The sequence below is a fragment of the Micromonospora sp. IBHARD004 genome (assembly GCF_052814115.1).
The window spans coordinates 1,789,106-1,844,793 of the sequence record NZ_CP199934.1 but is presented as its reverse complement, the minus strand read 5'-3'; the positions used below and the strand labels follow the sequence as shown (position 1 = coordinate 1,844,793).

The 55,688-nt window shown below is 74.5% G+C and carries 56 protein-coding genes (2 of these 56 running past the window's edge); 22 read left to right on the top strand and 34 right to left on the bottom strand.

Annotation, left to right across the window (positions count from 1 at the left end; all coding sequences use genetic code 11):
• Window positions 1–917, top strand: partial view of a hypothetical protein gene (locus ACTWO6_RS09120; RefSeq protein WP_446219209.1) — the 3' portion only. The gene continues 49 nt to the left of window position 1, outside the view; only the last 917 of its 966 coding nucleotides appear in the window; its start codon lies off the left edge, out of view; its stop codon occupies window positions 915–917.
• A gap of 64 nt (window positions 918–981) precedes the next feature.
• On the opposite strand, the gene ACTWO6_RS09115 is transcribed toward ACTWO6_RS09120, so the two are convergent.
• The 4 genes from ACTWO6_RS09115 to ACTWO6_RS09100 form a co-directional block, all read right to left on the bottom strand.
• Window positions 982–1,368 (bottom strand): VOC family protein, encoded by a 387-nt coding sequence (locus ACTWO6_RS09115; RefSeq protein ID WP_446219208.1) that lies wholly within the window; start codon window positions 1,366–1,368, stop codon window positions 982–984.
• A 229-nt stretch (window positions 1,369–1,597) separates the two neighbouring features.
• Window positions 1,598–4,138: a malectin domain-containing carbohydrate-binding protein gene (locus ACTWO6_RS09110; protein WP_446219207.1), complete on the bottom strand. Its 2,541-nt coding sequence runs from the start codon at window positions 4,136–4,138 to the stop codon at window positions 1,598–1,600.
• Between the two features lie 309 nt (window positions 4,139–4,447).
• A complete protein-coding gene (locus ACTWO6_RS09105; RefSeq protein ID WP_446219206.1) occupies window positions 4,448–5,608 on the bottom strand; it encodes a sensor histidine kinase in 1,161 nt (386 codons plus the stop codon).
• Between the two features lie 35 nt (window positions 5,609–5,643).
• A complete protein-coding gene (locus tag ACTWO6_RS09100; protein ID WP_446219205.1) occupies window positions 5,644–6,312 on the bottom strand; it encodes a response regulator transcription factor in 669 nt (222 codons plus the stop codon).
• Between the two features lie 160 nt (window positions 6,313–6,472).
• Here ACTWO6_RS09100 and ACTWO6_RS09095 point away from each other — a divergent pair, with 160 nt between their 5' ends.
• Window positions 6,473–7,663, top strand: coding sequence for a C39 family peptidase (locus ACTWO6_RS09095; protein ID WP_446219204.1), 1,191 nt, complete (start codon window positions 6,473–6,475; stop codon window positions 7,661–7,663).
• Between the two features lie 8 nt (window positions 7,664–7,671).
• On the opposite strand, the gene ACTWO6_RS09090 is transcribed toward ACTWO6_RS09095, so the two are convergent.
• Entirely contained in the window at window positions 7,672–8,961 is a 1,290-nt protein-coding gene (locus ACTWO6_RS09090) for an outer membrane protein assembly factor BamB family protein (RefSeq protein WP_446219203.1), read from the bottom strand.
• Window positions 8,946–10,232: an outer membrane protein assembly factor BamB family protein gene (locus ACTWO6_RS09085; protein ID WP_446219202.1), complete on the bottom strand. Its 1,287-nt coding sequence runs from the start codon at window positions 10,230–10,232 to the stop codon at window positions 8,946–8,948. Before ACTWO6_RS09085 ends, ACTWO6_RS09090 begins: the two co-directional genes overlap by 16 nt.
• 100 nt (window positions 10,233–10,332) lie before the next feature.
• On the opposite strand from ACTWO6_RS09085, the gene ACTWO6_RS09080 reads away from it, so the two are divergent.
• Complete coding sequence (locus ACTWO6_RS09080) at window positions 10,333–12,225, top strand: hypothetical protein (RefSeq protein ID WP_446220603.1); 1,893 nt, start codon at window positions 10,333–10,335, stop codon at window positions 12,223–12,225.
• A 7-nt stretch (window positions 12,226–12,232) separates the two neighbouring features.
• On the opposite strand, the gene ACTWO6_RS09075 is transcribed toward ACTWO6_RS09080, so the two are convergent.
• The gene (locus ACTWO6_RS09075) at window positions 12,233–14,047 is read right to left on the bottom strand and encodes a hypothetical protein (protein WP_446219201.1); all 1,815 of its coding nucleotides are present in this window, start codon (window positions 14,045–14,047) and stop codon (window positions 12,233–12,235) included.
• Window positions 14,005–15,867, bottom strand: a complete 1,863-nt coding sequence (locus tag ACTWO6_RS09070) for a hypothetical protein (RefSeq protein ID WP_446219200.1) — start codon at window positions 15,865–15,867, stop codon at window positions 14,005–14,007. The genes ACTWO6_RS09075 and ACTWO6_RS09070 overlap by 43 nt, the downstream gene beginning before the upstream one ends.
• A gap of 159 nt (window positions 15,868–16,026) precedes the next feature.
• Between ACTWO6_RS09070 and ACTWO6_RS09065 the strand changes: the two genes are divergently transcribed.
• Complete coding sequence (locus tag ACTWO6_RS09065; protein WP_446219199.1) at window positions 16,027–17,220, top strand: hypothetical protein; 1,194 nt, start codon at window positions 16,027–16,029, stop codon at window positions 17,218–17,220.
• Between the two features lie 52 nt (window positions 17,221–17,272).
• Here the strand turns inward: ACTWO6_RS09065 and dxs are convergent, their stop codons facing one another.
• Genes dxs through ACTWO6_RS09045 form a run of 4 tightly spaced genes read right to left on the bottom strand, consistent with a single transcriptional unit; the run spans window position 17,273 to window position 22,777 of the window.
• Window positions 17,273–19,219, bottom strand: a complete 1,947-nt coding sequence (gene dxs, locus ACTWO6_RS09060) for a 1-deoxy-D-xylulose-5-phosphate synthase (RefSeq protein ID WP_446219198.1) — start codon at window positions 19,217–19,219, stop codon at window positions 17,273–17,275.
• Window positions 19,209–19,445, bottom strand: coding sequence for a hypothetical protein (locus tag ACTWO6_RS09055; RefSeq protein ID WP_446219197.1), 237 nt, complete (start codon window positions 19,443–19,445; stop codon window positions 19,209–19,211). Before ACTWO6_RS09055 ends, dxs begins: the two co-directional genes overlap by 11 nt.
• Before the next feature lie 21 nt (window positions 19,446–19,466).
• Window positions 19,467–20,714, bottom strand: coding sequence for a class I SAM-dependent RNA methyltransferase (locus tag ACTWO6_RS09050; protein WP_446219196.1), 1,248 nt, complete (start codon window positions 20,712–20,714; stop codon window positions 19,467–19,469).
• Entirely contained in the window at window positions 20,711–22,777 is a 2,067-nt protein-coding gene (locus tag ACTWO6_RS09045; RefSeq protein WP_446219195.1) for an APC family permease, read from the bottom strand. The genes ACTWO6_RS09050 and ACTWO6_RS09045 overlap by 4 nt, the downstream gene beginning before the upstream one ends.
• Before the next feature lie 159 nt (window positions 22,778–22,936).
• Here ACTWO6_RS09045 and ACTWO6_RS09040 point away from each other — a divergent pair, with 159 nt between their 5' ends.
• Together ACTWO6_RS09040 and ACTWO6_RS09035 are read left to right on the top strand one after the other, a co-directional pair.
• Window positions 22,937–23,602: a potassium channel family protein gene (locus ACTWO6_RS09040; protein WP_446219194.1), complete on the top strand. Its 666-nt coding sequence runs from the start codon at window positions 22,937–22,939 to the stop codon at window positions 23,600–23,602.
• Window positions 23,603–23,604: 2 nt separating this feature from the next.
• Window positions 23,605–24,294, top strand: a complete 690-nt coding sequence (locus ACTWO6_RS09035) for a potassium channel family protein (protein ID WP_446219193.1) — start codon at window positions 23,605–23,607, stop codon at window positions 24,292–24,294.
• Window positions 24,295–24,344: 50 nt separating this feature from the next.
• Here ACTWO6_RS09035 and ACTWO6_RS09030 read toward each other — a convergent pair whose 3' ends face one another.
• From ACTWO6_RS09030 to dut, 4 genes are all read right to left on the bottom strand, one after another.
• The gene (locus ACTWO6_RS09030; RefSeq protein ID WP_446219192.1) at window positions 24,345–25,028 is read right to left on the bottom strand and encodes a DUF3159 domain-containing protein; all 684 of its coding nucleotides are present in this window, start codon (window positions 25,026–25,028) and stop codon (window positions 24,345–24,347) included.
• Entirely contained in the window at window positions 25,025–25,405 is a 381-nt protein-coding gene (locus tag ACTWO6_RS09025) for an OB-fold nucleic acid binding domain-containing protein (protein WP_446219191.1), read from the bottom strand. The genes ACTWO6_RS09030 and ACTWO6_RS09025 overlap by 4 nt, the downstream gene beginning before the upstream one ends.
• Window positions 25,406–25,621: 216 nt before the next feature.
• Window positions 25,622–26,287: a DUF3710 domain-containing protein gene (locus ACTWO6_RS09020; protein ID WP_446219190.1), complete on the bottom strand. Its 666-nt coding sequence runs from the start codon at window positions 26,285–26,287 to the stop codon at window positions 25,622–25,624.
• A gap of 25 nt (window positions 26,288–26,312) precedes the next feature.
• Complete coding sequence (gene dut, locus ACTWO6_RS09015) at window positions 26,313–26,846, bottom strand: dUTP diphosphatase (RefSeq protein WP_446219189.1); 534 nt, start codon at window positions 26,844–26,846, stop codon at window positions 26,313–26,315.
• Between the two features lie 88 nt (window positions 26,847–26,934).
• Here dut and ACTWO6_RS09010 point away from each other — a divergent pair, with 88 nt between their 5' ends.
• Entirely contained in the window at window positions 26,935–27,429 is a 495-nt protein-coding gene (locus ACTWO6_RS09010; RefSeq protein WP_446220602.1) for a DUF3093 domain-containing protein, read from the top strand.
• 18 nt (window positions 27,430–27,447) lie between these two features.
• On the opposite strand, the gene ACTWO6_RS09005 is transcribed toward ACTWO6_RS09010, so the two are convergent.
• Together ACTWO6_RS09005 and ACTWO6_RS09000 are read right to left on the bottom strand one after the other, a co-directional pair.
• Window positions 27,448–28,173, bottom strand: a complete 726-nt coding sequence (locus tag ACTWO6_RS09005) for a hypothetical protein (RefSeq protein WP_446220601.1) — start codon at window positions 28,171–28,173, stop codon at window positions 27,448–27,450.
• A 272-nt stretch (window positions 28,174–28,445) separates the two neighbouring features.
• On the bottom strand, window positions 28,446–28,742 hold the full coding sequence (locus ACTWO6_RS09000; RefSeq protein WP_210907470.1) for a DUF4193 domain-containing protein: 297 nt from the start codon (window positions 28,740–28,742) through the stop codon (window positions 28,446–28,448).
• 434 nt (window positions 28,743–29,176) lie between these two features.
• Here ACTWO6_RS09000 and ACTWO6_RS08995 point away from each other — a divergent pair, with 434 nt between their 5' ends.
• Window positions 29,177–29,695 carry a LytR C-terminal domain-containing protein gene (locus ACTWO6_RS08995; protein WP_446220600.1) on the top strand — a complete coding sequence of 173 codons (519 nt, stop codon included), beginning with the start codon at window positions 29,177–29,179 and terminating at the stop codon, window positions 29,693–29,695.
• A 111-nt stretch (window positions 29,696–29,806) separates the two neighbouring features.
• On the opposite strand, the gene ACTWO6_RS08990 is transcribed toward ACTWO6_RS08995, so the two are convergent.
• Entirely contained in the window at window positions 29,807–30,628 is an 822-nt protein-coding gene (locus ACTWO6_RS08990; protein WP_446219188.1) for an inositol monophosphatase family protein, read from the bottom strand.
• Window positions 30,629–30,916: 288 nt separating this feature from the next.
• On the opposite strand from ACTWO6_RS08990, the gene ACTWO6_RS08985 reads away from it, so the two are divergent.
• Window positions 30,917–32,506, top strand: a complete 1,590-nt coding sequence (locus tag ACTWO6_RS08985) for an RNA polymerase sigma factor (protein ID WP_446219187.1) — start codon at window positions 30,917–30,919, stop codon at window positions 32,504–32,506.
• A gap of 247 nt (window positions 32,507–32,753) precedes the next feature.
• Window positions 32,754–32,987, top strand: a complete 234-nt coding sequence (locus tag ACTWO6_RS08980; protein WP_036374862.1) for a DUF7455 domain-containing protein — start codon at window positions 32,754–32,756, stop codon at window positions 32,985–32,987.
• A gap of 137 nt (window positions 32,988–33,124) precedes the next feature.
• Here the strand turns inward: ACTWO6_RS08980 and ACTWO6_RS08975 are convergent, their stop codons facing one another.
• The 3 genes from ACTWO6_RS08975 to ACTWO6_RS08965 all read right to left on the bottom strand — a co-directional run bounded on the left by ACTWO6_RS08975 (window position 33,125) and on the right by ACTWO6_RS08965 (window position 35,957).
• Entirely contained in the window at window positions 33,125–34,858 is a 1,734-nt protein-coding gene (locus tag ACTWO6_RS08975; RefSeq protein ID WP_446219186.1) for a DEAD/DEAH box helicase, read from the bottom strand.
• 189 nt (window positions 34,859–35,047) lie between these two features.
• On the bottom strand, window positions 35,048–35,698 hold the full coding sequence (locus ACTWO6_RS08970) for a trimeric intracellular cation channel family protein (protein WP_446219185.1): 651 nt from the start codon (window positions 35,696–35,698) through the stop codon (window positions 35,048–35,050).
• Window positions 35,699–35,738: 40 nt separating this feature from the next.
• Window positions 35,739–35,957 carry a DUF3039 domain-containing protein gene (locus ACTWO6_RS08965; protein ID WP_130333242.1) on the bottom strand — a complete coding sequence of 73 codons (219 nt, stop codon included), beginning with the start codon at window positions 35,955–35,957 and terminating at the stop codon, window positions 35,739–35,741.
• An 88-nt stretch (window positions 35,958–36,045) separates the two neighbouring features.
• Here ACTWO6_RS08965 and ACTWO6_RS08960 point away from each other — a divergent pair, with 88 nt between their 5' ends.
• Together ACTWO6_RS08960 and ACTWO6_RS08955 are read left to right on the top strand one after the other, a co-directional pair.
• The gene (locus tag ACTWO6_RS08960; protein WP_446219184.1) at window positions 36,046–36,978 is read left to right on the top strand and encodes a pseudouridine-5'-phosphate glycosidase; all 933 of its coding nucleotides are present in this window, start codon (window positions 36,046–36,048) and stop codon (window positions 36,976–36,978) included.
• Window positions 36,975–37,874, top strand: a complete 900-nt coding sequence (locus ACTWO6_RS08955) for a carbohydrate kinase family protein (RefSeq protein WP_446219183.1) — start codon at window positions 36,975–36,977, stop codon at window positions 37,872–37,874. The genes ACTWO6_RS08960 and ACTWO6_RS08955 overlap by 4 nt, the downstream gene beginning before the upstream one ends.
• A 31-nt stretch (window positions 37,875–37,905) precedes the next feature.
• Here ACTWO6_RS08955 and ACTWO6_RS08950 read toward each other — a convergent pair whose 3' ends face one another.
• Window positions 37,906–38,262: a DUF3099 domain-containing protein gene (locus ACTWO6_RS08950; RefSeq protein WP_446220599.1), complete on the bottom strand. Its 357-nt coding sequence runs from the start codon at window positions 38,260–38,262 to the stop codon at window positions 37,906–37,908.
• A 106-nt stretch (window positions 38,263–38,368) separates the two neighbouring features.
• On the opposite strand from ACTWO6_RS08950, the gene ACTWO6_RS08945 reads away from it, so the two are divergent.
• Both ACTWO6_RS08945 and ACTWO6_RS08940 read left to right on the top strand, forming a co-directional pair.
• The gene (locus ACTWO6_RS08945) at window positions 38,369–38,656 is read left to right on the top strand and encodes a hypothetical protein (RefSeq protein ID WP_446219182.1); all 288 of its coding nucleotides are present in this window, start codon (window positions 38,369–38,371) and stop codon (window positions 38,654–38,656) included.
• A 13-nt stretch (window positions 38,657–38,669) separates the two neighbouring features.
• The gene (locus ACTWO6_RS08940; protein WP_446219181.1) at window positions 38,670–38,981 is read left to right on the top strand and encodes a hypothetical protein; all 312 of its coding nucleotides are present in this window, start codon (window positions 38,670–38,672) and stop codon (window positions 38,979–38,981) included.
• Window positions 38,982–38,989: 8 nt separating this feature from the next.
• Here the strand turns inward: ACTWO6_RS08940 and ACTWO6_RS08935 are convergent, their stop codons facing one another.
• Together ACTWO6_RS08935 and ACTWO6_RS08930 are read right to left on the bottom strand one after the other, a co-directional pair.
• Entirely contained in the window at window positions 38,990–40,189 is a 1,200-nt protein-coding gene (locus tag ACTWO6_RS08935) for a low temperature requirement protein A (RefSeq protein WP_446219180.1), read from the bottom strand.
• Between the two features lie 56 nt (window positions 40,190–40,245).
• Window positions 40,246–40,821: an HhH-GPD-type base excision DNA repair protein gene (locus ACTWO6_RS08930; RefSeq protein WP_446219179.1), complete on the bottom strand. Its 576-nt coding sequence runs from the start codon at window positions 40,819–40,821 to the stop codon at window positions 40,246–40,248.
• Between the two features lie 192 nt (window positions 40,822–41,013).
• Between ACTWO6_RS08930 and ACTWO6_RS08925 the strand changes: the two genes are divergently transcribed.
• Both ACTWO6_RS08925 and dtd read left to right on the top strand, forming a co-directional pair.
• Window positions 41,014–42,483, top strand: coding sequence for a DUF7782 domain-containing protein (locus tag ACTWO6_RS08925; RefSeq protein WP_446220598.1), 1,470 nt, complete (start codon window positions 41,014–41,016; stop codon window positions 42,481–42,483).
• Window positions 42,483–42,905 carry a D-aminoacyl-tRNA deacylase gene (dtd, locus tag ACTWO6_RS08920; RefSeq protein ID WP_446219178.1) on the top strand — a complete coding sequence of 141 codons (423 nt, stop codon included), beginning with the start codon at window positions 42,483–42,485 and terminating at the stop codon, window positions 42,903–42,905. Before ACTWO6_RS08925 ends, dtd begins: the two co-directional genes overlap by 1 nt.
• A 31-nt stretch (window positions 42,906–42,936) precedes the next feature.
• Here the strand turns inward: dtd and ACTWO6_RS08915 are convergent, their stop codons facing one another.
• The gene (locus tag ACTWO6_RS08915) at window positions 42,937–43,725 is read right to left on the bottom strand and encodes a sporulation protein (RefSeq protein WP_446219177.1); all 789 of its coding nucleotides are present in this window, start codon (window positions 43,723–43,725) and stop codon (window positions 42,937–42,939) included.
• Between the two features lie 227 nt (window positions 43,726–43,952).
• Between ACTWO6_RS08915 and sigB the strand changes: the two genes are divergently transcribed.
• Entirely contained in the window at window positions 43,953–44,969 is a 1,017-nt protein-coding gene (sigB, locus tag ACTWO6_RS08910; RefSeq protein WP_446219176.1) for an RNA polymerase sigma factor SigB, read from the top strand.
• Window positions 44,970–45,040: 71 nt separating this feature from the next.
• Here the strand turns inward: sigB and ACTWO6_RS08905 are convergent, their stop codons facing one another.
• The gene (locus tag ACTWO6_RS08905) at window positions 45,041–45,367 is read right to left on the bottom strand and encodes an Lrp/AsnC ligand binding domain-containing protein (RefSeq protein WP_446219175.1); all 327 of its coding nucleotides are present in this window, start codon (window positions 45,365–45,367) and stop codon (window positions 45,041–45,043) included.
• Window positions 45,368–45,606: 239 nt separating this feature from the next.
• Between ACTWO6_RS08905 and ACTWO6_RS08900 the strand changes: the two genes are divergently transcribed.
• The 3 genes from ACTWO6_RS08900 (at window position 45,607) to ACTWO6_RS08890 (ending at window position 46,837) form a co-directional block, all read left to right on the top strand.
• Window positions 45,607–45,747, top strand: a complete 141-nt coding sequence (locus ACTWO6_RS08900) for a hypothetical protein (RefSeq protein ID WP_446219174.1) — start codon at window positions 45,607–45,609, stop codon at window positions 45,745–45,747.
• Complete coding sequence (locus ACTWO6_RS08895; RefSeq protein WP_446219173.1) at window positions 45,711–46,301, top strand: SAV_915 family protein; 591 nt, start codon at window positions 45,711–45,713, stop codon at window positions 46,299–46,301. Before ACTWO6_RS08900 ends, ACTWO6_RS08895 begins: the two co-directional genes overlap by 37 nt.
• A 128-nt stretch (window positions 46,302–46,429) precedes the next feature.
• Window positions 46,430–46,837 (top strand): VOC family protein, encoded by a 408-nt coding sequence (locus ACTWO6_RS08890; protein ID WP_446219172.1) that lies wholly within the window; start codon window positions 46,430–46,432, stop codon window positions 46,835–46,837.
• Window positions 46,838–46,846: 9 nt separating this feature from the next.
• Here ACTWO6_RS08890 and ACTWO6_RS08885 read toward each other — a convergent pair whose 3' ends face one another.
• From ACTWO6_RS08885 to ACTWO6_RS08875, 3 genes are read right to left on the bottom strand one after another with little or no spacing between them, the layout of a single operon-like run.
• Window positions 46,847–49,402 carry a bifunctional acetate--CoA ligase family protein/GNAT family N-acetyltransferase gene (locus ACTWO6_RS08885; protein WP_446219171.1) on the bottom strand — a complete coding sequence of 852 codons (2,556 nt, stop codon included), beginning with the start codon at window positions 49,400–49,402 and terminating at the stop codon, window positions 46,847–46,849.
• A 24-nt stretch (window positions 49,403–49,426) separates the two neighbouring features.
• A complete protein-coding gene (locus ACTWO6_RS08880) occupies window positions 49,427–50,608 on the bottom strand; it encodes an acetoin utilization protein AcuC (protein ID WP_446219170.1) in 1,182 nt (393 codons plus the stop codon).
• A 48-nt stretch (window positions 50,609–50,656) separates the two neighbouring features.
• Window positions 50,657–51,514 (bottom strand): sulfurtransferase, encoded by an 858-nt coding sequence (locus ACTWO6_RS08875; RefSeq protein WP_446219169.1) that lies wholly within the window; start codon window positions 51,512–51,514, stop codon window positions 50,657–50,659.
• 128 nt (window positions 51,515–51,642) lie between these two features.
• On the opposite strand from ACTWO6_RS08875, the gene ACTWO6_RS08870 reads away from it, so the two are divergent.
• Window positions 51,643–52,299 carry a metal-dependent transcriptional regulator gene (locus ACTWO6_RS08870; RefSeq protein ID WP_446220597.1) on the top strand — a complete coding sequence of 219 codons (657 nt, stop codon included), beginning with the start codon at window positions 51,643–51,645 and terminating at the stop codon, window positions 52,297–52,299.
• Window positions 52,300–52,312: 13 nt separating this feature from the next.
• Here ACTWO6_RS08870 and ACTWO6_RS08865 read toward each other — a convergent pair whose 3' ends face one another.
• The 4 genes from ACTWO6_RS08865 to ACTWO6_RS08850 form a co-directional block, all read right to left on the bottom strand.
• Window positions 52,313–52,861 (bottom strand): hypothetical protein, encoded by a 549-nt coding sequence (locus tag ACTWO6_RS08865; RefSeq protein WP_446219168.1) that lies wholly within the window; start codon window positions 52,859–52,861, stop codon window positions 52,313–52,315.
• A gap of 79 nt (window positions 52,862–52,940) precedes the next feature.
• Window positions 52,941–53,183, bottom strand: a complete 243-nt coding sequence (locus ACTWO6_RS08860; protein ID WP_446219167.1) for a DUF5522 domain-containing protein — start codon at window positions 53,181–53,183, stop codon at window positions 52,941–52,943.
• Window positions 53,184–53,284: 101 nt separating this feature from the next.
• Window positions 53,285–54,223, bottom strand: a complete 939-nt coding sequence (locus tag ACTWO6_RS08855) for an asparaginase (protein ID WP_446220596.1) — start codon at window positions 54,221–54,223, stop codon at window positions 53,285–53,287.
• Window positions 54,224–54,258: 35 nt separating this feature from the next.
• A complete protein-coding gene (locus tag ACTWO6_RS08850) occupies window positions 54,259–54,909 on the bottom strand; it encodes a class I SAM-dependent DNA methyltransferase (RefSeq protein WP_446219166.1) in 651 nt (216 codons plus the stop codon).
• A gap of 142 nt (window positions 54,910–55,051) precedes the next feature.
• Between ACTWO6_RS08850 and ACTWO6_RS08845 the strand changes: the two genes are divergently transcribed.
• Window positions 55,052–55,688 carry the 5' portion of an MFS transporter gene (locus ACTWO6_RS08845; protein WP_446219165.1) on the top strand. Its footprint extends 632 nt past the window's final position, so 637 of the gene's 1,269 nt are visible here — the first part of the coding sequence; it begins with the start codon at window positions 55,052–55,054; the stop codon falls past the right edge of the window.

Genomic DNA, 55,688 nt, shown 5'->3' with positions numbered 1-55,688 from the left:
AGCAGCAGCCCGGCGGCTACCCCTCGCAGCAGCCCGGCCCGCAGTACGGCGGCTACCCGCCCCAGCAGCCCGGCCCCCAGTACGGCGGCGGCTACCCGGGCGAGCAGTCGGACCCCCAGTACGGCGGCGGCTACCCGCCGCAGCAGCCCGGCCCGCAGTACGGCGGCGGCTACCCGCCCCAGCAGTCGGACCCTCAGTACGGCGGCGGCTACCCGCCCCAGCAGCCCGGCCCCCAGTACGGCGGCGGCTACCCGGGCGAGCAGTCCGCCCCGCAGGCCGGCTCCTACCTGGAGAGCGGCCGGCCGTCCTACGGCACCCCGGCCGGCCCCCCGCCCAAGAAGTCGAATGTCGGCCGGATCCTGCTGATCACCCTGGCCGTCGTGGTGGCGCTCTGCCTGGGCGGCGGCGCGGTCCTCTACTTCACCACCAAGGACAAGGTCGGCGAGGTGGTGGACGCCACCAAGACCCGCCTGGTGGCGCCCGCGACGCTGGCTGGCAAGCCCAAGGTGACGGATCCGCAGTTGACGTCCGCCGCCGAGCAGATGAGCGCGGAGATGAAGAAGGACGTTCCGGACGCCACCAGCACCGTCGGCGCGTTCTACGGCAACCCGGCCAAGAAGGATCTGGTCATGATCGCCGGCGCGTCCGGCGTGCTGGCCGACCCGAAGAAGGAGCTGGAGGATGGTGCCAAGAGCCTCTCCAGCGAGCTGGCGGTGACGACGTTCAGCCCGGTGGACGCCGGCCCGCTGGGCGGTGACGCGAAGTGCGGCGACGGCAAGATCGACGGCAGCCCGGTGGGCGTCTGCATCTGGGCCGACCGCGGCAGCCTCGGCGTGATCGTCATCTACTTCAAGTCCGCCGACGACCTGAAGTCCCAGTTCGCCACCATGCGCGGGCAGATCGAGCAGAAGGGCTGACCGCCCCGGACCCGGTGACCGGGCCCCCGCCCCGAAGGTGGCGGGGGCCCGGCGCGTATCCGGGTCAGGCCGCGGCGGTCCGTTCCGCCGCACTGCGGCAGACGCAGAACTCGTTGCCCTCCGGGTCGGCGAGCACCACCCAGCCGGTGCCGTCCGGACGGCGGCGGTCGGCGACCAGGGCAGCGCCGAGTCCGAGCAGCCGCTCGACCTCGGCGTCCCGGGTCCGGTCGGCCGGTTGCAGGTCGAGATGGAACGCGCCCTTGCCGTGCCGCTCCCCGACCTCGACGAAGAGCAGGTCGGGGCCGTGGCCGCCAGGCGCGACCAGGACCGCCTCGGGGTCACCCGGGTGGTCGTCGTCGTGCAGCCGGCGGTCGAGCGCCCCCGCCCACCAGCTGGCCAGCTTGTACGGGTCGTCGGACTCGACGGTGACGCAGTGGATCAACGCACTCACGGTGCTTCCTCCTGGAGTGGAGTGGAGTGCGCCCCGCGGAGGTGGATGCTGTCAGCGGTGATCGGGGCGGGGCGCGGGACTGTTCGTGGTGGACATCGACCGCACCCCCTTTCCGCGCGTCGGGCTGACGCGGCCGATCATGTCACCGCCCGGGCCGGGGGCACAACCCCGTTCCGACGCCGACCCGGCCCCGTGACGGGACCGGGCCGGTGTCATCCGGCGGTACGGGTCACGGGGCGACGAACACGGCCTTCGCCCGCCAGTCGGCGCCGTCCACGGCCGGACCGCTCCGCACGGTGAACGACCCGGTCGGCACGCCACCGGCCCAGTCCGTCGAGGCGAGCTCACCGGTGCTCCGGTTGACCTGGTAGAAGGTGCTCCCGGAGAGGAAGACCCCGCCCGCGTCGGCGAGACCGGTCACCCCCGCGACGGTGAACTTCTCCGCGCCCACCGCCCCGCTGTCCGGGCTGAACCAGCGCCAGTAGAGGCCGCCCTGCCCGACGAGGGTGTAGTAGAGCCGGCCGGCGGTGTAGAACATCCCGCTCACGTTCGGGATCTCGGCGTAGAAGTTGGTGGTCACCCCGACGTACGTCTGGCCGGCCGGGCCGGAGTCGGTTTCCACCGCGTCCCAGTACGCGTCGTGGTACGGGTCGACCAGCGCCGGCGTGCCGAAGGTGGCGCCGTCGAAGGTACGCCGCCACAGCGCGCCGTTCATGCCGTAGAAGAACGTGCCGCCCACCCAGAAGCCGCCCCGGGCGGTGGACCAGGCGGTGCCGTCCGGGTTGGCCACCGGGCTGGTCGCGCCGACCGTGGTCACCCCGTCGTACGGGCGGACCTCGACCTCGTCGCCGGTGCCCGCCGGCGGCGCCCCCGTCTTGACGATCTCGATGCCGTCGACGAGCGGGTTCTCCACCACGTGCCCGAAGTCGATGTCGACCGAGCCGTCGCTGACGACGGTGAAGGAGCGCATGGTGCCGACGTTGTGCCCGACGGCGCCGGAGAGGTCCAGGTCGTCGAGGACGAGGGTGCCGTCCAGGGAGACGTCGAACACCCGGGAGCCGGGGGCCGAGGTGCCGTCGTACCGGTTGGCCAGGTAGAGCCGGACCTGAATCTCGGTGCCGGCCGGCACGGGGAACTGCCAGCGCATCTCCGGGTCACCGCCGGAGTCCCAGCGCTCGTCGCTGTAGAGGGCCGCCGGGGTGCCGGCCGGTACGGTGGCGTCGACGCTGCCCACCGCCGCGAACCCGGCGGTGCTGCTGCCGGCGTTGTGGTACGGGCTCGGGTTGCCGGAGTCGTCGGCCGCCCAGTCCGGCCCGCTGTCGGCCGAGCCGACCAGCGGCCCACCGGCGTTCACCCGGTAGAGCACGTTCGTCGGCGCCGGGACGCCGGCCCGGTAGACCTTGCCGGGCAGGCTCGCCGTGCTGGTCGGGTGCGGGGCGGCCCCGCCGGTCAGCGGGAAGAACGCGATCCGCTCCCGCCGGTACTGGAAGTTGCCGATCCAGGAAGTGTCGGAGCCGACCCAGACGCCGCTCGGCGTCACCAGCATCTCCGTCGCGCCGACGCCGCGCGGGTGCCGGCCCGGGTTCCAGGACAGCGGCAGGCCGCTGAGCGGGTCCAGCGCGGCGATGCTGGGCCGGCCCACCGCGCCGGCCTGCGCCGAGTCGCCGCCGAAGCTGTTGTTCAGCCAGCGGAAGTGGCCGCCGACGTAGACCGCCTGCTCGCTGATCCCCACCGACAGGAAGGTGTCCCCGCCGGAGTAGTCCGCCCAGGTGGGCTGTAGTTCGGTGCCGGTCGCGCCGGCCTCCCAGCGGGCGGCGGCGTCGCAGAGGGTGCCGGCGTTCGGGGCGCCGGTGGTCACCACCACGAAATAGCTGCTGTCCGGGGCGTACGCCACGTCCCGCAGGTACGAGTCGAACGCCCACCAGGCGCAGCGCGGGGTGTACCGGCTGGTGTTCCAGTCGGCGACGGTGGCCGCGGTGGCGCCGAGGTCGAGCTTGACGATCTGGTCGTGGACCACCCCGTCGGCCTTCTTGAAGTTGCCGATCACCACGAGCTGCCGGCCGTCGGGGGAGACGGTGAGCTTGCTCGCGCCCACCCCGGCGCTGGCACCGCTGACCCCGTCGTAGTTGTGGTGCTCGGTGAGCGTGGTGGTCAGGTAGCCGTCCACCGCGCCGGTGCTGGGGTTGAGCGAGGCGAGCCCGCCGCGCGGGTTGGTGTTGCCGGCGGTGGTGAAGATGCCGCCGACCAGGAGCCGGCCACCGACCAGGGCGACGTCGTTGACCAGCCCGTTGAAGGCCGGGCCGGCGAAGCTGGTGACCACCGCGCCGGTGGCGACGTTGAGCAGGGCCACCTTGCGCCGGGTGACCCCGTTGACGGTGTTGAACTTGCCGGCGATGAAGACGGTGCCGGCGGTGGGCCCGGCGACCACCGCGTAGACCTCGTTGTCGACGGTCGGGGCGAAGGCGGCGTCCACCGCACCGGTGGCCTTGTCGAAGGCGAGGACGTAGTTGCGGGCGATGTCCACGTCGGAGCCGCGATTCTGCGCCCGGGTGAACGTGCCGGCGGCGATGATCTTCGTACCGGCGTCGTAGATGGCGTGGACGGTGCCGTCCATGATGTCCGGCGAGGCGGTCGAGGGGGCCTCCTTCACCAGCGTGGTGTGGTCGGGCGCGGCGGTGGCCGGGCCGGCGGCGGTGAGGCCGGCGGCGGTGAGGGCGACCGCGGCGAGCGCCGCGAGGACCCGGCGGGTCAGGGTCGAGGGATGAGTCACTGGCAGCTCCGGTTGTGCATGCGCGGACAGGACCGGCGGACTCCCGGCGCGGCGGGGGGTGAGGCACCCGTCCGGCCGCCGGGGTACGGCCGGGTGGGGCAAGGTGCACCGCCCACCCTGCGGCACCGGTTCCCCGCCGTCCAGCGCCCGCCGCGTTTTCCATCCGACCCTCGGGCGCGCCCGCCCGACCACCCGAGGAGGCCGGACGGGACAGCCGGACCGCCGGCACGAAAAGGTGACTGTGGATGGTGGTTCGGCGGGGACCGCCGCGCCGTCCGCCGGTCCCGCCGACGCCGAACGGAGGCCCGGTCAGCTCGGGCCGGGGACGTCGGCCGACGGCAGGGTGACCGTCACCTCCAGGCCGCCGCCCGGCTGGGCGACCACCGCCACCGCGCCGCCGTGCGCGTCGCAGACCGCGCGGACGATGGAGAGCCCGAGGCCGGAGCCGCGCGCCCCGGTCCGCTCCTGGCCGCCGCGCCGGAACGGCTCGAACAGCCCCGGCACGTCGGCCTGGGCGACCTCGAAGCCGGTGTTCCCCACCACCAGCCACGATCGCTGCCCGTCGCTGCCGGTACGCACCCAGATCCGGCCGTGCAGGTGGTTGTAGCGGACCGCGTTCTCGATCAGGTTGCCGGCGAGGCGGTCGAGCAGCCCCGGGTCGCCGACCACCGGCGCCGGGCGCAGCGAGGTCTGCACCCGCAGCCCGATCCGTTCCACCTCGCGCGCGACCGCGGAGAGCGCGTTGGCGGTGCCGACGGCGAGGTCGCACTCGGCGCGGCGGCCCAGCCGGCGGCCGGTCTGGGCCTCGCTGCGGGCCAGCACCAGCAGGGCGTCGACCAGGCCGTTGGCCCGCTCCGAGGCGTCCCGCACCACGGTCGCCATCCGGCGGTACTCGGCGATGTCCGCCTCGTCGTCGCTGAGCGTCACGTCGATCTCGGTCCGCATCACCGCGAGCGGGGTACGCAGCTCGTGCGAGGCGTTGGCGACGAAGCGTTTCTGCGCCTCGAACGCGGCGGCGATCCGGTCCAGCATCGCGTCGAACGTCTTGGCCAGCTCGGCCACCTCGTCGTCCGCCCCGGACCAGCCGATCCGCTGGTCGAGGGTGGCCTCGCCGAGGCGCTGGGCGGTCGCGGTGACCTGGTGCAGCGGGCGCAGCGCCCGGCCAGCCACCGCCCACGCCCCGGCGACCCCGACCACGCTGATCGCCAGCAGCGCCACCAGGCCCTTGATCAGCAACTCCCGCGACGCGGCGTCGACCAGCTCCCGCTGCCACTGCCCGGCGTCGATAGTGCGGCCGTCGGCGAGCACCACCGTGGTCCCGGGCAGCAGCTCGTCGGTCGGGCGCAGCGCGGCGCGGACCAGCAGCCAGGCGAGCAGCACCAGGATCGCGCCGGCGCCGACCAGCAGCACCCCGTTGAGGAGGGTGAGCCGCAGCCGCAGGGTGGGGCGCACCCGCAACCGGCGGGTCACGGCGCCACCTCGCCAGCCCGGCTCACTCCTCGCGCTCAAGCCGACACCTCGGCCGTCCGGTAGCCGGCGCCCACCACCGTCTCGATCAGCGGCGGGTCGCCGAGCTTCCTGCGCAGCGTCATCACGGTGACCCGGACGATCGTGGTGAACGGGTCGGTGTTCGCGTCCCAGACCCGTTCCAGCAGCTCCTCGCTGGAGACCACCGCGCCGCGGGCCTTGAGCAGCTCGGCGAGGACGCCGAACTCCTTGTTGGTCAGGTCGACCGGCTCGCCGCCCCGGGTGACCACCCGGCGGGCCGGGTCGAGCACCAGGTCGGCGACCTCCAGCACCGGCGGGGCGGCCGGGGTGGCCCGCCGGCCGAGCGCCTGCACCCGGGCGACCAGTTCGTCGAAGGCGAACGGCTTGGGCAGGTAGTCGTCGGCCCCGAGCTGCAACCCCTCGACCTTGTCGGCCACGGTTCCGCTGGCGGTGAGCATCAACACCCGGGTCAGCGTGCCGGAGGCGGCCAGGTCCGCGCAGATCCGGTCGCCGTGCACGCCGGGCAGGTCCCGGTCGAGGATCACCACGTCGTACCGGGTGACGAAGGCGGCCTCGTGGCCGGTGCCGCCGTCGTACGCGACGTCCACCGCCATGCCGCGCTTGCGCAGCCCCCGCGCGATCGCGTCGGCGAGGTTGCGCTCGTCCTCCACCACCAGTACCCGCATCCCGGCCTCCTGCCTCGTGACCTCCCGACAACCTAGTGCCGGCCACCAAACCAGCGTCCCTCGCCGTCGTTGCAGAAATTCTTCAGGTACGCGATGCTTCCCGGCACCCGCCGCCACCCGCCCGGGGCGCGGCGGCCGGCGACGAGCGGACGGAGCTGCCATGACCGGAACGCCTGGGCGGAACATCGCGTACCGCGGCTTCCGCCTGCCGGCCGACCTCGACCTGGGCGCCGCCGAGGGGATGGTCGCCGTCCCGGGCGGCCTGGCGATCGGCGCGCCGGTCGGGCAGCTCGACCACGCCGACCCGCACACCGGCCGCACCGCCCGGTACGACCGGGCGACCTGGACCTCCCCGGTGGTGTGGACCGGCTTCGCCGCCGACGAGATCGTCCCGTCCTGGACCGGGGACACCCCGGAGGGCGGCTGGCTCCAGGTCGAGCTGCGCGGCTGGGACGGGGGCGAACCGTCCACCGACTGGTACGTGCTGGGCCGGTGGGCCGGCGACGACGCGACGATCCACCGCAGCTCGGTGCCGGGCCAGCGCGGCGACGACGCCCGGGTCGCGGTCGACACGCTCTGCGCCCGGCGGTCCACGACGGGCTGGCAGGCGCGGGTCACCCTGTTCCGCCGCACCGGCGCCGCGGCCGGTCCGGTGCTGCGTACCGTCGGGGCGGTGGCCTCGGCCGAGGAGCGGGACGCGCCCGATCCGCCGGCCGCCACCGCGGCCGGCGGCGCCGCCCGGGGGCGGGTGCTCGACGTGCCCCGGTACGCGCAGCGGCTGCACGGCGGCGGGGAGACCCGCTGGGGCGGCGGCGGGGACTCCTGGTGCAGCCCCACCTGCGTCTCGATGGTGCTGGACTTCTGGGGCGCCGGCCCCACCCCCGACCGGTACGCCTGGGTGACGCCGCCCGGCCCCCGGCCGGTGGTCGTGCACGCGGCGCGGAGCTGCTACGACCACGCCTACGCGGGCGCGGGCAACTGGCCGTTCAACACCGCGTACGCGGGGCGGCACGGGGTGGACGCGTTCGTCACCCGGCTGCGGTCGCTCGCCGAGGCGGAGGAGTTCGTCGCGGCCGGCATCCCGCTGGTCGTGTCGGCCGCCTTCCGCGCCGGGGAGGTGCCCGGGCTGGACTACGACACCAAGGGCCACCTGATCGTGCTGGTCGGCTTCACCGCCGACGGCGACCCGGTGCTCAACGACCCGTACGCCGCCGACGACGACGAGGTCCGCCGGACCGTCGCGCGGGACCGGTTCCAGGCCGCCTGGCTGCGCGGCAGCGGCGGCCTGGCGTACGTGATCCGGCCGGCGTCGGTGCCGCTGCCGCCCGCCCCCGCGCAGGCCAACTGGTGAGCCGCTGATCAGCGGCGCTCCCGCCAGACCACCAGGCCGCCGGAGGGCCGCAGGCAGACCAGGGCGGCGGCCGTGGCGGCGCAGTCGTCCCACGAGCCCGGCAGCACGGCCCGGAACCGGGCCTGCCCGGCCGGGACGTCCAGCTCAGCGACGAGGGTCCGGTCATCGCCGAGCCGGCGCAGCCCCAGCAGCGGGCGTGCGTCGCCACCGCCCAGCCGCCAGCGCCCCAGCCGGGCGAGCGCCCCGCCGGTCCGCGGATCGACCACCGACAGCTCCATCTCCAGTCCGACGTCCGGGGCGCTGGCGAGGAGCCGGCCGTCGACCGGGCCGATCCCCAGCCAGCGGTCATCCGTCCAGAGCAGCCGCCCGGTCGCCGGGTCGACGGCCCGCAGCCCGGGACCCCGGTCGCGCAGGCAGATCACCTCCGCGCAGTCGGCGAACCAGGCCGCGGCCGACGAGCCGACCGGCATGCTCCAGCGCCGGTCCAGCCGGTCCAGGCCGTACGCGGTGACCGTGCCCGGCGCCCCGTCGAGCAGCAGCAGGTCGCCGACGACCTGGGTGAACCGGTACGACACCCCGTCCGCGGCCGGCGGCACCCGCCCGGCGCGCAGCAGCGCCCCCGAGCCGGCGTCGTGGACCTCCACCCGGCCGGCGGCGGTGACCAGCACCACCCGCGTCACGCCCCGGTCGCCGACCTCGTACGCGAGCCCGTTGCCGGGCAGCGGCAGCGACCACCTCGACCGGCCCGACACCGGGTCGACCGACCGGACGGTGCCCGTCCCGTCCGCCCGGGGCGTCTCGAAGAGCACGCCGTCGGACTCCGTCCGGACCGGGTAGCCGGGCTGCCGCCAGCGCACCGCCCCGGTCTCCGGGTCCAGCGCGGTGGAGGCGGGGTCGCCGGCCCCGGCGGGGCTGCTGATCACCAGCACCGCGCCGGCCATCGTGGTGAGACCGAGCGCGTGGTCGCCGGTGGGGAGGACGAACCGCCACAGCGGCTCCCCGTCGGGCAGCCGGTGCCCGGTCACCAGCTGGCCCGCCCGGCCCACCGTGCCCGGCCCGTCGGCGACCACCAGCCGATCGGCGAGCACCAGGAAAACGGCGCCCTGTGGGGCGGGAACCACCACCGACGGCTCCCGGCCGGGGTGCACCGCCGAGCCGGCCAGGGTGAGCAGCGCGGCGCAGAGCGCCGCGACGCGTACCGACCGGCTGGGCGCCCGGCGCGGGTCGGGCGGCGGCTCGACCTCGTCGCCGTGCCGCAGCTCGCCCAGCTCGATCACCGGGGTCACGGCAGCCGCCACAGCCCGAACCCGCCGTCGGCCCGCCGGCAGACGAGCACGCCCGCGCCGACCCGGCAGTCGCCGAGCAGGCCGGGCAGCGCGCCGATCACCCGGGCCCGCGCGGCCACGGGATCGAGCTCGGCCACCACCAGCCGACCGTCCCGGCCCCACCGGGTGCCGATCAGCGGGACGTCCGGATCGGCCCAGTTCGCCAGCTCCCAGCTGCCCAGGTCGGCCAGCAGGTGACCGGTCGCCGCCTCGACCACCGCGTACCGGGAGGCGCCGGCCGGGTCGGCCGCGATCACCAGGAACCGGCCGGCCGTCTCGCGCAGCACCGCCTGCCAGTGCTCGTCGTGCCACCGGATGGCGCCGGTCGCCGGGTCGAGCACCCACATCCCGCCGACCTGCTGGTAGGCGCAGAGCAGGGCGCCGCAGGGGCTCAGGTCGCCGACCAGGGAGAGCCGGGTCGTCCAGCGCCGGTCCAGGCGGTCCAGGCCGTAACCGGTGACCGTGGCGCCGTTGTCCCGGATCACCAGCAACAGGTCGTCGATCACCGCTGTCCGCTGCCAGCTGGGCAGCTCACCGGGGCGGATGTCGCGGGTGACCAGCCGGGCGCCGGAGACGGCGTCGCGCACCTCGACCTCGCCGGAGGCCGGTGCCAGCACGACCCGGTCGGCCCCGGCCGGGCCGTAGCGCAGGTCGACGCCGCCCGGCGGCGTACGCAGCGACCACAGTGCCCGCCCGGACGGCACGTCGACCCGGCGGATCGTGCCCTGCCCCTCCGCCCCTTGGGTCTGGATGAGCACAGCGTCCCCCGCCTCGACCGCGACGCCGGGCTGTTGCCAGCCGAGCCGTCCGGTGCGGGCGTCGACGGTGAACGTCCCGTACGCGTCGTCGGCGCCGCCCACCGGCCCGGTGAGCAGCACCGATCCGGCCCGGTTCAGCAGCCCGACGTTGTCGCCAATGCCCACCGGTAGCGAGCTGCGCCACAGCAGGGCGGGCGGACCGTCGGCCGGAATCCGGTACGCGACCAGCTGCCGCCCCTCGTTCCGGTCCAGGTCGGGCGGCTCGACCAGGTAGAGGCGGTCGCCGACGAGGAAGGCCGCCGCGCCGGGGCGGGCCGGCACGGCGGCGGCCGGACGGCCGGCCGCCGGAACGCCGCCGGCGAGCGTGAGCAGGGCGACCGCCAGCACCGCGAGGGTCCGGTACGGCCGCGCGGCGGGTCGGGGCCGCCGGGTCGACGGTGCCGGCGCCGGGTCGTCGCGGAGCTCACCCAGATCGATGACGGTCACGGCCACCCCCTCCCCCGCCCGTCCGCCGGGCGGCACCGCCGGGACGCACCGGCCCGGCCGGGGCGACGCCGCGCCGCCTGTACGATGGCCCGTCGTGGCCGTGCCGGTGGTAGACCCCTCGTTGAACTCCGCGTCCGTCGCGGTTGAGCCCGTCGTGGCCGACCCGCCGCGCCGGCCGCGACGCCGACCGGCCCGCACCGACGTGCTGGCCATCGGAGCCTATGCGTTGCTCGGCGTTCTCGTCTGCCTCAACTACTGGGGGGACGTCCAGCACCGCGTGTCGTCGCACCTGCCGACCGACCACAGCTGGTTCGAGTGGCTCTTCGCGCACGGCGCCTACTCCCTACGGCACCTGGAGAACCCGCTCTTCACCGCCCGGCAGAACGCGCCCGACGGCGTGAACATGATGGCGAACACCTCGCTGCTCGGGGTCACCCTGCCGCTGGCGCCGCTCACCCTGCTCCTCGGCCCGCAGGTGACGTACGCGCTCTACCTGGGCGGGGCGCTCGCCGCGACGGCCGGCACGTCGTACTGGATGCTCTCCCGGCACCTGGTCCGGTCCCGGGGCGCGGCCTTCGTCGGCGGCGCGTTCCTCGGCTTCGCGCCCGGCATCGTGCACCACGCCAACGGGCAGCCGAACTTCGTCTCCAACTTCCTGCTCCCCCTGATCGTGGTGCGCGTGCTGCGCCTCGGCGAGCCGGGCCGGTGGTGGCGCAACGGCATCGCGCTCGGCGTGCTGGTCGCATACCAGATCTTCATCAACGAGGAGATGCTGCTGCTCACCGCGCTGGCCTGCCTCGTGGTGGTGGCGGCGTACGTGGCGCAGCGACCGCGGGCGGCCTGGGCGCGGGCCGGCGCGTTCCTCGCCGCCGGCGGCGTCGGCGCCGGGGTCGCCCTGCTGCTGACCGCGTACCCGATCTGGTTCCAGTTCAACGGGCCGCAGTCCTACCGGGGCCTGCAGGGCGGCGTCTTCCACAGCTGGGGCGAGGACCTCGCCGCGTTCGTCACCTTCGCCCGGGACACCGTCGCCGGCGACGAGGCGGTGGAGAAGACGATCGGGCTGACCGAGCAGAACACCTGGTTCGGCTGGCCGCTGGTGCTGGTCGCGCTGGTCGCTCTGGTGCTGCTGGTCCGCCGCTCGCTCGCCGCCCGGATCCTCGCCGTGCTGGTGGTGGTCTTCACCGTCGCGGCGATCGGCCCGAAGGTGCGGTTCGACGGGGTGGAGACCGCGATCGACGGCCCCTGGGCGTACGTCCCGGACGACCTGCCGCTGGTCGAGATGATGATGCCGACCCGGCTCTCGCTGGTGGTGGCCGCCGCGGTCGGGGTGCTGCTGGCGCTCGCCTGGGACGCCCTCGCCGGCGGCGGCCGCCCGCCGGTCCCGGCGCCGCGCTCCGTCCCGGCCGCCGAGCGGACCGGCGCGGAGGGGACCGCCGAGCCGGCGCCGCCGGCCGCCGGGTCGCCGCGCCGCTGGCTGCGCCCGGTCGGGTACGCCGCGCTGACGCTCGCCCTGCTGCCCCTGGTCCCCCGGCCGCTGCCCGCGCAGCAGGTCGACCCGCCGCCGCACTTCATCACGGCGGGCGGCTGGCGCCCGTACGTCCCGACCGGCCGGACGCTGGTGCCGGTGCCCATCCCGAGCAACGTGCACGGCCTGCCCACGCTGCGCTGGAGCGCGCTGACCGGGCAGCAGTTCCCGATCCCCGGCGGCTACTTCATCGGCCCGAACGAGCAGGGTGAGGGGGTCTTCGGCGCGCCGAACCGGCCGACCAGCACCCTGATCTACGCCACCATGGACGCCGGCAGGGTGCCGCCGCTCACCGGGGAGAACCGTCGCCAGGCGGTCGAGGACCTGCGCTTCTGGAAGGCCTCGGTGGTGGTGCTCGGCGCCGGCCCGCGCGAGGCGGTGCTCCGGGAGCTGATGACCGCCCTGCTCGGCCCGCCGCAGCGGGTCGACGACGTCTGGCTCTGGGACGTCCGTCCGCTGCTGCCCTGACCCAGGGTCAGCTGGTGAGGGCGCGGACGTCCCAGAGGTGGGCGCCGGGCACGTCCCGGCCGGGGCCGACGAGGGCGTCCAGCGTCACGCGGACCGGGTCGGCGGGCGACGAGCCGGCCTGCACCAGGACGGCGGCCCGCCAGTGGCGCAGGTCCTCGACGGCCTGGCGCCGGTCCGCGTCGCCGACCGGCGGCACCTGGCCGCTCTCCGCGGCCCGGCGCAGCAGCAGCGAGGTCGGGGTGTCCGGCGCGCCCCAGTGCGCGGTCGGGTCGGCCGCGTCCGTCGGGCCGATGAAGAAGCCGCCGGGCGCGTCGAAGGCCAGCCCGGTCCGGGCCGACCAGAACGTGGCCGGGCTGACCGCCGCCCCGGTCACCGGGAGCACCGGCACCAGCGTCATCCCGGGCGGCACGTACGCCCGCCAGCCGCCGTCGGCCACGAACTGCGGTACCGGCCCGGCGGGCACGGTACGGATCGGCGTCGGGGCGAGCGGCAGCAGCGCGGCGGCCACCGCTCCGGTCCAGAGCAGCCGCCGCGCCCGCCCGACGCCGTGGTCGTACGCCCGGTCGAGGGCCAGGGCGAGCAGCACCCCCAGCACCGGCACGCAGACCAGCGCGAACCGGGCGGGCACCACCAGGTCGAGCAGCGGCACCCCGCTGACCAGCCGGTACGGCCCGGGCAGCCCGGTCTCGTGGTGGGCGACCCGGATCCCGGTGCCGAGGGAGAGCAGGGCGAAGAGCAGGCCGCAGCCGGCCAGCGCGCGGACCAGGGGCCGCCGCCACAGCCGGACCACCACCAGCACGGCGAGCAGCGGCAGCGCCGGACCGAAGAAGGAGTTCTCCTCGGTCGGGTTCGGCGACAGCAGCCCCGCCGAGTGGGCGTCCCCGGCGACGGTCTGCCGGGCGGCGGCGGTGAACGAGGCCGCGTCGAGGCGGAAGCCCGCCGCGAAGAAGGGCATCCCGGCGTAGTTGCCGGGGCCGCGGAACTGGAACCACAGCGGGTAGGCCAGCAGCACCCCGGCCACCAGCGCGCCGACGCCGAGCCGGCCGAGCAGCGCGGGCGCCCGCCGGCGCGCGGCCGCCGGGTCGGCCAGCGCGTACGCCCCGGCGAGCACCCCGGCGGCGAGGGCGAGGAAGACCAGCACCTCCTCGCCGAGGAAGACCTGGTACACCACGGCCAGCCCGAGCAGCACCCCGTCCCGCCGTACCCGGTCGGCGGCGGGCCGGAACACCAGCCCGAGGATCACCGGGACCAGGAACTGGGCGGCCATGTGCAGGTGCGCCCCGGCCTGCGAGACCATCCCGGGGGCGAAGCCGCAGAAGAGCCCGCCCACCGCCGCGGCGACCCGGGACCGGACCAGTCGGCGGGCCAGCAGGGCGTACCAGGCGGTGGCGCTGCCGGCCAGGCAGCAGACCACGGCCACCAGGAAGGCCGTCTGGGAGCCGAAGAGCAGGGTCACCGGGGTCAGCGGCACGCCCAGCCCGAGCACCGAGGTGTTGGCCATCAGGTTGACCCCGTCCGGGGCGTTCAGGGCGGTGCTGTGCAGCGGGTTCTCCGCGCCGGCCACCGCCCGCGCGGCCCGGGACAGCATCCACTCGAAGAGCATCTGGTCGCCGGCCTGGTGGAAGAGCCGCTCCGGGCGGCCCCACTGCCCGCCGGTGAGCAGCACGGCCAGCCCGAGGTAGCCGGCGACGACCAGCACGTCGACGCGGCGCGGCACGCGGCGGCGGGGCCGGTCCGCCGGGGCGCCGTCGGGCGGGACGGCGGCCGGCGGGGCGGTGGTCAGGCCGACCGGCCGGTCAGTGTCCGGACGTCCCACAACCACACGTCCAGCTCCTGCCGGCCGGGGCCGACGAGCTGCTCGACGGTACGCCGCAGCGGCTCGGCGTTCTGCTGGTCCAGCGGCAGCACCACGACGGCCGCCCGCCAGTGCCGCAGCTCGTCCAGGCAGCGGCGGCGCTGCCGGTCGTCGAGCTTCGGCGTACGGCCGGTGGTGGCCACCTCCGCGAGCAGGTCGCCGATGCCGCTCGGCCGCCCGCCGAACCGGCCCGGGTCGCCGGTCACGCCGTTGCGTGGGGCGAGGAAGTAGCCACCGGGGATCTTGAAGTCCAGGTTGGTGCTGGCGGCCCAGCGCATCGCGTTGGTGTTGCCCATGCTGGTCACGGGCACCGACACGAGGGTCTGGTCCGGGCCGACGTAGTCGCGCCAGCGGTCGGCGGTGATGAACCGGGGCACCGCGGGGCGGGTGGTGGCCTGCAACGGCATCGGCGCGATCGGCAGCAGCGCGAGGACCAGGCCGGCGACGGTCAGGGTCCGGACGGTCCGCCGCTCGGCCGTCCGCAGCGACGAGGCCCGCTCGACCGCCAGGGCCAGCAGCACCCCGATCACCACGGTGGTGATCAGGCCGAACCGGGTGGGCACCACCGCGTCGAGCAGCGGCAGCCGGACCAGCAGCTCCCACGGGCCGGTGACGAGGTCCCGGTCCCACCAGGAGACCCGCTCACCGAGGGAGAGCACCGCGAAGAACAGCCCGGTCGCCGCGAGCGCCCGGACCACGATCTCGCGCCGCAGCCAGGCCACGATGCCGACGGCGAGCAGTGAGAGGCTCCAGCCGAAGAAGGCGTTCTCCTCCGAGTAGTTCGGGGCGAGGTTGACGTTGGCCCGCTCGTTGCCGCCGAGGGTGGGCGAGCCGGGGGCGAAGAACGCGGCGATGTCGTTGCCGTAGTCGCGGACCGTGTCGCTGAGCCCGTGGTACGCCATCGGCCCGGCGAACTGCACCCAGAGCGGGTACGCCAGCAGCGCCCCGGCCAGCATCGCGCAGACGGCCAGCCCGACGCCGAGCGGGCGCCACGCGGCCGACCAGAGCTCCCGACGCTGGGCGAGCACGGCGAGCAGGAAGACGCCGCAGGCCAGCGCGGTGAAGAGCAGGATCTCCTCGTTGATGAACGCCTGCACGGTGACCAGCAGGGCGAGCAGCGCGCCGTCGCGGACCGGTCGGGTGGCGCGGGCCAGCACCAGCACCCGCCAGACGATGAACGGCAGCAGGAACTGCGAGATGATGTTGGGATGCCAGCTGGCGTGCGAGAGCATCGCCGGCGAGAACCCGCAGAACCAGCCGGCCACCGCGGCGGCCAGCCGGGTCCGCACGACGTGCCGGGAGAGCACGTGGTACCAGGCGGCGGCGGTGCCGGCGAGGCCGAGCGTCACCAGCGTCACGAAGGAGACGGCCGGTCCGAAGAGGAGGGTCACCGGCACCATCGGGATGCCGAGCGCCAGGATGGCGGTGTTCGCCATCAGGTTGACCCCGTCGGGGTAGTTGAACTGGTCGGTGTAGAACGGGAACTCGCCGTGCAGCACCACCCGGACCGAGTGGGCGAGGAAGAACTGCACCTGCGCGGGGTCGCTGCTGTAGAGCGGGGCGACCCGGCCGGCCGGGTCGGCCCAGATCCGGCTGGTCACCCAGACCGCGGCGAGGAGGAAGACGCCGTGCACCGCGAGGTCCTGCCGCCGGGGCGTCCACCGCCGGCGACGCCGGGCGGCCGGGCGGTCGGCGCCGGTGACCCGGTCGGCGTCGGTGACTTGCGGGGAGCCGGTCGGGGCGTCGGCATCCGCTGGGGAGTCGACACGGGTCTCGGCAGGCGTCACAGTCGGCGGAGTCTACCGGAGCGGGGGAAACGGCACGAAACGCGTCGCACGGTCCGCAGTGGCCCGTGCCGGAGGCGAGGCGGGCGCGGTCCGGCGATCGGACATCTCGTACCATGTGGCTTCGAAAACACGACCGGCGACGCGATCGGGGGCGTACAGGTGGCTTCAGTCCGCCGGCGCGGCACGACGGCCACCACACTGCTGGCGCTGCTGCTGACCGGGACCGCGTGCGGCCCGGTCGCCGACCGCCGGGCGACGACGCTGCCGGTCGGCTACGACAGCCTGGACGGGTCGCTGGCGGTCTGGCCGGCGCGCGGCAGCCTGGCCGGTGACGCCGCCGCGACGGCGGCGGTCACCGCGGCGGTGCGCGACTGGCGTTCGCCGGTCGACGACCGGGCGCACCTGCCCTCGTCGGGCATCCTCTTCTCCGGCCAGGTGGACGGAACGCCGCTGGCCCTGGTCGCCGCGGACGTGCCCGGCGAGAGCGCGTCCTGGCTGCTGCAGCTCACCCGGGACGGCGAGCGGTGGACGGTCCGCCACGCCACCGAGTACACCGACCCCGGCTACCTGGTCTACTCCGACCTGCTGCCGGTGCAGCTCCCGCAGGGCCGGCGCTACCTGACCTCCGCCCGGGTGGAGCGGCTGCTCGGCCCGGACGGGCGGGCGCTGCCCACCGCCGACGGGATCACCGCGCCGGTCGCCGTGCCGCCCTGCCGGGCGGTGGAGCTGACCGCGACCCTGCGGCCCACCCGGTCGCTGCCGCGCGGCCGGGCCGCGGACCGCCTGCTCGACCTCGGTACGGCCACCGCCGACCCGCGGTACCCGCTGGTCCGCGACGAGAGCGGCTCGGGCCGGCGGGCGCTGACCGGGCTGGACACGTGCGTGCTCGCCGGCGAGCGGGGCCCGTTCGGCAGCGTCCCGCGCCGGATCGGCGACCGGGACGCCCCCCGCTCGGCGCCGGAGTCCTGGCCGATGGCGAAGCTCGCCGTCCGCACCCTGGGCGAGGTCGCCCTCGGCGGCGGCAAGCCGGCCGACCTGGAGCAGCTGAGCTGGGAGAGCGCCACCGGCACGATGACCGCGGTGGTCTACCGCCCGGCCGACGGCGGGACCCCGGTGGTCTCCCCCGCCGACCGCGCCACCACCCTCCAGGCGTACCTGCTGCCGATGCCGGGGCAGCCGCTGGCGGTGCTGAGCTGGCGGGCCAGCCGGGACGCCTCGTTCGCGGCGCCGCCGGGCACGTCCCGGCTGGTGGACCGGCCGGGGCTGGTGGTGGCGCCGCAGCCGGCGGCGAAGCAGACGTTCAGCCTGGCCGGCACCGAGAAGACCTGGTACCGGTCCGTCGGGGGCCGCTGACCGCAGCGAACGGGCGGCCCGAGTGCGCGGGCCGCCCGTTCGTCGTGCTGCGTCAGTTCTTGGCGCCGGCCTCGTCGCGCTGGACGTCCTCGACGGGCTGGGCGTCGAGGCGGGAGATCCAGCCGGTGACGTCCCGGGCCACGTCCTGCGCGGTCAGGCGGAGGTCGGCGAGGATCTGCGCGCGGGTGCCGTGCGGGTGCCAGTCGGCCGGCACGCCCAGGTCGCGCAGCGGCACCCGGACGTCGGCGTCCCGCATCGCCTGGGCGAGGGCGTCGCCGACGCCGCCGACCCGGACGCCGTCCTCGACGGTGACCACGAGCCGGTGGCCGGCGGCCAGCTCGACCAGCTCGGCCGGGACCGGGCGGACCCAGCGCGGGTCGACCACGGTCACCCCGTAGCCCTGCTCGGCGACCCGGGCGGCCACCTCCATGCCCAGCCCGGCGAAGGAGCCGACGGCGACCAGCAGCACGTCGGTGCGGGCCGACTCGGCGAGCACGTCGACGGTGCCGACCCGGCGGACGGCCGGCAGGTCGGCGGCGACCGTGCCGGTCGGGAAGCGCAGGATGGTCGGGCCGTCGTCGACGGCGATCGCCTCGCGCAGCTCCTCGCGGAGGCTGCCGGCGTCCCGCGGGGCGGCGATCCGCAGGCCGGGCACCACGCCGAAGACGGACATGTCCCAGATGCCGTAGTGGCTCGGCCCGTCCGGGCCGGTGATGCCGGCGCGGTCCAGCACGAAGGTCACCGGCAGCTTGTGCATCGCCACGTCCAGCAGGACCTGGTCGAAGGCCCGGTTGAGGAAGGTGGCGTAGACCGCCACCACCGGGTGCAGGCCGCCCATCGCCAGGCCGGCCGCCGAGGTGGCGGCGTGCTGCTCGGCGATGCCGACGTCGTAGACCCGGTGCGGGTACTTGCGGGCCAGGGTGGCGATGCCGGTCGGCTCGGCCATGGCGGCGGTGATGCCCACCACGTCGGGCCGCTCGTCGGCGATCGCGACCAGCTCGTCGGCGAAGACGTTGGTCCACTTCACCGACGGGACGGCGAGCAGCTTGCCGGTCTCCGCGTCGAACGCGCCCGGGCCGTGCAGGCAGTCCGCCTCGTCCTCCTCGGCCGGGCGGTAGCCGTAGCCCTTGCGGGTCACCGCGTGCACGATCACCGGGCCGCCGAAGTTCTTCGCGGCGCGCAGCGACGACTCGACCGCGGCGATGTCGTGCCCGTCGACCGGGCCGACGTACTTGATGCCGAGGTCCTCGAACATGGCCTGCGGCGCGACCGCGTCCTTGATGCCCTTCTTGACCGCGTGCAGCACCTCGTACATCGGCTTGCCGACGAGCGGGGTGGAGCCGAGGGCGTCCTTGACGGTGTCGAGCACCTTCTCGTAGCCGGGGTTGAGCCGCAGCGAGGAGAGGTGGTCGGCGAGGCCGCCGATGGTCGGGGAGTACGACCGGCCGTTGTCGTTGACCACGATGACGAGGGGGTTGCCGGCGGTGGCGATGTTGTTCAGCGCCTCCCAGCACATGCCGCCGGTGAGCGCGCCGTCGCCGACCACGGCGACCACGCTGCGCGGCTCGCCCCGCAGCGCGTACGCCTTGGCCAGCCCGTCGGCGTAGGACAGCGCGGTGGAGGCGTGCGAGTTCTCGATCAGGTCGTGCTCGCTCTCCGCCTGGCTCGGGTAGCCGGAGAGGCCGCCGCGCTGGCGGAGCTTGTCGAAACCGTCCTGCCGGCCGGTGAGGATCTTGTGCACGTAGGCCTGGTGGCCGGTGTCGAACAGGAGCCGGTCCCGCGGGGAGTCGAAGACCCGGTGCATCGCCAGGGTCAGCTCCACCACGCCCAGGTTCGGACCGACGTGCCCGCCGGTACGGGAGACCTTGGCGATCAGGAAGTCACGGATCTCGGCGGCGAGGATGTCCAGCTGCTCGGCGGTCATCCGCTTCACGTCCTGCGGGCCGCGGACGGCGCCCAGCAGCCGACCGTGGTTGGCCGTGCCCTCTTCAACACTCATGACGGAAGAGTCTATCGGCCAGCCGACAGCCCGCAGCTCGGCCCGAGATCACCGCAGGTCGGGGCGGGTATGCCCTGCTCAGCGCGGTGCTCGGCGTCAGCCCATGATCGTCGGTGGTGCGCAGCCGCCAGCGGCCGGCGCCGAGCGCGGCGAGCCGGCCGCGGAGTGTGGGATTGCGCACCCCGCCGCCGGCGGCGACCACCTCGGTGACCCGGCGGCGCGCCACGCGTGGACCGGCGGCGTCGGCTCAGCCCGGCGGCAGGAGGAGCCCGACCAGCTCGACGTGCTGGGTCATCGGGAACAGGTCGAAGCCGCGCAGCGCGGCCAGCCGCCAGCCCAGGCCGGTGAAGGTGCGCACGTCCCGGGCGAAGGCGGCCGGGTCGCAGGCGACGTACGCCACCGCGCGCGGGCGGGCGGCCACCACGTCCCGCACCACCTGGGCGCCCGCGCCGGAGCGCGGCGGGTCGAGCACCACCACGTCGACCGGGCCGGTGACCCGGCGGCGGGACAGCGCGGTCTCCACCCGGGCCGCCACCGCCTCCACCCGGGGCAGGTCGGCCAGGTTCTCCCGGGCTGCGGCCACCCCTTGCGCGGAGGACTCGACCAGGGTGACCCGGGCGTCGCCGACCCGGCCGGCCAGGGCCGCGGCGAAGAGCCCGGCACCGCCGTACAGGTCCCAGGCGGTCTCCCCGGGGCGCGGGTCGAGCAGGTCGAGGACCGCCCCGACCAGGGTGTCCGCCGCGGCCGGGTGGACCTGCCAGAAGCCGGACGCGGGCAGCCGCCAGTCCCGCCCGGCGGCCACCTCGCGCACCACCGCCGGTCCGCTGACCGGCGTGGGGACCCCCTCGGCCAGCGCCACCACGCTGACGTCGCCGCCGGTGGAGGCGACCGTCTCGACCGCGTCCGCGTCCGGCCAGCGGGCCCCGCTGGGGGTGAGCACCGGCAGCTCCTGGATCGCCGGGTGGGCGATCAGGCAGCGGTCGATCGGCACCACCTCGTGCGAGCGGTGCTTGAGCAGCCCGGCCCGGCCGGCGCCGTCGACCGCGTACCGGACCCGGGAGCGCCAGCCCAGCAGCCCGCCGGGCAGCGCCTCGACCCGGACGCCGAGCGCGTCGACCTCGGCGTCGGTCAGCCCGCCCAGCCGGGTGAGCTGCTCGCGCACCACGGCGGTCTTCCAGTCCAGCTGCGCCCCGGGCGCCACGTGCTGCAGGTCGCAGCCGCCGCAGCGGCCCGGCTTCGCGTACGGGCAGGGCGGCTCGACCCGGTCCGGGGAGGCCTCCAGGATCTCCACCGCGTCGGCCCGGGCGAAGCCCCGGTGCACCTCGGTCACCTCGGCCACCACCCGCTCGCCGGGGAGCGCGTGCCGGACGAAGACCACCTGGCCGTCGAGCCGGGCCACGCAGTGCCCGCCGGGGGCGACCGCGTCCACGGTCAGCTCGACCCGCTCGGCCTCCTCCAGCCCTCGCCGCGCGCCGGCGGCCTCATCGGCGGTCACGGGCGCTCCCCGGCCCGGCCGCTCTCGCCGGATGGCGCGGAGACCACCGGCGGGACGGTCGGCGGCAGGGTGCTGCGCGGGGCGACCCGGGGCCCGCGCGCCGGGCCACGGGTGAGCGTGGCGTCCAGCCGGTCCAGGTTCTTGCTGGCGGTCGAGGCCAGCTGCCACGGCACGCTGGTCACCATCACGCCCGGCTCGAAGAGCAGCCGCCCCTTGAGCCGCAGCGCGCTCTGGTTGTGCAGCAGGTTCTCCCACCAGCGGCCGACCACGTACTCGGGGATGAAGACGGTGACCACGTCGCGCGGCGACTCCCGGCGGGTGGAGGCCACGAAGTTGAGGATCGGCCGGGTGATCTCCCGGTACGGCGAGTCGACCACGGTCAGCGGGACCGGCAGCTCCCGCCGCTCCCACTCCTCCTGGAGCTGGCGGGTGTCCTTCTCGTCCACGTTCACGGTGACCGCGGTGATCGTGTCCGGCCGGGTCGCCCGGGCGTACGCGATGGCCCGCAGGGTCGGCTGGTGCAGCTTGCTGACCAGCACGATGGCGTGGTTGCGGGCGGGCAGCACGCCCCGCGCCTCGGTCGGCTCCAGCTCGGTGGCGACCCGGTCGTAGTGCCGGCGGATGGCGAGCATCAGCAGGTAGATCACCGCCATCGCGGCGATCGCGATCCAGGCGCCCAGCAGGAACTTGGTGATCAGCACGATGACCAGCACGATGCCGGTCATCGCCATGCCGAACCCGTTGATCGCCCGGGAGCGGATCATGCGGCCGCGCGCCTCCGGGTCCCGCTCGGTCCGCAGGTGCCGGTTCCAGTGCCGGATCATGCCGGCCTGGGAGAGCGTGAACGAGACGAAGACGCCCACGATGTAGAGCTGGATCAGCCGGGTGACCTCGGCCTGGAACCCGATGATCAGCACGATCGCGAAGAGGGCGAGGAAGACGATGCCGTTGGAGAAGGCCAGCCGGTCGCCCCGGGTGTGGAACTGCCGGGGCAGGTAGCGGTCCTGGGCCAGGATCGAGCCGAGCACCGGGAAGCCGTTGAACGCGGTGTTGGCGGCCAGGAAGAGGATCAGCGCGGTCATCCCGGCGACGACGAAGAGCAGCGCCGAACCGGAACCGAAGACCGTCTCGCCGAGCTGGGTGGTGACGGTCTTCTGCACGTACCCGTCGGGCCCGGAGACGATCTGCGACGGGTCCTCGACGAACTGGAGGCCGGTGAGCCGGGACAGCCAGATGATGCCGACCAGCATGCTCACCGCGATGGTGCCGAGCAGCAGCAGGGTGGTCGCCGCGTTGCGGCTCTTCGGCGCCTTGAACGCGGGCACACCGTTGGAGATGGCCTCGACACCGGTGAGCGCGGCGCAGCCGGAGGAGAAGGTCCGCAGCAGCAGGAAGACCAGCGCGAAGCCGGCCACGCTGTGCTCCGGGCGGATCACCAGGTCGGCGCTGGGGGCGCGCAGGTCGTCGCCGAGCACGAAGACCCGAACCAGCCCGGTGAGGATCATCCCCACCATCACGATGATGAAACCGTAGGTGGGGATCGCGAAGGCGGTCCCCGACTCGCGCAGCCCGCGCAGGTTGATCGCGGTCAGCACCACCACCGCGAGGACCGCGATCATCACCTTGTGGGTGCCCACGAACGGCACCACCGAGCCGAGGTTGGCCACGCCCGAGGAGACCGACACCGCGACCGTGAGCACGTAGTCGACCAGCAGCGCGCTGCCCACCGCCAGCCCCGCGCGCGGGCCGAGGTTGACCGTCGCCACCTCGTAGTCGCCGCCGCCCGACGGGTAGGCGTGCACGTTCTGCCGGTAGCTCGCCACCACGGTGAGCATCACCACGACGACCGCGAGCGCGATCCACGGCGAGAACAGGAACGCCGACGCACCGGCGATGGAGAGCGTCAGCAGGATCTCGTCCGGCGCGTACGCGACGCTGGAGAGGGCGTCGGAGGCGAAGACCGGCAGCGCGATGCGCTTGGGCAGGAGGGTGTGCTGGAGCCGGTCGGACCGGAACGGTCGACCGACGAGGAGTCGCTTCAGCAGCGAGGTGGGACTGGCCACAAGCGCTAAGGGTACGACCAACCCGCGCCGGCCGTCGGGGGTGCCTGATCAACCTCGCCCGCGCCCGCGCGGTACGGTCGGTCCCCCGTGCGGGGCGGGGACGTGGCAGGCTCGCAGACGACGGGCCCACCGGGGAGCACCGTGGGAGGAGCGGACACCGTGCATGTCGTGATCATGGGCTGCGGCCGGGTCGGGTCGACCCTCGCCCACAGCCTGGAGTCCCGGGGGCACTCGGTGGCGGTGATCGACCAGGACGCGGACGCGTTCCGCCGCCTCGGCCCCGACTTCGCCGGCATCACCGTCACCGGCGCCGGCTTCGACGGTGAGGTGCTGCGCCAGGCCGGCATCGAGCGGGCGGACGCCTTCGCGGCCGTCTCCAGCGGCGACAACTCCAACATCATCTCGGCCCGGCTGGCGCGGGAGACCTTCGGCGTCTCCCGGGTCGCCGCCCGCATCTACGACCAGCGCCGCGCCCAGGTCTACGAGCGGCTCGGCATCCCCACCGTGGCCACCGTCCGGTGGACCGCCGACCGGATGCTGCGGCACCTGGTCCCCGAGGGGAACGTCGAGATCTTCCGGGACCCGACCAGCACGGTGTCGATCGTCGAGGTGCCGGTGCACAAGGACTGGATCGGCCGGCCGCTGCGGCAGCTGGAGGAGTCCGCCGGGGCCCGGGTGGCGTACCTGATCCGCTTCGGGATCGGCATGCTGCCGACCGCCTCCACCGTGGTGCAGGAGGGGGACCAGGTCTTCATGCTGGTGACCGACGACCTCATGGGTTCGGTCACGTCGGTGGCGGCGACGCCGCCGGAAGGAGGGCACTGAGCATGCGCATCGCCATCGCCGGCGCCGGCAACGTCGGCCGGTCGATCGCCCAGGAGCTGATCGACAACGGCCACCAGGTGATGCTGATCGAGCGGCAGCCCAAGATGCTCCGCCCGGACCGGGTGCCGGCCGCCGACTGGGTGCTCGCCGACGCCTGCGAGCTGGCCAGCCTGGAGGAGGCCAACGTCGCCGGCTGCGACGTGGTGGTCGCCGCCACCGGGGACGACAAGGTCAACCTGGTGGTCTCGCTGCTGGCCAAGACCGAGTTCGCGGTACCCCGGGTGGTCGCCCGGGTCAACCGCGCCGAGAACGAGTGGCTCTTCACCGACCAGTGGGGCGTCGACGTCGCGGTGAGCAAGCCGCGGGTGATGGCGGCCCTGGTCGAGGAGGCGGTCACCGTCGGCGACCTGGTCCGGCTGATGACCTTCCGGCAGGGCGAGGCGAACCTGGTCGAGATCACCCTGCCGCCCACCGCGCCGTACGTCGGCCAGCCGATCCACGCGGTGCCGCTGCCCCGGGACGCCGCCCTGGTGGCGATTTTGCGCGGCAAGCGGGTGCTGGTGCCGAGCCCGGACGACCCGATCGAGGCCGGCGACGAGCTGGTCTTCGTCTGCACCGCCCAGGTGGAGGACGAGGTCCGTGCGGTGATCCTCGGCCCGGACAGCGTCGAGCGCACCCGCGGCAAGGGCTGAGGCCCGACCGGGGTCACCGCCGGCCGCCCCGGGGCGGCCGGCGACGGGGCTCAGGCGCCGGGCAGCGGCTCCGGCGCGGTCTCCCGGGTCACCCGGCGCACCGTCCAGACCGTGATGAGCAGCAGCAGCGCGTACGGCGGGTAGCCCAGCGCCAGCCGGGCCACGCCCAGCGCGGTGTCCTGGTGGGCCAGGTAGAGCCCGGCCTGCACGCCCACCTTGGCCAGCCAGACCACGCCCCAGAGCACGGTGAGCTGGGTGAAGGTGCGCACCAGCCGCGGGTCGCCCCGCCACTCGGCGCGCCCCTTGGCGACCAGCACCGACCAGATCCAGCCCACCAGGGGCTGCCGGATCGCCGCCGAGATCAACAGGGCGAGCCCGTAGCCGATGCCGTAGAGGATGCCGGGGAGGTAGAAGTCCCGCTCGTCGCCGGTACGCCAGGCGATGGCCGCGCCGATCGCGATGCCGAAGAGCCCGTTGACCGCATGCCGGACCGGCCGGCGCTGGGCCAGCCGGAGACCGGCGATGAGCAGCGCCACCGCCACCGCGGCGATGACCGCCGGGCGCAGCTCGCCCACCACGTTGGCGAGCACGAAGACCACCACGGGGATGCTCGACTCGACCAGGCCCCGCCAGCCGCCGAGCTGGTCGGCCATCTGCTCGGCGAGGCTGGGCAGCCGTTCGTCGTCCGGCGGCCCAATCTCCGGCTCGGTGGTCCGGGGCTGTCCCGTCGTCACTTCGGCGACTCCAGCTCGTAGTACGGGTTGTAGATCACCTTGCGGTCGTCCCGTACGGCCACCCGGCCGCGGGCGGTGAGGTGCCGGCCCGGCTCGATGCCGGCGATGTGCCGGCGGCCCAGCCAGACCAGGGTGACCACGTCGCTGCCGTCGTAGAGGTCCGCCTCCAGCGTCGGCAGGTTCGTCCGGGGCGTGTAGACCACCGTGCGGAGCCGCCCGGCGACCGAGACCACCTGGCCCCGCATGCACTGCCGAGCCGGCATGCCGCCGGACTCGGCGCTCTCCCGGCGCAGCTCCTGCGCCTCGATCTCGGCCTCGCTCGCGGTGAGCCGTTGCAGGATGCGCCGCAGCGACACCCGGCTCTCGTCGGTCGTCATGACCTCCGCGTCACCCTCTCCACGCTGGCCGGTCCGCGCCGGCGCTGGCCCGGCCCCGGAATGCCGGAACCGTCCCGCCAGCGTACGCCGCTCCGGCCGCGCGACGGAGCCCGCGTCCACGGGGGCACCTGCCCGGCGTACGGCGCCGGCGGCCGGCACGCGACGGGCCCGGCGCCGCCGGCGGGAGCCGACGGCACCGGGCCCGGTGTGGATGCCTCAGGCCTCGCGCTGGCCGGGTGCGGGATTCTCCTCGGTGGCCTGCTCGGCCATCTCGCGGGGCAGCCGCAGCGGCAGCGGCTCGCGGACCGGCTTCGCCTCGTGCCCCCGGTCGACCACCAGGCCGTCGAGGCAGGCCGCCAGCGGGCCGGCCACGGTCGGGTCGGTGGCGGCCGCGCCCTGGTAGACGCCGCGGACCATCCAGCGCGGCCCGTCGATCCCGATGAACCGCAGGTCGGTCAGGCCGTCCGGGGTGCGGACCCGGGCGCGCAGCTCGGTGCCGTACTCCCCATCGACCTCGTTGGCGGCGGCGCCGTCGTTGAACAGCGACTGCCGGATCTCCTCGCGCACCTCGTCCCAGATGCCCTCGGAGCGGGGCGCCGCGAAGACGCCGAGTTGCAGGGCGCTCTCCCCGTGCACGAGCACGACCTGCTGGATCACGCCCTGGGGGTCGGCCTGCACCCGGACCTCGACCTCGGGCACCGCCGGAATCTGCAGGCTGCCCAGGTCCAGCCGGGGCATGTCGGGCGCCTCGGAGACGTCGTACGGGCCCCGGGACGGCGTCTCCGGGCTCGACTCCTCGACGTCGTAGGAGTCGAGGACCTCGGCGGTCCGCTCGTCACGCGCGTGCCGCGCGCCACCGGCCCGCTTTCGGGAGAAGATCACTGCGCCCACCCTCCGCTGTTCGCACTCACCCTGCCACCTCTTCCGTCCGCCCGCCGGCCAGGTTCGCCGATTCCCGTCGCCCGTCGGCGTCGGCCGGGGCCGGGACCAGCCCGGCGTGCCCGCCGGTCGACCCGTGCCCGCCGGCGCCGCGCCGGGACGCGGGCAGCTCGGCCACCGGCAGGAACTCGGCCCGCGCCACCCGCTGCACGACGAGCTGCGCGATCCGGTCGCCACGGCTGATCTTCGCCGGCACGTCCCGATCATGATTGATCAGGTTGACCATGATCTCACCCCGGTAGCCGGCGTCGACCGTACCGGGCGCGTTCAGCACCGTCACGCCGAGCCTGGCCGCCAGCCCCGACCGGGGGTGGACCAGCCCGACGTACCCCTCCGGCAGCGCGAGCGCCACCCCGGTGGGGACCAGGACCCGCCCGCCGGGCGGCAGCTCGACGTCCGCGGCGGCCACCAGGTCCGCGCCGGCGTCGCCGGGATGGGCGTACGCCGGCAGCGGCAGCTCCGGGTCGAGCTGCCGTACGGGCACGGGTACGACGTCTGTCACGGTCTTCCTCTTCCGTCCGGTCCTCGGGTGACCCTGCCATCCTGCCGGTTGGCGGGCCGGTCGTGCGCCGTACCCTCGGACTGTGAGCCTGTCGCCATCCCCGTCGTCCGCCCCGGCCCCGTCGGCGGCGCCCCCGGCGTACGCCGAGCGGCTCGGCCTGCCCTGGTGGTACTGGCTGGCCGGGCTCGGCCTGGCCGGGCTGCTCGCCACCGAGCTCTGGATGGGCGCCACCGGGGTGCGCTCCTGGCTGCCCTTCGTGCTGCTGCTGCCGGCGACGGTGGCCGCCCTGTGGTGGCTGGGCCGGATCCGGGTCGCCGTCCACGACGGCGAACTGCGGGTGGACGACGCCCGCCTGCCGGTGCGGTTCGTCGCCGACGCCGTCCCGCTGGACGCCGCCGGCCGCCGCGAGGTGCTCGGCGTGGGGGCCGACCCGCTCGCCTTCGTCGTGCAGCGACCCTGGGTCGGCGGCGCGGTCCAGGTGGTGCTGGACGACCCGGCCGATCCGACCCCGTTCTGGGTGGTCAGCTCCCGGCGCCCGGTCGAGCTGGCCGCGGCGATCATGGCCGCCCGCGACGCCGCCTGAGCCCCGTCGCCCCACGGCTCAGGGCAGCGCGGGCCGTGACCCTGGTAGCTCCCGCCCCTTCTTCCGCAGGTCCCGGCGGAGCTGGTCGGCGAGGTTCCGGGTGGCCCGGCGGTTGAGGTAGCTCGCGACCGCGGCGCCGGTGAGGAACGGCCCGAGCGTGGTCAGGTTGCGACCGAAGCGCTTGAGCAGGGTGTCCCGCAGCTCCTTGCGGGCGGCGGTGCCGAGCACGGCGCTCACCCCGACCCCCGGCATCATCGGGTTGACTCCCCGCTGGGTGGCCCAGGCCTGCACCAGCGCGACGGCGCGCTGGGTGCCGCCGGTGGGCAGCGGCACGCCGTGGACCTCGTGCAGCTCGCCGATCAGCTTCAGCTCGATCGCCACCACGGTGACCGTCTCGGCGGCGAGCAGCACGGGCGCGGAGAGCAGCGTCGGGGTGACCACCCACTCGACCGCGGCGACCCCGCCGCCGGCCGCGCCGACGCCGGCGGTGGCCCGGGCGGCGTTGCGGACCAACCGGTCGGCCAGTTCCTCGTCGTCCAGGCCGGAAAAGTGCCGGCGCAGGGTGGCCAGGTCGCGGATCGGCACGTGCGGGGCGACCTCGGCGACGGTGTCCGCCATCCAGCGGACGGCGGCTTTGGGCTTGAAGAGGTCGGCGATCCCGCGGGCGCGGGCCTGGCCGACCAGGCGGGTGAGCAGTTGGCGCCGCCGGGCCGGCGCGAGGTCGTCCGCGGTGAGCGCCGCCACGGTCGCGCCGAGCTGGTCGGCGTCGTCGCTCCCGGGCGCGGGCGCCCCGGCACCCGACCGGTCGAGGTCACCACCGGCACGCACACCCGTGCCGTCGGCGTCGGGTCCGCTGGCCCGTTCGCTGCGCTCGCTCACCCGTCCGACCTCCCGAGTCGCCGCCGGCTGTGGAGAACCGCCTGATACGAGTCAAGCAGCTTCCCGCCGCCGGCGCACGGCGGCTCGAACAGCGGCGGCCCCGTCAAGGAGGCCGCCGCCGGTGCCACGCGTCCGGGTCAGACGCACTCGCGGCAGATCAGCTCGCCGTTCCGCTCGACCGCCAGCTGGCTGCGGTGGTGGACCAGGAAGCACCGGGCGCACCGGAACTCGTCCTGCTGCATCGGTAGAACCTTGACCGTGAGCTCCTCGTCGGCCAGGTCGGCGCCGGGCAGCTCGAAGCTCTCGGCCACCTCGGCCTCGTCAACGTCCACGGCGGCCGACTGTGAGTCGACCCGCCGGGCCTTGAGCTCTTCGAGGCTGTCCTCGCCGAGGTCGACCTCGTCGCGACGCGGGGCGTCGTAGTCGGTGGCCATCGGTTTCACTCTCCCATATCGATATGGTCGCTTCCGGTTGTAACGCCGGGCGACGCTGTTTCGGTTCCACTGGCCGGCCACCATTTGTGTCGGTCACCCGACCCCAGGACCGGTGAGCCGAGTCCGCCAGAGAAACTCCCCCAGCGAGCGCGGAACCTTACCCCCCCTTTGGGCGAGGCATGTATACCGCCCTCGCCGCAGAGATGTACGCCCCTGCACCCGAAGTTGTTCCCAATGTGACTCAGGCGACACGAAGATAGGGGTAGTAGTACCCGGTTCCCGGATGGCGCGCCGGCATGTCGGACTGTTTCCACGCGACGGCCGGACAACCGTTAACCTCAGCGGCGTACTCGACGGCCGGCGGGGCGGCCCGACCGCCACGCGGCCGCCGCCACCCAACACGTCCGGGGAGCGCCCAGATGAGTTTTGCGCGAGTGCGGGCACTCGTTGTCGTCGGTCTGCTGGCGGTCCTCGCCCTGGTCTTCGTCGTCGTCGCACTGGTACGCGACAGCCAGGGCAAGGTGGGCACGGCGGAGGGCTGCCCCGACGGCTGGCCACTGGCCGACGTGACCCTGCGCGAGCCGAAGGACGTCAAAATCAACGTCTACAACGCCACCGACGAGGCGGGCCTGGCCGGCAGCGTGGCGGACGACTTCCGCAACCGTAAATTCCAGGTCAAGAAGGAAGGCAACGCGGCGAAGGGCGTCGACGACGTCGCCGTGCTCCGTTTCGGACCGAAGGGCGTCGGCTCCGCGCACCTGCTGCGGGCCTATTTTCTGAACAACGCCGAGCGGGCGTACGACCCGAAGCGCAAGGACGACACGGTCGACGTGGTCCTGGGCAACGGCTTCCAGCAGTTGGCCACCACCACCGAGGTCAACCAGTCCCTCGGTGACCTCGGCTCGCCGCAGGCGCCTCCCGGCTCCTGCCCCATGCCGGTCGACGACAAGTAATCCCGCTTCCGCCCCCGCCGCGTTCGGCGGGGGCGGTTGATCGATTCCAGGTCGGCGACGTGGCGGTGCCGGACGGACCGGGTCACGCTGATGTCCCCGACGTGGAGTGGATCAGGGGCCGCCGGATGCGTCCAGGGCGGCCAGCCGGGTGTGCAGCGGCGCGAACAGCGCCGGCGGCGCGGCGATGACCAGGTCGGGGCCGGCGGGCCGGCCCTCCAGTCCGGCCACCCGCAACCCCGCCTCGGTGGCGATCAGCCCGCCGGCCGCCTGGTCCCAGGCGGCCAGCCCCTTCTCGTAGTAGGCGTCGACCCGGCCCTCGGCGGCCAGGCAGAGGTCCAGCGCCGCCGCCCCCATCCGGCGGATGTCCCGGACGTGCGGGATCAGCTCGGCGACCACCCGGGCCTGGTGCGCCCGCCGGCCGGGGTCGTACCCGAAGCCGGTGGCGACCAGCGCCTGGCCCAGGTCGGTCTCGGTGGAGCAGCGCAGCCGCTCGCCGTCCCGCCAGGCGCCGCCGCCCGCGGTGGCGGTCCACTCCTCGCCGGTGGCCACGTTGCGGACCACGCCGGCGACCACCTCCCCGTCCACCTCGGCGGCGAGGGAGACCGCGCAGTAGGGCAGCCCGTACAGGTAGTTCACGGTGCCGTCGATCGGGTCGAGGATCCAGCGCACGCCGCCCGCCTCGACCGGCCCGGTCTCCCCCGCGCCGTACTCCTCGCCGAGCACCGCGTCGTCCGGGCGGAGCTTGCGCAGGGCGTCGAGCACCTGGCGCTCCACGGCCCGGTCGGCGGCGGTGACCACGTCGGTCACCGTGCTCTTGGTCGCGGCGACCGAAACCCCCTCGGCCCGCATCCGGTGCGCGGTGGCGGCCGCGTCCCGGACGACGTCGATCGCGATCTCCAACAGTTCCTGCGTCGGCGGCGCCGAGCGGATCATGGTTTGTTCCCCTTCCCGTGCGACCGGGGATTCCCGGGCCGCGCGCGGGTATCATCCTTACAAAGTCCACATCTGTGCCCAATCGGCGGTCCGAATGGCCGGTACGCCGTGCGGCGCAGGATGATCGCGGCAGACGGCGTTACAATTCACCCTGCCCACGCGCCACGGACCGCCAGCGACCGGCCGGTTCGGGACACGAGGGTCCCTCAACGACATCGCCCGGCACGGCGTTCCGTGCTGCGCCGGACGACCCGGCCGTGCTCGCTCTTCGCCTCCGGAAGGTCATTCGTGACAGAACCCCGCCAGAACGGCGCCGACGTTCGCTCGCTCACCGACACCCTGATCGCCCACGCGCAGAGCGCCGGCGGCCAGCTCACGTCGGCCCAGCTCGCGCGCACTGTCGAGTCCGCTGAGGTGACCCCGGCCCAGGCCAAGAAGATCCTGCGCGCGCTCTCCGAGGCGGGCGTGACGGTGGTCGTGGACGGCTCCGCCAGCACCCGCCGTCGGGTGGCCGCCGCCCGCTCCGCCACGCCGGCGTCCCGGGCCACCACCGCCAAGACCACCAAGAAGGCCGCCGCGCCCGCCCCGAAGCAGGCGCCGGCCGCCGACGAGGCCCCGGCCCCCGCCCCGCGGAAGGCGACCGCGCGCAAGGCCGCCGGCACCACCGCCGAGGTGGCCGCCAAGGCCGCCGCGCCGGCCAAGGCCACCAAGGCGACCCGGGCCACCAAGGCGACCGTGGCCGCGAAGACCGCCAAGTCGGCCAAGGCGGGCGCCGAGGGTGAGATCGACCCGGAGGAGCTCGCCGCCACGATCGAGGACGTGGTGGTCGAGGAGCCGGCCGAGCTGACCCAGGCCGCCGAGACCGACGCCGCCGCCTCCGCCACGGACAACGACTTCGAGTGGGACGACGAGGAGTCCGAGGCGCTGAAGCAGGCGCGCCGGGACGCCGAGCTGACCGCCTCCGCCGACTCCGTCCGGGCGTACCTGAAGCAGATCGGCAAGGTGCCGCTGCTCAACGCCGAGCAGGAGGTCGAGCTCGCCAAGCGGATCGAGGCCGGCCTCTACGCCGCCGAGCGGCTGCGCGCGGCCGACGAGGGTGAGGAGAAGCTCACCCGCGAGATGCAGCGCGACCTGGGCTGGATCTCCCGCGACGGCGAGCGCGCCAAGAACCACCTGCTGGAGGCGAACCTCCGGCTGGTCGTCTCGCTGGCCAAGCGGTACACCGGTCGCGGCATGGCCTTCCTGGACCTGATCCAGGAGGGCAACCTCGGCCTGATCCGCGCGGTCGAGAAGTTCGACTACACCAAGGGCTACAAGTTCTCCACCTACGCCACCTGGTGGATCCGCCAGGCCATCACCCGCGCCATGGCCGACCAGGCCCGCACCATCCGCATCCCGGTGCACATGGTCGAGGTGATCAACAAGCTCGGCCGGATCCAGCGCGAGCTGCTCCAGGACCTGGGCCGCGAGCCCACCCCGGAGGAGCTGGCCAAGGAGATGGACATCACACCGGAGAAGGTGCTGGAGATCCAGCAGTACGCCCGGGAGCCCATCTCGCTCGACCAGACCATCGGTGACGAGGGCGACAGCCAGCTCGGCGACTTCATCGAGGACTCGGAGGCCGTGGTCGCGGTCGACGCCGTCTCGTTCTCGCTGCTGCAGGACCAGCTCCAGCAGGTGCTGCAGACGCTCTCCGAGCGTGAGGCGGGCGTGGTACGCCTGCGCTTCGGCCTGACCGACGGCCAGCCGCGTACCCTGGACGAGATCGGCCAGGTGTACGGCGTGACCCGGGAACGCATCCGGCAGATCGAGTCCAAGACCATGTCCAAGTTGCGGCACCCGTCGCGTTCCCAGGTACTCCGCGACTACCTGGACTGACCCAGACACGTCAACAAGTCGTGTCGCTTTGATCACCAGCCGTACAACACTCGATGGTGATCGGTCGGTTGCCCGTTTGTGATCGTTGACGTGGCACCCTAGGTGCACGGCACACTGTCTCCACGCCATGTGTGACCTCGGTCCCCCGCGGGCACACAGGGAAGGCAGGGCCCGACAAGGATGTTGCACGATAGGTGAGCAACGACCGAAGAGAGTGTTCATCGGTGACGACCAGAGGAGGAAGGCGATGACCCCGACCCTCACGCCGCCGCCCGAGACGGTGGCTCCCCCAGCCGCCGATGAACGGTGCGACCGCTGCAATGCTGCCGGCAAGCTCCGGATCACTCTGGCGGGTGGGAGCGAGCTGGTGTTCTGTGGGCACCACGCGAACAAGTACGCGGAGGATCTCGTGAAGATCACCGTGCGGTACGCGACGGACCCCGAGTTCAGCTGGCGTGGCGCCGATCTGATGGCGAACTGAAACCGCACAACCACGACATAGCCGGCCGGAGGCCCCCACGGGGAGCCTCCGGCCGGCTTTTCGTGCGCTGCCCATCTCAGCGCGGACGGCCGGAGCGGGGACGGTGCGGGCCGGCCGGGTCCGCTGGGGTGGGTGGGTCAGAGGGTCTGGACGGTGGCGATGCGCTCTTCGAGCTGCTCGATCGTCGCCTGGGCGCTGGGCGGACCGCCGCAGAGCCGCCGCAGCTCGGCGTGGATCTTGCCGTGCGGCTGGCCGGTGCGGTGGTGGCGGGCCGCCACCAGGGCGTTCAGCTGGCGCCGCAGGGCCACCCGGCGCTGGGCGGCGCTCATCGGCGGCGGCGCCGCAGCGGGGCTCTCAGCGGCCGGCTCAGCGGTCCGGGTGGCCGAACGGCGGCGCCGGGCGGCGAGCTGCTCGGCCTGCCGCCTGGTGAGCAGCAGGGAGACCTGGTCGGCGGTGAGCAGCCCCGGGAGGCCGAGGTACTCCTCCTCCTCGGGGGTGCCGGCCTGGGCCGCGGTGCCGAAGGACGCGCCGTCGAAGATCACCTGGTCCAGCTCGGCGGTGGCGGAGAGCGCCGCGAAGCGCTTCTCCAGCTCGCCGCTGGCCTGGTCGTCGCGCTGGGCGCGCTCCAGCAGGTCGTCGTCGAAGCCCTCGTTGTCCTTGGGCTTGCCGAGCACGTGGTCCCGCTCGGCCTCCATCTCGCTGGCCAGCCCGAGCAGGTGCGGCACGCTCGGCAGGAAGACCGAGGCGGTCTCCCCGGGGCGGCGGGCACGGACGAAGCGGCCGATCGCCTGGGCGAAGTAGAGCGGCGTGCTGGCGCTGGTGGCGTAGACGCCGACGGCCAGCCGGGGGATGTCGACGCCCTCGGAGACCATCCGGACCGCGACCAGCCAGCGCTGCTCGGACGCCCCGAACGTCGCGATCCGCGCGGACGCGCCCTGGTCGTCGGAGAGCACCACCGCGGCCTTCTCGCCGGTCACCTGCTCGATCAGCTTGGCGTACGAGCGGGCGGTCTGCTGGTCGCTGGCGATGATCAGGCCGCCCGCGTCGGCCATCCCGGCGTTGCGCAGCACGGTCAGCCGGGCGTCTGCCGCGCGCAGCACCTGCGGCATCCAGTCCCCGGCCGGGTCCAGGGCGGTACGCCAGGCCTGCGCGACCAGGTCCTGGGTCATCGGCTCGCCCAGCCGGGCGGCCAGCTCCTCGCCGGCGTTGGTGCGCCACCGGGTCTCCCCGGAGTACGCCAGGAAGAGCACCGGCCGGACCACGCCGTCGCGCAGCGCGTCGGAGTAGCCGTAGACCGAGTCGGCGCGGGACCGCAGCAGCCCGTCCCCGCCCCGCTCGTAGCTGACGAACGGGATCGGGTTGTCGTCGGAGCGGAACGGCGTACCGGTGAGCATCAGCCGGCGTACGGCGGGCTCGAAGGCGGCCTTGACCCCGTCGCCCCAGGACCGGGAGTCGCCGGCGTGGTGGATCTCGTCGAGGATGACCAGGGTGCGCCGGGTCATGGTGCGCCGGCGGTGCACCTGGGGCGCCATGCCGACCTGGGCGTAGGTGACGACCGCGCCGTGGAAGTCGGCCGAGGAGTGCAGGTCGGCGTTGCGGAACGCGGCGTCGAGCTGAATGCCGACCCGGGCGGCCGAGGTGGCCCACTGGGTCTTCAGGTGCTCGGTCGGGGCGACCACGGTGACCGCCTCGACGGTGCCGTCGGCGAGCAGCTCGGCGGCGATCCGCAGGGCGAAGGTGGTCTTACCGGCGCCCGGGGTGGCGACCGCGGTGAAGTCCTCGGTCCGGCGGCGCAGGTACTCCACCAGCGCCTTGCGTTGCCACGCACGCAGGGGCGGGAACGTCTCGAGCGCCGGCGTCCGGGCTGCCACGCGAAGGCTCCTCTCCGACCGCACCAAGGGCGGACCCGGGCCGAGGGCCACGGGTACCGCCGCCCATGAAAACGCCTCCGCGCAGAAGATGCCGCGAAGGCCGGCTCAGCATAACCAGCGCGGCCGGTTCGGCCCAGGCGACGCCACGCTGGTCACATCCGCGACCCCCGGCACCGGGGGCCGGCCGGCTCAGCCCTGCGGGCCGCGGGTGCCGGTACGCGGTGGGCGCGTGGTGGGCACCGGGGCGGACCAGCGCCGGCGCAGCGAGATCAGGCGCAGCGCGAAGACGACGAGCGCCGCCCCGGTCAGCGGCGCCGTGGTCGCGTGTCCGTACGTCGACAGCAGGGCCACCACGATCGACCCGGCGAGCGCCGCCACCGCGTAGATCTCCCGGCGCAGCACCACCGGGATCTCCCCGGTGAGCAGGTCCCGGCCGAGCCCGCCGCCGATCGCGGTGAGCATGCCGATCATGCAGGCGCCGACCGCCGGCACGTGGGCGTCCAGGGCCTTGAGCGTGCCGGTGACGGTGAACAGCCCGAGGCCGGCCGCGTCGAGCACCAGCACAGTGGTGCGCAGCCGGGCGAGCTGCGGGTGGAGCCGGAAGACGGCGGCGGCGACGGCCGCCGCGGTGATCGCGTACCGCCAGTCGGCGAAGGCCAGCGGCGGCACCTCGTCGATCACCAGGTCGCGGAAGATGCCGCCGCCGAGCGCGGCGACGACCCCGACGAAGACCACACCGAACAGATCCAGCCGCTTGGCCACCGCCGCGGAGGCCCCCGAGGCGGCGAAGACGGCCACTCCGGTCAGGTCGGCGAAGAGCAGGGCGGTGGAGGTGGTCACCGCCGCAGGTTACGTGGGCGGCCGGGGCGACCGCCCGGCATCACTCGTGGTACGAGTCGTAGATCTCCTTGCACTTCGGGCAGACCGGCGAACCGGGCTTGGCCGCCTTGGTGACCGGGAACGTCTCGCCGCAGAGCGCCACGACGTAAGTGCCCATGACGGCACTCTCGGCGATCTTCTCCTTGCGCACGTAGTGGAACATCTCGGGACCGGTGTCGGCGTCCTTCAGTTCCGGACGCTCGAGAATCTGTGTACTCACGTCTACACCTCCAACCTTTCCAGTTTCGCAGGTCGTCCGGGACCGGTCCACCGCAGGCCGCCGGGACGACGGCGGTACCGTAACGGAAGTGACCAACTTTCACATCCGTTTCGGCACCGAGGTGGCCGATGCCCTGCGCTCCGGGCGTCCCGTCGTCGCCCTGGAGAGCACCATCGTCTCGCACGGCCTGCCCCGGCCCGACAACCTGCTGGTCGCCCGGCAGATCGAGCAGGCGGTAAGGGACGCCGGCGCGGTTCCGGCCACCATCGGCATGGTCGGCGGCGAGCTGGTGGTGGGCCTGGACGACGCGCAGCTGACCCGGCTCGCCACCGTCGACGGGGTGACCAAGCTCTCCGTACGCGACCTGGCGGTGGCCGCCGCGACCGGCGCGGACGGCGCCACCACCGTGGCCGCGACCAGCGCGGTGGCCGCGGCCGCCGGGATCGGCGTCTTCGCCACCGGCGGCCTGGGCGGGGTGCACCGGGAGGCCGCGCAGACCTTCGACGAGTCGGCCGACCTGGTCACCCTGGCCCGGACGCCGATCGCGGTGGTCTGCGCCGGGGTGAAGTCGATCCTCGACGTGGGCGCGACGCTGGAGCGGCTGGAGACGCTCGGCGTCGGCGTGGTCGGCTACCGCACCCGCCGCTTCCCCGGCTTCTATCTGACCGACGCCGGCTTCGACCTGGACTGGTCCGTGGACTCGCCGGAGCAGGTGGCCGACGTGCTGGCCGCCCGGGCGGCGCAGGGCGTGCACCACGGCGGGCTGATCGTGGCCAACCCGCTCCCCGTCGACGAGCAGCTCGACCCGGAGCTGCACGACCGGACCCTCACCGAGGGCCTGGCCGTGCTGGCCCGCGACGCGGTGACCGGCAAGGCCGTCACGCCGTTCCTGCTGGCCCACTTCCACTCCGCCACCGAGGGCGCCAGCCTCGCGGTGAACGTCCGGATCATCCTGCGCAACGCCGACCTGGCCGCCCGGATCGCCGTCGCCGCCACCCGTCGTCCCGCCGCCGCGGCATGAACCGCCGGTCCCGCATCCTCGTCGTCGGTGACGTGATCACCGACGTGGTGGCGGTGCTCTCCGGGCCGCTGGCTACCGGCTCGGACACCGCCGCCGAGATCCGCTTCAGCGGCGGCGGGCAGGCGGCCAACACGGCCGCCTGGATCGCCGCCCAGGGGGTGGACGTGACGCTGGTCGGCGCGGTCGGCGACGACGAGGCGGGACGTGACCGGGTGGCCGAGCTGACCCGGACCGGTGTCGACTGCGCGGTGGAGCGCCACGAGGGCTACCCGACCGGCACGGTCATCGTGCTCACCACCGACGGCGAGCGGACCATGGTCAGCCAGCGCGGGGCGAACCTGCGGCTGAGCGCCGCGCACGTCGACCGGGCCCTTGCCGGGGCGCCCGACGCCGGTCACCTGCACCTGTCCGCGTACACCCTGCTGGACGCCGCGTCGCGCGGCGCGGGACTGCGGGCGCTCGCCGCCGCCCGCGAGCGCGGACTCACCACCAGCGTCGACGCGGCCTCCGCGGCGCCGCTGCGGCGGGTCGGCGCGGCGGCCTTCCTGACCTGGATACGCGACGTCGACCTGCTGCTGGTGAACACGGACGAGGCGACGGTGCTGGCCGGCGGGCTGGACCCGGGGGCGCAGGCGCGGGCGCTCTCGGCGGCGGCCCGCCGGGTGGTGGTCAAGCGGGGCGCGGCCGGCGCGGTCTGGGTGGACCGGGACGCGACGGTCAGCGTGGCGGCGGCCCGTCGGGTCGCGGTGGTGGACGTCACCGGGGCCGGGGACGCCTTCGCCGCCGGCCTGCTCACGGCCTGGCTGGCCGGCGCGGACCCGCGCGCCGCGCTCGACCGCGCGGCGGACCTCGGCGCCACCGCCGTCGCCACGGTCGGCGCCCGCCCCACCCCCTGACCCCGCCGCCCGACGTGCGGGATCGCGGGGATCAGGGCTCGACGTCGATGATCTTGTGGGGGCGTTCCTCGGCGGTCAGGCTCATCGGCGGGGTCTCGTCGCGGTGGCGGGAGCGGAGCTTGTTGGCGAGACGGTGCTCCTCCTTGGGCGGCCGGTCGTTGGCCAGCAGCACCGCCAGCCAGGGGATGAGCACCATCCCGAGGCCGAGCAGTGGCAGCCAGAGCCAGAGCAGGGGTGCCTTCGCGACGACCAGGGCGGCACCGACCACCAGGCACGCCACCCGGATGCCCATCATCAGCACGTACCGCTTCTGCCGGCTGTTGAGCTGGTCGTTCTGGCTGCGCGAGGCGTCGGTGATCAGGATCGGCTGGTACGCCTGACGCTTCACCACGGACCTCCTCGAGGGGATACCCCCCATCCTGTCACCCGCAGCCGTTGATCAGCGAAAATCGAACCCATCCGTTCGCGTGTTACGCGCGTGGTACGCTCCGCTCGTGGGCAGCCGGTTCAGCTTCACCGACGAGGCGTTGGCCAACCTCCGGGTCTACGACGTCACGCCCGGGGAAGTCTGGGAGGCCCTGCACAGCACGCGCCGGGTCATCCGGCACCTCGGCGACGACGTGATGGTCGTCTACGCGGTGTCCCACCGGGGGCGACGACTCGCCGTGCTGCTCGCCGAGGCCGACGGCACCGACCACGACTGCGACGTCCTGTCCGCGCGCGAGCTGAGCGACGTCGAGGCGAAGCGCTACGACGAGGCGGTACGGAGATCTCGCCGATGAGGAGGCGGTCACGATGGACCGGAACGAGGCGACCAAGCGTTTCCACGGCGGCGACGACGCGCTGGCCGAGCTGATCGACGAGAGCCAGCCGGCGGAGCTGCCCACCCCCGACACCGACGTGCCCATGGTCAGCCGCTCGGTGCGCCTCCCGCTGGAGACGTACGAGCGGGTCCGGGCCGCCGCCGACGCCCGCGGCATCGGGGTGACCACCCTGATGCGACAGTGGATCGAGGCGGGCCTGGCCGAGCTGGACGACTCGGCGACCGTCTCCCTCGCCGACGTGCGCCGCGCGCTGGCCGCGCTCTCCCGCCCCACCGCTGCCTGACCGCCCCGTCAGATCGGCGGCGCGGGCTGCTCCGGCGGCCGGCCCCGGGCCCGCAGCGCGTCGGCCGCGGCGATCCCACCCAGCACCGCCGTGGTCGCCGCGCCGACCGCCAGCGGAGGCAGCCGGATGACCAGGGGCACCATCGCCACCAGCACGACGAGACCGACCAGCCGGGACCGGGACACCCGGCCGAACACCTCGTACTCGAAACGCGCCCGGCCGAGCACGAAGAGCGCCGGACCGCCGATGATCACGGTGAGCCAGGCGGGGTCGGTGTGCCCACCGGGATGGCCGATGACGAGTTCGTAGCCGACGGCGGCGGCGACGATGCCGGCCACCATGACCAGGTGGGTGTACGTCGCCGACTCGGCGAGCCGGCCGGGTCGCGCCGACCCGGCCACCGCCTCCACCAGCACCGTGCCGGCCCGGTAGAAGTAGATCCGCCAGAGCAGCGCGGTGCTCGCGAACGTGATGGCGAAGGCCACCCACTGGGCGGCCGCGAACTCGCTCATGCTGAAGCCGAATCCGCTGATCAGGATCATCTCGCCCAGCGCGATGATGGTGAACTGCTGGTAGCGCTCGGCCAGGTGCTCGCCGGTGACCGGCCAGGAGGAGGCGGGCGACCGGCCCCGTCCGGGCAGCGGCCAGCCCAGCCGGGCCGCGCCGTAGTCGATGATCACCGCGACGGTCCAGAGCACCCCGCGGGCGTCGTTCTGCACGAGCGCTCCGGCGATCCACGGCACCGCCGACACCACCGCCCAGACGAGGATCCGGCCGGCGGCCTGCCGCTCCGGGTGGTGCCGCATCGCCACCGTGAGGAAGAGGGGACGGCCGACCTGGACGGCCACGTAGCCGATCGCGAAGGAGAGGCCCCGGGTGTCGAACGCCTCCGGCAGCGACACCGCCATCACCATGCTGGCGAACATCGAGCCCGCCACGACCAGTTGGATCTCCGGCCGCTCGGGGTTGTACCGGCTCGTCGTCCAGGTGGTCAGCGACCAGACCATCCAGAGGGCGAGCAGGAGCAGCAGCGTCTCCCCCGCCTCGGGCAGGAAGACCCGCCGCTCCACCGTGAAGTCGTCGACCAGCCGGTTCGACACCCGGGTGAGCGCGAAGACGAAGGCGACGTCGAAGAAGAGCTCCAGGAACGTGGCCCGCGGCGAGGTCGCCTTGCCGCGGAGGAGCTCCTCCCCCCGTTGATCCGCCATCCCCGCCCGCCGTCGTCGCCTGAGGTTCTCAACGACGGCGGCGGGCGGCGGTTGCGTCAGCCCTTCGCGGCCTTGGCCGCCGCCTTCATCTGCTGCTTGTACTCGCGCACCTGGCGCAGCGACTCCGGGTCGGTCACGTCGGCCACGGACCGGCGGGCGTCCGGCTCGCCGTACCCGCCCGCGGCCTCCCGCCAGCCGTCCGGGGTCACCCCGTACCGCTTGCCGAGCAGGGCCACGAAGATCTGCGCCTTCTGCTTCCCGAAGCCGGGCAGCTCACCGACCCGACGCAGCAGTTCCCGGCCGTCGGCGACGTCCGCCCAGAGCCGGGTCGGGTCGCCGTCGTACCGGTCGACGAGGACCTGGCAGACCTCCTGCACCCGGGCCGCCATCGCCTTCGGGAACCGGTGCAGGGCCGGCGGCTGGGCGAAGAGCTCGACCAGGGCCTCCGGGGCGTACCCGGCCAGCTCGCGGGCGTCCGGCTCGTGACCGAGCCGCTGGGTCAGCACGTACGGCGAGGAGAACGCCTTCTCCATCGGCACCTGCTGGTCGAGCACCATGCCGAGGAGCAGCGCCAGCGGGCTGCGCGCCAGCAGCCGGTTGGCCTCCGGATCGATGGGCAGCGAGAGCGACATGGCCCCATCCTGCCGCCTCCGCGGTGCATCGGCCGCGCCGACTCCCCGAGGCGGTACGCGACCGGCCCGGCGGACAGGGGTCGGGTCCGCCGGTGGAGACAGTGGCCGACACCTACGGGCCACGGTATGGATGTCCCGGGTGCCGGCCGATCCGCACCGGTCGCGAGGCAGGATGGCGACGTGGAACACGACATGCTGCTCTCCCCCGCCGGAGTCGAGGCACTGCGCACCGCGCTGACCCGGGCGGACTTCACCTCGAACGGCATCGCCGGTCGACTCGGCGCGCAGGCCACCGGCGGGGTGGCCCGCAACGACTTCCGGGCCGCGCTGCGCGCCACCGAGGACCGCGACCCGCTCGCCACCCTGATCCGGGTGTTCATCTGCGACCAGACCGAGCCGGAGGCGGCGGTGGCCGCCGCGCTCGCGCCGCTGACCGTCGAGGAGGCTCTCGCCGGCGGGATCGTCGAGCGGTACGGCGACGGCCTGCGCGCCGGCGTCGACCTGGAGCCGTACGGGGATCAGTGGTGGGTGCTCGCCGACGTGCCGGCCAGCGCCCGGCCCGGGAAGCCGCTGCACGCCGAGCACGTGCTGGGCATCGGCGGCGCCACCCAGACGCTGATCGGCGCGACCGTCCGCCGCCCGGTGGAGACCGCGCTGGACCTGGGCACCGGCTCCGGAGTGCAGGCGCTGCACCTGGCCACCCATTCCCGGAAGGTCACCGCGACCGACGTCTCCGAGCGGGCGCTGCGCTTCGCCGCCACCACCGCCGCGCTCAACGGTCAGGACTGGGAGCTGCTCCGCGGCGACCTGGTCGCCCCGGTCGCCGGCCGCCGCTTCGACCTGGTGGTGAGCAACCCGCCGTTCGTGGTCGGGCCGGGCACCACCACCCACGTCTACCGGGACTCCGGCCGGGTCGGCGACGCGATCGGCGCCGAACTGGCCGCCGCCGCGCCGCACCTGCTCACCGCGGGCGGCACCATGCAGTACCTGGCCAACTGGGTGCACGTCGCCGGCGAGGAGTGGAACGAGCGGGTGGCCGGCTGGTTCGCCGGCACGGGGCTGGACGCCTGGGTGATCCAGCGCGAGGTGGCCGACCCGATGGCGTACGTCAACCTGTGGCTCACCGACGTCGGCGAGGCCGCCGACCCGCAGCGGATGGCGGCCTGGCTGGACTGGTTCGACGCGCACAAGGTGGAGGCGATCGGCTTCGGCATCGTCTCGCTGCGCCGCTCCGGCCACGACCAGCCGGTGGTCCGGGTGGAGGACCTGCGCCAGCGGGTGGAACCGCCGATGGGGGACCAGATCGCCGCCTGGCTCGACCGCCAGGACTGGCTCCGGGTACGCGACGCCGACGCGCTGCTCGCCGCGCGCTACCGGGCCGCCGAGGGGCTCCAGCTCCGGCAGGAGGCCACCATGGGCGACGAGGGCTGGGCGGTGGACCGGCAGGTGCTCGCCATGCCGCACGGGCTGCGCTGGTCGGAGGAGATCGACCCGCTGGTGCTCGCCCTGGTCGGCGGGGCCGACGGCCGGCTGCCGCTGCGCGACCAGCTCGCCCTGCTCGCGGTCGCGCACGACGTCGCCCCTCAGGAGCTGGCCGAGGCGGCCGGCCCGATCGTGGCGCACCTGGTCGAGCGCGGCATCATCGAGCCGGTGGCCGACTGATGCGGGCGGTCGTGCAGACGGTGGGCCGGGCCAGCGTGACCGTCGACGGCGAGGTGGTCGGCGAGATCGCCGACGGCCTGCTGGTGCTGCTCGGGGTGACCCACGCCGACACCGCGCAGGTCGCGCAGACGATGGCCCGCAAGATCCACGAGCTGCGCGTCCTGGACGAGGAGCGCAGCGCCGCCGACACCGGCGCCCCGATCCTGGTGGTCAGCCAGTTCACCCTCTACGGCGACGCCCGCAAGGGCAGAAGGCCGAGCTGGACCGCGGCGGCCCCGGCAGAGGTCGCCGAACCCCTGGTGACGGCGGTGGTCGAGGCGCTCCGTGCCCGCGGCGCCAAGGTCGAGACCGGCCGCTTCCGCGCGCACATGCTGGTCGAGAGCGTCAACGTGGGCCCGCGCACCCTCCTCCTCGACCTCTGACCCCACCCACCCCTTCCTGGTTGGGGCGTGGTCAGGAGAAGAGGCCGCGGCGCTGGAGGGACTGGCGGAGCCAGGCGTCGAGCTGGGCGGACCAGTCCGTACGGTCGGCCGTGGCGTGGTCGACGGTGAAGCGGCCGAAGGCGTCGCGGCCCTCGGTGAAGAGGCCGCCCCGCTTGTCGATCTCCAGGACCACCTGCACCTGCTGCGGATCCGTGACGAAGGTGACCTCGAGCTGGTTGATCGCGCGGGCGTACTGCGGCGCGGGGTGGAACTCGATCTCCTGGTAGAACGGCAGGCTCTGCCGCACGCCGTAGATGTGCCCGCGCTCCACGTCGGCCCGGGCAAACCGGAAGCCCAGCCGCAGCAGCGCCTCCAGCAGCCGCTCCTGGGCCGGCAGCGGGTGCACCGCCACCGGGTCCAGGTCGCCGGAGTCGACCGCCCGGGCCACCTCCAGCTCGGTACGCAGTCCCATCGTCATCCCGTGCAGGTGCTGGCCGTACAGGTCGGTCAGCGGCGTCTCCCACGGCACATCGAACCGGAACGGAATGTCGTACCGCTGCCCCGCCTCCAGCCGGAACGCCCCGGTGACCTGACGGCGGCCGAACTCCTGGTTGGTGTCGTAGTCGGAGTCCCCGCTCTCCACCTCGACCCGGGTCATCAGGCCGAGGGCCACATAGGAGACGTCCACCGCGTGGTCGCCGCCGACCACCTGGATCCGGCCCTCCAGGTGCCCACCCGGGCGGCAGTTCGGGTTGGCCAGCACCGTCTCCACCGAGGGGCCACCCACACCCATCGCCTGCATGAGCCGCTTGAAGACCACCACGTCCTCCGATCGCCTGTGCTGCCGGGCCCCGGTGGCCGACCGCTGGCACGGTAACCGGGTCGGGCAACCGACACCCGACGTTCCGTCGGTATTGCTGTCGGTTCCCCGATCGCCTCACTCCCGTTTCACGCCCCGACCGCCAAGCTGTTTCTCACCGGCACCACCGCGCCGGCACGCGGCACGGAATCCGGTACGCGGCACGAAGGACACGGGGAGAGACAGAGATGGCCCTTCAGATGATCGAGCACCAGACCCGCCCGGCTGCCACCGTCGACGCCGAGACCGGCACCGACACCCTGACCGATCTGGACGCCACCGACGAGCGCGGCGTCTCCACCGACCTGGTCCGGGCATACCTGAACGGAATCGGCCGCACCAAGCTGCTCACCGCCGCGCAGGAGGTCGAGCTCAGCAAGCGGATCGAGGCGGGCCTCTTCGCCGAGGAGAAGCTCTCCGCCTGCACCCCGGTCTCCGCCGAGCTGCGGGCCGACCTGGCGCTGATCGTGGCCGAGGGCCGCGCCGCCAAGGACCACCTGCTGGAGGCGAACCTGCGGCTGGTGGTGAGCATCGCCAAGCGGTACACCGGTCGCGGCATGGCCTTCCTGGACCTGATCCAGGAGGGCAACCTCGGCCTGATCCGCGCGGTCGAGAAGTTCGACTACACCAAGGGCTACAAGTTCTCCACCTACGCCACCTGGTGGATCCGCCAGGCCATCACCCGCGCCATGGCCGACCAGGCCCGCACCATCCGCATCCCGGTGCACATGGTCGAGCAGGTCAACCGGATGGTCCGGGCCCGCCGGGAGCTGTCGGTCTCGCTGGGCCGGGAGCCCACCGTCGCCGAGGTGGCCGCCGCGCTGGGCGTCCCCGAGCTCCAGGTGATCGAGCTGATCTCGTACGACCGGGAGCCGGTCAGCCTGGACCAGACGGTCGGCGACGATGGGGAGAGCGCGCTCGGTGACTTCGTCGCCGCGGTGGACCCGCGCGCGGAGCCGGGCGACGCCGCCGCCGACGGCGAGCTGCGCAACGAGGTCCGGATCGTGCTGGCCACCCTCTCCCAGCGGGAGCAGGCGGTGATCCGGCTCCGGTTCGGCCTGGACGACGGCCGGCAGCGCACCCTCGACGAGGTGGGCCGGGAGTTCGGTCTGTCCCGGGAGCGGATCCGGCAGATCGAGAAGGTGACCCTGCTCAAGCTGCGCGCCCCGGAGCGGGCGAACCGCCTGGAGGCGTACGCCTGCTGATCCACCACGACGCTGAGGCCCCGGCGGTCCGCCGGGGCCTCAGCCTGGTGATCGCCCGCTTCCGACGACGCTCATCCAGACCGCGCACCGTCGGATCCGCCCGCTACGGCCGGGCCGACGGCAATCGGTCTCAGCAGCAGGTAGGTGACCGCCCCGACGACGGCGCCGCTCAGCCGCAGCCGGGAGAGCACGCCCTCGAACACCGTGAGGTCACGGCAGGCAAGCCGGAGGACGGCATCGACGTCTGCCGCCACCCACCACGCCGCGACCACCGCGGGCTCGGCGCGCAACTGGGCCAGGAAGCGGTCGGACGCCGCTTCGCTGGTGAGTCGTACGCTGACCAGCACGTCGATGTCCTGCCGCGCCGGCTGCGGCGCGACGGTCAACGAATCGTCCACGAGGTGCGGTACAACGGTCACATCTCGCAGCGTTGCGCGGCCGCGACGGCGCGACGCCGGGCTTGACGAAATCTTCACGTGGGGCAGCCGACTTTTCACGCCCCTGTGACGTCGAGCGCCACCCGTTCCAGTGGGCATGGGGGTGCGACTCGCCGGGCTGGTGCACCTGCTTCGGATCACGCCGTCAAGACTTCGTCAAGAGCCTTGTCCTGCCGGTTCTCCGGCCCGACGATGGGGGCATGAGTTCACCAGTGCCAACCCTGCCCAGTGCCTCCGAGGAGAACGGCCCGCGGCAGGCCCTCAACCTGGACGTCGTCGGGGTGCTCACCGCGCTCGGCGTGGTATGTCTCCTCGCACTGCTGACCGTGGCGCTGCGCTGACCGGGGCTGTGGGCGCGGTCACGCCGGCAGGAGGAGAACCTGCGGGCGCGTCAAAAGCGCGTTGCGATTGGCCGCAGCGGCGTGAGGATCGCGTACATGACCGGCCGCTCGCCCTTCCAGCCGCCGTAGCTTCGGACCGTCGCCGCAGGAGCGGCGGCCCGAGCTGGAAGGACAGCGCGCCCCATGGACGAGGCACGAAGAAGCTACGTCGTCCCAGTACATGCCGTGCCCGGACAGGCGTCGCTGACGCTGCGGACCGGTCGGCTACCTTGGGACGACGGGTAGGGATCGCCTTCACCCGACCGGAGCGGCTCGTCACGGCGATGGGCGAAAACCAGCGATGGTTACGGCTCAGCGAGTCGGCACTGCGGGCCATGCTCGCCCCGCTCGGCATCGACCGCATCCAGGTCGACGCCCTCCTCGTCGCGCCCGGTCTCGGCCCGGACCTCACCGCGGCCGTTCCGGCACCCCCCGCCGCCCGGGTCGCCAGAGCTGCTCGGCGCCGGATCGGGCGGCGCCCGGGCCGAACGCGACACCCCGTGCCGGTTCGATGATCATCAGGTGAGCGGAGCCGTGCGGCCAGCCGGCCGCCGGTCGTAGGCCCCAGCGCCCCGGCGGTTCGCCGGGGCCTCCGCCGTGTGGCGCCCTTGACTCCGCGCCCAGATCGGGCAGGGTGCAAGGCATGAACTGGACGCTGGAAGTGGTGGTGGTGCCGGTCTCCGACGTGGACCGGGCCAAGGAGTTCTACGCCGACCGCCTCGGCTTCGCCGTCGACCACGACACCCGGATCGGCGACGACGTACGGATCGTGCAGCTCACTCCCCCGGGCTCGGGCTGTTCGATCGTGATCGGCACCGGCGCGGTCCCGGACATGCCACCGGGCTCGCTCAAGGGGCTCCAACTGGTCGTGCCGGACCTGGAGAAGGCCCGCGCGGAGCTGGTCGAGCGGGGCGTCGAGGTCAGCGAGATCCAGGTGGTGGGGCGTAACCCCCGCCCGGTGCCGCACCCGCTGGACAACGTCGGCTTCGTCTTCTTCACCGACCCGGACGGCAACGCCTGGGCGGTGCAGCAGATCTCCAGCCGCGGCTGACGCCGACCGTCAGAGGCGGCGCGGGCCGGTGTCCGGGCGCGCGGCTTCGATGCCGGTGCGGACGGTGGCGTGCAGCACCGAGATGCCGTCCTGACGGGCCAGCACCGGGTTGAGGGTCAGCGAGCGGACCCGGGGCTGCTCGTCGGCGAGCCGGCCGATTCGCAGCAGCAGGTCGACCAGGGCGGCCCGGTCCACCGGGGCGGCGCCCCGGTGGCCGCGCAGCAGCGGCGCGGCCCGGGGCTCGTCGACCAGCTCGGCGGCGTCCCGGTCGGTCAGCGGCACGGCCCGCCAGGCCCGGTCGCCGAGCAGGTCGGTGGCGACACCGCCGAGCCCGAAGCCGACCACCGGCCCGAACGCCGGATCCTCCATCAGCTCCACCACGCAGGCCACCCCGGGCTGGACCATCGGCTGGACCAGCACGTCCGGGCCGAAGACGGGGGCCATCTCCGCGTACGCGCGGCGCAGCGCCGCCTCGTCGGCCAGGTCGAGGCGGACCGCGCCGAGGTCGAGGCGGTGCCGCAGGCCGGGCGCGGCGGCCTTCAACGCCACCGGCCAGCCGAGCCGCCCGGCGACCTCGACCGCCTCGTCGGCCGTCCGCGCCGGCGCGGACTCCACCACGTCGATCCCGTACGCCCGCAGCAGCGCCGCCGGATCGGCGCCGTCGGCCCGGAACGCGGCCTGAACGGCAGCCTGGTCGACCTGGTCCAGTTCGGGCAGCACGCCGGGCGGCCGGCGCAGCCAGTCGGCGTAGGTGGTGACCCGGGCGAGGGCGCGGACCGCCTCCTCCACGCTCGGGTACGCCGGCACCCCGGCCGGCACTCGACCGGCCAGGAACGTCGCCACCACCGGCTTGCCGGCGGCGAGCGCGTCGGGCAGGGCGGCGGTGAAGTCGGCGTCCGGGTCGGCGAGCTGGCCGGGCAGCGGCGGGGCGAAGACGGCCACCACCGCGTCCACGCCCTCGTCGGCGGCGGAGGCGGCGAGGGCGGCGGCGTACTCGGCGGCGCCGGCGCGGGGGCCCACGTCGCGCGGGTACCCGTCGGCGACGGTGAGGCCCTGGCCGGCGCAGGCGGTGGCGGCCAGCCCGGTCAGCGCCGACGAGTTGCCCACCACGGCGACCCGGCGGCCGGCGGGCAGCGGCTGGTGGGCCAGGAGCACGCCCACGTCGAGCAGCTCGGCGACGGTGTCCACCCGGATCACCCCGGACTGGGCGAAGAGGGCGCTGACCGCGGCGGCGTCCAGGGCCGGCGCGTCGCCGACGCCGGGCGGGCGGGCCAGCGAGGCGAGGGCCACCACCGGCTTGCTCCGGCCGATCCGGCGGGCCAGCCGGGCGAACTTGCGCGGGTTGCCGAAGGTCTCCAGGTAGAGGGTGATGACGTCGGTGCCCGGGTCGTCCTGCCAGTACTGGAGGAGGTCGTTGCCGGAGACGTCGGCCCGGTTGCCGGCCGAGACGAAGCTGGACAGGCCGAGCCCCCGCCGGGACGCCTCGGCGAGCAGCGCCACCCCGAACGCGCCGGACTGGCTGAAGATCCCCACCCGGCCGGGGGCGGGCAGCACCGGGGCGAGGGTGGCGTTGAGGCGTACCGCGCCGTCGGTGTTGGCGACGCCGAGACAGTTCGGGCCGACCACGCGCATGCCGGCCAGGTGGGCGGCGCGGACCAGGGCCCGCTGGGCGGCCGCCCCCTCCGGCCCGGCCTCGGCGAAGCCGGCGGAGATGACGACCAGGCCGTGCGCGCCGGCCTTCGCGGCGTCGGCGACCACCTCGGTCACCGCCTCCGGGGCCACCGCGACGATCGCCAGGTCGATGTCGAGCCGGGCGTCGGCCGCCGACGGGTACGCGGGCAGCCCGGCCACCGTCGACGCGGTCGGGTGCACCGGCACGATCGCCCCGGTGAACCCGCCGTCGCGCAGGTGCCCGAGCACCGCCGCGCCGACGCCCTGCCCGGTGGCGCTGGCCCCGTAGACGGCGATGCCCCGGGGGGCGAGCAGCCGGGCGATCGAGCGGGACTCGGTCCGGTGCTCCCGACCGCGCTGCACCTCCAGGGTCGCCTCGGTGGGGGCGATCGGGAAGCTCAGGTGCACCACGCCGTCGGCGTACTGGCGCTGGACCTGGTAGCCGAAGTCGGAGAAGACCCGCAGCATCGCCCCGTTGGCCGGCAACACCTCGGCGACGAAGTGCACGATGCCGAACCGGCGGGCCGTGTCGGCCAGGTGCTCCAGCAGCACCGAGCCGATGCCCCGGCCCTGGTAGGCGTCCTCGACCACGAAGGCCACCTCGGCCTCCGGGGAACCGGGGCCGAGCCGCTCGTACCGGCCGACGGCCACGATCCGCCCGCCGGCCAGCACCACGAACGCCTCCCGGTCGTGGTGGTCGACGTTGACGAAACGCTGCAGGTCCCGCTCCGGGATGCGCGGGTACGGCGAGAAGTAGCGCAGGTAGCGGGTGCGCTCGGAGAAGCGCGAGTGCATCGCCACGATCGCCGAGGCGTCGTCCGGGCGGATCTGTCGCAGCTGGACGGTCGTCCCGTCGCTGAGCAGCACGTCCACGGGTTGTTCGACAGTGGTCACCGGTCGGTCCTCCCCACCGCCGGCTCAGTCCCGGGGATCGTGCGGGTCGAGCCCGAGCAGCGGGAAGACCGACCGGCGGGTGGCCGCGATCGCCCGGTCCACCGCGTTCGGCTCGCCGGTCGGCTGCCACGGCTCGTACGACGGGTCGGCGTCGTCGGTCATCCGCAGCGGCACCTCCCGGCCGGGCCGGCGGGCGGCGGCCAGCTCCCGCCAGGCCGGCGGGGTGAGCCTGGCCGGTTCGACCGGCTCGCCGGTGGCCACGGCCAGCAGGTGGGTCCAGGCCCGGGGCACCACCTCGACCAGCGCGTACCCGCCGCCACCGAAGGCCACCCAGCGGCCGTCGCAGAGCTCGTCGGCGAGCGCGCGCAGCGCCAGGTAGGTGGCCCGCTGCCCGTCCACGGAGAGGTGCAGGTCGGCGAGCGGGTCCAGCCGGTGGCCGTCCGCCCCGCACTGGGTGACCAGCAGCTGGGGCCGGAACGCCCGCAGCACCGACGGCACGATCGCGTGGAAGGCGCGCTGCCAGCCGGCGTCGCCGACCCCGGGCGGCAGCGGCACGTTGACCGCGCTGCCCTCCGCGCCCGGCCCGCCGGTCTCGTCGGGGAACCCGGTGCCGGGGAAGAGGGCGAGCGGGGTCTCGTGCAGGCTGATCGTGAGCACCCGCGGGTCCCGGTAGAAGATCTCCTGCACGCCGTCGCCGTGGTGCACGTCCACGTCGACGTACGCGATCCGCTCGGCGCCGAGGTCGAGCAGGCGGGCGATGGCCACCGCCGGGTCGTTGTAGACGCAGAAGCCGGCGGCCCGGGCGGGCATCGCGTGGTGCAGGCCACCGGCGACGTTGACCGCGCGGCGGGCGTCGCCGCGCCACACCGCCTCGGCCGCGGCCACGCTGGCCCCGGCGATCAGCGCGCTGGACTCGTGGATGCCGTCGAAGACGGGGTTGTCCGACGTACCGAGTCCGAAGCCGGCGAAGAGCGGGTCGCGCGGGGCGGCCCGGACCGCGTCCAGGTAACGGGGGTCGTGCACCCGGGTCAGCAGCGCGTCGTCGGCCGGCTCCGGTTTGACCAGGCGGACCCCGGGCCGGTCCAGCACGCCGAGCTCGCGGGCGAGCGCGATGGTCAGCTCGACCCGGACCGGGTCGAGGGGATGGTCACCCATGTCGTAGGCGAGGAGGGCCTCGTCCCACACCACCACCGTGTCGTCGGCCATGCGGTCATCGTCGCACGAGGCCCGACGGGCGCCCACCGCACGCGCTGCCTACCGGCCGGGTGTCTCCCCGGTGGCGACCGGCCGGGTCGGGTCGGCGACCCAGTTGCTCCAGGAGCCGACGTAGAGCGCGGCGTCCGGCCGGCCGGCGAGGTGCAGCGCGAGGACGGCCTGGGCGGCGGTCACCCCGGATCCGCAGTACGCCCCGACCGGCGCCGCGTCGGTCACGCCCGCCGCGGCGAACCGCTGGCGCAGCGCCTCGGCGGCCGGAAAGCGGCCGTCGCCGACGTACTCGGGGGCGGGGAGGTTCACCGCGCCCGGCACGTGCCCGGCGACCGGGTCGATCGGCTCGGTCTCGCCCCGGTAGCGCGGCGCGGCACGCACGTCGAGCAGCACCCCGGAGTCGGCGGCGGCGAGGCGGGCGGCCTCCCCGGCGTCGAGGACCGGCAGCGCGCCGGGTGCGACGGTGACGTCGCCGGGGGTCGGGGTGGGCGGCTCGGTGGAGGTGGGCAGGCCGGCGGCGACCCAGGCCGGGAAGCCGCCGTGCAGCAGGCGTACCGGGCGGTGCCCGGCCCAGCGCAGCGTCCACCAGGCGCGGGCGGCGGACATGCCGTCACCGCCGTCGTACACCACGACGGGGTGACCGGCGCGGACGCCGGCGGCCCGCAGCGCGGCCTCGAGCGCGGCGGGGTCGGGCAGCGGGTGCCGGCCGGCGGCGCCGGGCCGGCCGCAGAGCTCGGTGTCCAGGTCGACGAAGACCGCGCCGGGCAGGTGGCCGGCGGCGTAGTCGTCCCGGCCGGGCGGGCCGACGAGCCGCCAGCGGACGTCGAGCAGGGTGGGCGGGTCGGCGCGGTCGAGCGCGGCGGCGAGCTGGTCGGCCTCGACCAGCAGCTCCTCGGTTCCGGACATGCGGTCCAGTCAACACCATCCGGGCAGCGACCTCGCGCTTCGCCGGGGACCGATCGGCGCGCCTCCGGGGTAGCATCGACCACCGGGAGGCCGCTGACGTGAAGCATGACCTGGTCGATACGACCGAAATGTACCTGCGCACCATCCTCGAACTGGAGGAGGAGGGAGTGCCGCCGCTGCGTGCCCGGATCGCCGAGCGGCTGCGGCAGAGCGGTCCCACCGTCAGCCAGACCGTCGCCCGGATGGAGCGGGACGGCCTGCTCACCGTCGAGGGCGACCGGCACCTGTCGCTCACCGGGCTGGGCCGGGGCACCGCCGTCTCGGTGATGCGCAAGCACCGCCTGGCCGAGCTGCTGCTGGTCAACGTGATCGGGATGCCCTACGAGGAGGCCCACGAGGAGGCCTGCCGGTGGGAGCACGTGATGAGCGACGCGGTCGAGAAGCGGGTCTACGACCTGCTCAACCGGCCGACCCGCTCGCCGTACGGCAACCCCATCCCTGGCCTTGAGGAGCTGGGCAGCCCCGAGCAGCCCGAGGCCGAGGGCGCCGAGGCCGAGCGCAACCTGGCGTTCCCGGGCCTCTCCGGCCCGGTCGTGGTCCGGCGGATCTGCGAGAGCGTGCAGACCGACGCGGACGTGCTCCGGCAGCTGCACGCGGCGGGTGTGGACCCGGGCGCCACGGTGACCGTGGCCCAGGAGCGGGACGGCGTGTCGATCGACCGCTCCGGCGACCGGGTCCGGCTGCCCCGCGAGGTGGCCTCCCGGGTGTTCGTCGCCGCTCACTGACGTCCCGGCGGGCTCACATCCGTCGGGTGTCCACCGTCTTCGCCAGGGTGACCAGCTTGCCGGCCACCGCCTCGGCGGCCGCCTTGTCGGCGCCGCGCGGGCAGGTCCAGCTCAGGGTGGCCAGCCGCCCGTCGGTGGCGAGCCAACCCACCTCGGCCGCCGGCCCGGCCTCCGCGGTCTTGGGCAGCGTGCGGCGGTAGGCGACCTGGCCGAGCTTGGTGACCTTCTTCGCCCCGTCGGGCAGGACGTCGAGGGTGAAGGTCGACTTGTCGATCGACGTCTCGGTGACCGTGAGGGTCAGCTCCGGCAGGACGGCCTGCTCGGCCCGGACCACACAGGTGTGGGTGTCCCCCCGCTCGCTGGCCGCCGCCACGTCGAACCGGCCGCCGGTGTGCTTCGCGATCGTCGCGTAGTCGAGCAGCCGGCAGGCGCCACCGGAGGAGGCCGCCGCCACCTCGACGGTCACCGGCTCCGCGGCGGGAACCGCCACCGGCTCGGCCTCCGCGGCGCAGCCGGCGGTCAGCACCACGGCCACCCCGGCGAGCCAGATCCGCCCGTGCACGCTTACCCCTCCTCGCCGGCGGATCCCCGCCGGATGTCCGTCGGACACCGTACGGGGTGCCCCGGTCGGGCGGAAGCCCTCAATCGTCCAGATACGGACAGTGTCGACACCCTCGCCCACAGCAGGTGCCGCGCCGGGCCAGGAAGCCGGCGCTGAGCACGAAGAGCCCGGTCGCCGGGTCGAGGTAGCCGGCCTCCCCAGCCGCCAGGGCGGCGGCGTGGGCGGCCAGGATGCGCGCCCGGTCGGGGTGGTCGGGCGGCAGCCGGTACGGATGCGGCTGGGTCAGCGGCCGGCCCGCCAACGGTCGTCGCTCTCCGGTCACCGAGCGAGTGTAGTGGCCCCCGGACGGCCGCCCGGCCGCCCCTTCGGTGCGCGGAGGCTGTGGAGCTGATGTCGTCGGTGAATCAGCCCCACAGCCGGCGGTCAGCCGTGCCGGGCGAAGGTGGCGGCAATGTCCGCCCGGTCCGCGCCGCCGGCCAGCAGCAGCCGGAGCAGCACCTTCGCCTTGTACGGGTCGAGCAGCCCGCCGTTGATCAGACCGCGCCGTTGCAGGTCGGTCTCCGAACCGACCGCGCCGTACGTGTGTCGCAGCACCGACCCGGCGCCGGTGCGCGAGGTGAGCACCACCGGCATCCGGTCTGCGAGCGCGCCGAGCACCGGGGCGAAGGCCGGCGGCACGTGGCCGACCCCGAAGCCGGCCACCACCAGGCCCTGTCGACCGTCGACGAGCGCGTCGAGCAGCGCCACGTCGTCGTCGAGGGTGACGGTGTGCAGGGCCACCCGGGTGGCGGCCAGCCGGTCCGGGTCCACCGACGCCAGCGGGGCCTGCCGCACCGGCCGGGTCAACAGGCGCACCTCTCCCTCGATCACGTGGCCGAGCGGGCCGGCGTTGGGCGAGGCGAAGGTGGCCGTACTGGTGCTGTGGGTCTTGCGGACGTGCCGGGCGGCGTGGATCTCGTCGTTGACGGCGATCAGGACGCCGAGGTCGCGGGCGGCCGGCGCGGCGGCGACCCGGACGGCGGCGAGCAGGTTCGCCGGGCCGTCCGGGCCGGCGAGGGTCGGGTTGCGCATCGCGCCGGTGAAGACCAGCGGAGCCGGGTGCGGCCAGACCAGGTCGGCCAGGAAGGCGGTCTCCTCCAGGGTGTCGGTGCCCTGGGTGACCACCACGCCGGTCGCCCCGTCGGCCACCGCCGCGCCCGCCTCGGCCACCAGGTCGAGGATCCGGCGGTACGTCAGGTCGGCGCTCGGCACCGCCTGGACGTCCCGCACCTGAAGCGGAAGGTCGGCCAGCCCGGGCACGGCGGCGGCGAGCTCCGCGCCGGTCAACCGGGCGACCACCCCCGTGGGCCCGGCCCCGGCCATCGCGATGGTGCCGCCGAGGGTGAACAGGACGACGCTCACCGGTCGACCCCGTCCGCCCGGACCGCCAGCATCAGCGACTGCGGCCCCTTGTCCCGGCCCTCGCGCTCCCGGTCCAGCCGGGCGTGCACCGCGAACCCGGCCTCGGCGAGCTGTTCGGCGACCCGGTCGGGCGACAGCCAGTGCACGTCGTACGAGACGGTGTGGCCGTACGCCTCCTCGAGGCGGACCAGGCGGTCGCCGGCCTTGAAGGCGAGCAGCAGCCGACCACCCGGGGCGAGCACCCGGTGGAACCCGGCGAACACGCCGGGCAGCAGCGCCGGCGGCACGTGGATGATCGAGTACCAGGCGACGAGACCGGCCAGGGCGCCGCCCGGCAGCGGCAGGTCGGTCATCGAACCGACCGCGAAGCGCAGCCCCGGGTGGTGCCGCCGGGCCACCTCGACCATGCCGGGCGACAGGTCGATCCCGGAGACGTCCAGCCCGAGGTCGCGCAGGTGGGCGGTGATCCGTCCGGTGCCGCAGCCCACCTCGACCACCGGACCCGCTCCGCCGACCTGCTCGGCGAACGCGGCCAGCATCGCCCGGTCCAGCGTCCCCTCCTCCACGTCCGGTATGAGCCGGGCGTAGTCGACGGCGACGGTGTCGTACGCGGCGCGGGTCTCGGACATCCAGTGTGGTTCCGTCATGATCTTCAGACCCTAGTCGGGCCGGGCGCTGCGGACCCGGCCGCCCGGAACGCAATTGCGGTGCCGTCCGTCCGGGCCCAGCGGTAGGGTGCCCGGGCCGCGGCGACCAGCTCGCGGTGTTCGTCGACAGACAGGCCCAGCAGTGACGGCGCACCTCACCCGAAGCGCTCCGGCGACGGCCCGCCCCACGCTCTGGCGCAGCCGGAACTTCCTGCTGCTGTGGAGCGGCCAGACGGTCAGCGAGATCGGCACCCGGGTCTCCGGCGTGGCGGTGCCGCTGCTCGCCGCGGACACCCTCGGCGCCGGCGTCTTCCAGATCTCCCTGCTGACCTTCCTGGCCTGGCTGCCGTACCTGATCTTCTCGCTGCCCGCCGGGATCCTCGCCGACCGGGTCGACCAGCGGCGGCTGATGATCGCGTGCGACCTGGGCCGGGCCGCGCTCCTGCTGTCACTGCCGGTGGTCGCCCTGGTCGGGCACCTCACCCTGGTCTTCCTGTACGTCGTGGTCGGCCTCTCCGGTGTGCTGACCGTCGCCTTCACCGTGGCGTACCGGAGCATGCTGCCCGGCCTCGTGCCGGCGGAGCAGCTCGTCGACGGCAACGCCAAGCTGGTCACCAGCCAGCAGTTCGCCGAGCTGGCCGGGCCGACGCTGAGCGGCGCGCTGATCGCGCTGGTCGGCGCGGCCCGCACGTTCCTCACCACCGGCCTCTCCTTCGCGGTCAGCGCGGTCACGCTGCTGCTCATCCAGGCCACCCCGGACGCCGCGCCGCCGGCCGCCG

Excerpts from the sequence above, each read along its gene's own strand:
- ACTWO6_RS09095 (WP_446219204.1), top strand. The coding sequence starts at position 6,473 with ATGACCGGAACGCCTGGGCGGAACATCGCGTACCGCGGCTTCCGCCTG.
- ACTWO6_RS08890 (WP_446219172.1), top strand. The coding sequence starts at position 46,430 with ATGAACTGGACGCTGGAAGTGGTGGTGGTGCCGGTCTCCGACGTGGAC.
- dtd (WP_446219178.1), top strand. The coding sequence starts at position 42,483 with ATGCGGGCGGTCGTGCAGACGGTGGGCCGGGCCAGCGTGACCGTCGAC.
- ACTWO6_RS08880 (WP_446219170.1), bottom strand. The coding sequence starts at position 50,608 with ATGGCCGACGACACGGTGGTGGTGTGGGACGAGGCCCTCCTCGCCTAC.
- ACTWO6_RS08870 (WP_446220597.1), top strand. The coding sequence starts at position 51,643 with ATGTACCTGCGCACCATCCTCGAACTGGAGGAGGAGGGAGTGCCGCCG.
- ACTWO6_RS08855 (WP_446220596.1), bottom strand. The coding sequence starts at position 54,223 with ATGGCCGGGGCCGGGCCCACGGGGGTGGTCGCCCGGTTGACCGGCGCG.
- ACTWO6_RS08925 (WP_446220598.1), top strand. The coding sequence starts at position 41,014 with ATGCTGCTCTCCCCCGCCGGAGTCGAGGCACTGCGCACCGCGCTGACC.
- ACTWO6_RS09100 (WP_446219205.1), bottom strand. The coding sequence starts at position 6,312 with ATGCGGGTACTGGTGGTGGAGGACGAGCGCAACCTCGCCGACGCGATC.
- sigB (WP_446219176.1), top strand. The coding sequence starts at position 43,953 with ATGGCCCTTCAGATGATCGAGCACCAGACCCGCCCGGCTGCCACCGTC.
- ACTWO6_RS08955 (WP_446219183.1), top strand. The coding sequence starts at position 36,975 with ATGAACCGCCGGTCCCGCATCCTCGTCGTCGGTGACGTGATCACCGAC.
- ACTWO6_RS08875 (WP_446219169.1), bottom strand. The coding sequence starts at position 51,514 with ATGTCCGGAACCGAGGAGCTGCTGGTCGAGGCCGACCAGCTCGCCGCC.
- ACTWO6_RS09000 (WP_210907470.1), bottom strand. The coding sequence starts at position 28,742 with ATGGCCACCGACTACGACGCCCCGCGTCGCGACGAGGTCGACCTCGGC.
- ACTWO6_RS08935 (WP_446219180.1), bottom strand. The coding sequence starts at position 40,189 with ATGGCGGATCAACGGGGGGAGGAGCTCCTCCGCGGCAAGGCGACCTCG.
- ACTWO6_RS08940 (WP_446219181.1), top strand. The coding sequence starts at position 38,670 with ATGGACCGGAACGAGGCGACCAAGCGTTTCCACGGCGGCGACGACGCG.
- ACTWO6_RS08980 (WP_036374862.1), top strand. The coding sequence starts at position 32,754 with ATGACCCCGACCCTCACGCCGCCGCCCGAGACGGTGGCTCCCCCAGCC.
- ACTWO6_RS08900 (WP_446219174.1), top strand. The coding sequence starts at position 45,607 with ATGAGTTCACCAGTGCCAACCCTGCCCAGTGCCTCCGAGGAGAACGGC.
- ACTWO6_RS09035 (WP_446219193.1), top strand. The coding sequence starts at position 23,605 with ATGCGCATCGCCATCGCCGGCGCCGGCAACGTCGGCCGGTCGATCGCC.
- ACTWO6_RS08930 (WP_446219179.1), bottom strand. The coding sequence starts at position 40,821 with ATGTCGCTCTCGCTGCCCATCGATCCGGAGGCCAACCGGCTGCTGGCG.
- ACTWO6_RS09025 (WP_446219191.1), bottom strand. The coding sequence starts at position 25,405 with ATGACGACCGACGAGAGCCGGGTGTCGCTGCGGCGCATCCTGCAACGG.
- ACTWO6_RS08895 (WP_446219173.1), top strand. The coding sequence starts at position 45,711 with ATGTCTCCTCGCACTGCTGACCGTGGCGCTGCGCTGACCGGGGCTGTG.
- ACTWO6_RS08990 (WP_446219188.1), bottom strand. The coding sequence starts at position 30,628 with ATGATCCGCTCGGCGCCGCCGACGCAGGAACTGTTGGAGATCGCGATC.
- ACTWO6_RS08850 (WP_446219166.1), bottom strand. The coding sequence starts at position 54,909 with ATGACGGAACCACACTGGATGTCCGAGACCCGCGCCGCGTACGACACC.
- dxs (WP_446219198.1), bottom strand. The coding sequence starts at position 19,219 with ATGAGTGTTGAAGAGGGCACGGCCAACCACGGTCGGCTGCTGGGCGCC.